We start from the raw sequence: 57,671 nt of genomic DNA, 5'->3' as shown, positions 1-57,671 counted from the left end.
ACGGCGGCGGAAGACGTCAGAGCGGCGGGAACTCCAGGTGGCGGGAGACGTCAGGCAGGGGATCCGGCTGCCGGCCGGCCGAGCTGGGCGGCCAGGAGTCGGGGCGCCTCGGCGAGTGAGGGGCCGTACCAGGTCAGATGTCGTCCGGAGACCAGGGCGCAGCGGATGCCGGGGAACGCCTCGGGGCCGTCGGCGGCGGAGAACGGGTACGGCTCGTCGGGCAGCACGACGAGGTCTGGTGCCGCGGCACGCAGGTCGTCGAGGGTCGGCCGGGGGTACCGGTCGGTGGCTTCGGTGTAGAGGTTGCGCAGGCCGAGCCGGCGGAGCACGTCGGAGGTGAAGGTGTCGCCGCCGGCCACGATCCATGGGCGCCGCCAGACCGGGACGACGACGCCGCGTGGCGGTGTGCCGGGGGTGACGGCGGCCCAGGCGGTGCGGGCCCGGGCCAGCCAGGCGGGCTCCCGGCTGCTGCCGAGGTCGCGTAGCAGGTCGGCGAGCTCGTCGAGGGCCTGGTCGACGGTGCGGGGATAGGTGAGCCGGACGCGTACTCCGGCCGCCTCGATCGCTTCGGCGTCGGAGCGCCGGTTCTCCTCGACGTTCAGAAGTACGACGTCGGGACGCAGGCCGAGTATCCGGTCGAGGTCGGGGTACTTGCTGCCGCCGACGCGCGGCACGTCCAGCCCGACGGGGTGCGTGCAGTAGTCGGTGGCACCGACGAGGAGTCCGGGCAGGGTGGCCGCGACGGCTTCGGTGAGCGACGGGACCAACGACACCACCCGCATCGCCGTTCCCTCCTTCCGCGCTGGTCAGCCGCCCTGGTCGCCGAGGCTCACCTTGAGGATCCTCTCGTTGCTGTTGTTCGGGATGCTGTCCTTGTCCCCGCCGGTGCTCGTGGTCAACCACAGGTTCCCGTCGAGACTCGGTTCGACCGTGCGCAGCCGGAGGTACGTGCCGACGAAGTACTGCTGGACGTCGGTGAGGGTGTCGCCGCTGATCACCGCCCGGTACATCCGGTTGCCACGCAGGCAGGCGGTGTACAGCACGTCCCGCACGATGGCGATGCCGCTGCACGACGCGTCGGCGACCGGGTACGTGTGGATCGGGGCCACGAAGTTCGGGTTCGCGCAGTCGCCCACCGTGCCCTCGCAGGCGGGCCAGCCGTAGTTGCCGCCCCGGACGATGATGTTCGTCTCGTCCAGGACGTTGTTGCCGAACTCCTGCTCGAAGAGCCGGCCGCGGGAGTCGAACGCCAGCCCCTGCGGGTTGCGGTGGCCGTAGCTCCACACGTGGTTGCCGAAGGGGTTGTCCGACGGCACGGTGCCGTCCGGACCGAGCCGCAACACCTTGCCGGCCAGGTCGTCGACGTCCTGCGCCCGGTCCGGGGTCTGGCCGTCTCCGGTGGCGGCGTAGAGCATGCCGTCGGGGCCGAAGCGCAGCCGGCCGCCGTTGTGGTATTTGTTGCGCGGGATGCCGCTGACGAGCACCTGCACGCTGTCGGTGCGCAGTGTGGTGTCGTAGCGGATCCGGACGATCCGGTTGTCGGTGCTGGTGGTGTGGTAGACGTAGAGCCACCGGTCGCTGGCGAAGTCGGCTGACACGGCCAGCCCGAGCACGCCACCCTCGCCGTTGGTGCCCGCGGTGCCCGGCACCGTGCCGATGCTGCGCTTGTCGGTGCCGTCCGGGTTCATGGCGACGATGTCGAACAGGTCACGCCGGCCGTAGAGCACGCTGCCGTCGGGCAGTTGCACCAGCCCCCAGGGCAGGTCCTCCTCGGTGGTGATCACGGCGGTGCCGCAGACGGCGCTCGTGCAGGCGGGCCCGGTGTGCGCGGTGACCGCGGTGCTCGCCGCCGAGCTGTTGCCCTGGGCGTCGCGGGCGACGACGGTGTACCGGAAGTCCGTGTCGACGGCCAGCCCGGTGTCGGTGAACGAGGTGCCTGGTGGTCTGGCGGCCGTGCCCGCGATGGAACCGACCGCCGCGCCGTCGCGCAGGATGGTGTAGCCGGTGACGGCGACGTTGTCGCTCGATGCCGACCAGGTGAGGGTCACGTCCGTGCCGTTGACGCTGGCGGCGAGGTCGGTCGGCGCACTGGGCCGTTCCCGGTCACGCTCGCAGAACGGTGGCGTGATGGTGAGGGTGGCGCTGGCCTGCGACACGTTGCCGGCGGCGTCGCGGGCGTTGACGTACCAACCCCAGGTGCTGCCCTGCACGGCGCTGAGAGTGGCGGTCAGGGTGCTGCCGGCGACGGCGGTGACGTGTTGACCGTCGTGGTAGATGTCGTAGAACGCGACACCGACGTCGTCCCGGGACGCGGACCAGGCCAGCGTGACGGATTGGCAGGTCGTCCGGGTGCTGCGCAGGTTGCCCGGCGGGGTCGGCGGCGTGGTGTCGGCGGCGAACCGGCCGGGCGGCCCGGCGGGCCCGCCGGTCGGGGACGCCGCCGGCCCGGCCAGCGGCGGGACGGCGGCGGCATGCACGGGTGCCCCGGCCAGGATGGTGCCGACGCAGGTCAGCAGGGCGAGCGAGGCAAGATCTCTGGGACGGCAGGGCCTGGTCCGCACGGGAGACGTCCTTTTCGCAGGGGTTATGGGTCAGTACGGGAATCCGGGGATGTCGAGCCGCACGCGGTGGCGGCGGTGCGCCGGTTCCGGTGGGGCGAACTCCCGGCGGTGCGCCGGACGGACCGGCGAGCCTGCCACGGGCCGCGCCGACGGCGACCGGGTTAGCGCTAACATTGGTGGCGGGCGCCGGGTCATCGGATACTCCAATCGGCGTCGGCGGAGGCCGGCGGTCGACCGGCGTGCGCGGTCGGGTGGAACCGGCCGGCCCGGCGCGGATGCAGGGCCGTCGATGTGGGCATGAAGCAGCATATGTGAGGAAGTGGATGCTTGCATCGGATTGACGCCGGTAATCTCGGTTGGAAACCGGCGTGGTCGACAAAGATGCTGGTCAATGCGTAGATCGACCGAAAAGCACCTGCGCGGACACGGCCGCTGCGGCGCCCGCAGTCGGGGCGCCGCAGCGGTATGCGCTACCGCTCGATCTCGAACTCGTCCGGGTTCGCGGGGTTGTCGACGACAATCGTGATCCTGGTGGTCATGGCATCCTCCTTGCAGCGACCTGCTGACCAGTTCGGCCCGGCACCGATCACGACCACGTCGAAACTCGTGTCGTCCATGTCACTCGCCCTTCGACGCGCGGCCGAGCCGGATGGCCGAGACGAGGAAGAAGATCGCACCGGGAATCGCGTAACCGACCGCGTTCGTCAGCGCCGGGTCGGCCGCCGAGGCGCCCGCGACGAACGACCCACCGGCCAGCACCGACAGGCCACCACTGAAGATCATCGGCCATTGACCACCCATTCTGCGCCGGGTGACCGCCACGATCAGCTGCACCGCTCCGGCCACCACCGCCCAGGCCCCCCAGACTCGCAGGACGGCGGGAATACCGGACGTGGCCGCCAGGGCCAGGCCGACCGCGGCCAGCGAGCTGACCGCGATGTTTAGCTGGAGCAGGCCGTGGCTGCCCGTGTGGCGCGACGCCCGGGCGTCGACGACGGCAGCCGCCACGTCGAACAGCGGATAGAGCACGAACAGGGCACCGACAAAGGGGTCGAGTTCGTCGGAGATCGCGAACGTCACGGCCGCCCAGACGATGGCGAACGCGAAGCGTACGAAGTACAGCCGCCGCAGGGCGGCCGCCGTCGTCGGGATGCCGGGGGCGGCAACGGTGGTCATGGTCATCCTTTTCGTCGGTTCCCGGAGCCCGCCGCTACTAGAAGGTGCGGCGGCCGGGATCGCCAGTAGGAAGAACGAACGTTCTGTCACATGCAACGATGACGACTCCGCCTCGCATTGTCAAGACCGAACGTTCTGTCGCTATACTGGCCCCATGGCGCGTACCGACTCCGCACCCCGGCCCTCGGAGGCCCGACGCCGGCTGCTCGGCACGGCGTCCAGGATCTTCTACGCAGAGGGTATCCACTCGGTCGGCGTCGACCGGATCATCGCCGAGGCAGAGGTCACCCGGGCCACCTTCTACCGGCACTTCCCCAGCAAGGAGGACCTGGTCCTCACCTACTTACAGGGCGTCGACGCGGCCATCCGCGCCCAGGTCGACGGGGCCGTCGCCGGCGACCTCCCGGCGGATGACACCGTCCGGGCCGTCGCGGCGTCGATCGCCGAGGGCATCCGGTCGCCCGACTTCCGCGGCTGCGCCTTCCTCAACGCCGTGGCCGAATATCCGGACCCGGAAAGCCCCGTACGCCAACTGGTCCTCTCGCACCGGCAGTGGTTCCACGACACGATGCACACCCTGCTGGCCCGCGTCCACAAGAGCGAGGCCGAGGCTGCCGCACAGCACTTCGTCATGCTGCGCGACGGGGCCATGGCAGCCGGCTGCCTGTTCGACCCGGTCCTGATCTGCGAAACCTTTCTCCGCGGTGTCGACGGGCTCGTCACGACACACGGCGCGCGCCGACCCGACTGACCGACGCCGAAGCGGACGCCGGCCACGCCATCCAGCCCGGGGCCGCCTCCGGTCCGACCGTGTCCTTGCTGCCGGGCCGGGGCGGAGCGGCCCGGGGCGCGGACGGGTCGGGGAACCAGCGCCTCGTGAACCCGACGAGCACGGGTTCCGGGCTCACCCCGGACGGGTTACGGCGTCACCCGGAACCGGGGGTGGGCAACGCAGCGGTCCCGGCCGGTGACGGGCGGATCGCGACGGCTCGGAGGGCGACGTCCACGGAGGCTTGCAGCTCCGCACGGGTCGCGCCGGCTGCGGCGTGCACGGCGTGTCCCTCGCTGAGCGCCATCACGAACCGGGCCAGTGCCCGTGGGTCGACGCCGTCCGGAAGGTCGCCCTCCCGGGCCGCCCGGGACAGTCGGTCCGCCAGCGCCGACTCGGTGGCGGCCCGTCCGGCGGCCAGGGCCTCGGCGATCCGGGTGTTCTCCGGCGAGCAGGCCAGGCCGCCCTGGATGGAGAGGCAGCCGGCGGGGTGGTCGTCGGCGGTGAGGCCGTCCGCGCTCGAGCGCAGGAATGCCTCGACGGCGGCGTACGCGGTGGGCTGGTCGAGCGCGGTCCGGGCGGTGGCCGCCTGGGTGTCGCGGTAACGGGCGAAGACGCGCTGGAACAGCTGCTCCTTGCTGCCGAACGTGGCGTACAGGCTCGGGCGGTTGATGCCCATCGCGGCGGTGAGGGTGGTCAGTGAGGCGCCCTCGTAACCGTGCCGCCAGAAGACCTCGGTGGCTCGGTCGAGGACCGTCTCCTCGTCGAAGGCGCGTGGCCGTCCGCCCGGCGTCTCAGTGCTCATGACCCGACTCTACCGCTTGGTACAAATCGTGGCCCGGGTCACTAACTGATCGGTACAAAACCTGCTACGGTACTGGCGACCGAGCGGTACAAAACTGATCCGAGGGAGCGCGAGCGCATGACCGTCACACTGATCACCGGCGCCAACAGGGGCATCGGGTTCGCCACCGCCAGGCAACTCCTCGAACTCGGTCACACCGTCTACGTTGGCGCCCGGGACGCCGAGCGGGGCGAGAAGGCCGCGGCTGACCTGGGCGCACGCTTCGTGCCGCTCGACGTCACCGACGACGCGTCGGTGGCCGGCGCGCTGGCGGCCATCGACGTCGCGGAGGGCCGGCTCGACGTTCTGGTGAACAACGCGGGCATCCTCGGCGCCGGAGCGGTCGACGGGCCGACGGCGCTGCGCGTCTTCGACACCAACGCGGTGGGGATCGTCCGGGTCACCGAGGCCGCCCTGCCGTTGTTGCGCAGGTCGGCGAATCCCACGGTGGTGAACGTCTCGAGCAGCATGGGCTCGTTCGGGGTGGTGACCGACCCCGAACGGCCGGAGTTCGCGATGCAACTGGCGCTCTACGCCTCGTCCAAGGCGGCGGCCACCATGCTCACCGTCCAGTACGCCAAGGCGCACCCGGGCATCAGGTTCAACGCGGTCGAACCCGGCACCGCCGCCACCGACATGACCGCCGCCTTCGGCATCGGGCGACCGGTGGCGGAAAGCGCCAGGACCGTGGTCCGGCTGGCCACGCTCGGCCCGGACGACGCCCGCACCGGAACCCTCACCGACGAATTCGGCGAACTGCCCTGGTAGCCCCCTCCGGTGGGCTGTCCTTCCCGACGACCGCGCCGATAATCGAATCCCCGTCCGGCCGGGCGACTTGACCCTGTTCCCGGAACACGGTTCCACTCGACGCCACGCGAACCGCGGTGCCCGGGCCCGGCCGGGAGGTCGGGTCCGGTGCCGGCAGCTCGCCGGCGGTCTGACCGCGTCGCGGTCCACCCACGGCAGGCGATGCCGGATCGGCATGAAGACAGCCACTTCGGTCTTCGACCGCATGGCGGATTCCCGCCAGAGTCGAGTCCTGCCCGACCGGCGCCGTTCGCGCCGGGTGAGCGACGACAAGGAGCGATGATGGTTCTTCCGACACACCGTCTGGTGGCCGTGGTGGCGGCGACGGCCCTGGCCGCGTGCGGCCCGGCCGACGCCGCCGAGCAGCCGACGCACGACCGCGAGGTGCCGGCCACCGCCTCCGCGTCCGCCGACCGGGACCGTGAGTTCCGACGGCTGGAGCAGAGGTACGACGCGCGGCTGGGAATCTACGCGATCGACACCGGCACCGGCCGGACCGTGGGTTACCGGGCCGACGAGCGGTTCGGCTACGCCTCGACGTACAAGGCGTTGGCCGCCGCCGAGGTTCTCGACGAGACCACGGACGCCGAGCTGGACCGAGTGGTGCGGTACTCGGCGGACGACCTGGTGACCTACTCGCCGATCACCGAGCGACACGTCGCGGAGGGCATGACGCTGCGTGCCATCGCCGACGCCGCGGTCCGGCACAGCGACAACACCGCCGGCAACCTGCTGTTGCGCCATCTCGGCGGACCGCGGCGGTTCGAGAGGGAGTTGCGCGGGATCGGCGACCGGGTCACGGACGCGGCGCGCTACGAGACCGAACTCAACGAGGCCCGGCCGGGCGACCGGCGGGACACCAGCACACCCCGGGCGCTGGCCGAGGACCTGCGCGGGTACACCGTCGGCGACGCCCTCGACCCGGCGGACCGCGACGTCCTCAACGACTGGCTGCGGGGCAACACCACCGGCACCGAGCTGATCCGCGCCGGTGTTCCCGAGGGCTGGGTCGTCGGCGACAAGACCGGGGCCGGCGGATACGGCACCCGCAACGACATCGCGGTGATCTGGCCGCCGGACCGCGCACCGGTCGTCCTCGCGGTGCTCTCCAGCCGCGACGAGCAGGACGCCAGCTACGACGACGCCCTCATCGCCCAGGCGACGGAGATCGTGATCTCCAGCTGGTGAGCGGTGACGGTGGACCGTGTCGTCGTGCCCCTGCGGGCGGGACCCCGGAGCCGGGGTGTTCAACCCCACCAGGGCAGGGTGCCCGTCCGCAGGTGGTCGTGCAGGCTCCGGGCGACCTCCGCCATCGTCGCCTCGCTGCCGGGCTGTGCGACCGCGGGCACCCGGGAGGCGGTGAGCGCGGCGACCGCGTACGACTGCCCGTCGGCATGATCCACCACTCCCACCTCGTGGCGCAGGTGCAGCAGGGTGCCGGTCTTGGCCGACCAGCGGGACGCGTCGGAGGTGAAGTCGGGGGCGAGTCGCTGCCGGTGCAGGTTGTCGGCCATCAGGGCGCGTACCCGGGCGGCGGTGGCCTCGTGGATCGTCGAGGGCCGCCAGAGGGCGTGCAGCAGGTCGACGAAGGCCCGCGCCGACCCGGCGTTGGCCCGGGTGACGTCGAGCTGGGCGACGGGATGGCCCTGCCCGGGGGTTGCCGCGCCGATGGCGAGGGAGTGCGCCAGGTGCACGTCGTCGGGGCCGAGGCGTTCCGCCGGCGTCTCGGCGAGGTCCCCGACCCGGTGCCGTACGGCGATGCCCTCGATCCGCAGTCGTCGCAGCTCGGCGGCGACGGCGGCCGGCGGGACCAGGTCGAACAGGGCGTCGGCGGCGACACCGTCGCTGACGGAGGTGCTCAGGTAGAGCAGGTCGTCCACGGAGATCCGGGCCGGATGGCGGAACCGGCTGAGCCCGGTCGGGCCGGGGGTGGTGATCCGACCGGGTGCGACGTCGACGGGCGTCGCCGGGTCGAGTTCCCCGCGCACGACCCGCTCCAGGATGGCGACCGCCAGCGGCACCTTGACCAGCGACGCCGCCGGGTACGGGATCTCGGCGTCGAAGCCGATCTCCTGGCCGCTGTCGAGGTCGCGGACGAGGAAGGCGCCGCGCAGCCCTGCCTCGTCGAGCAGGTCACGCGCGTTGCGTACGACGGCGGTGGCGCTCATTGCGGATCTCCCGTGGAGCGGTCACCGGGTGTCCCACCCCCGCCCGGCCCCGGGCGGCCGGCGTCCGCGCCCAGGCATCGTGCGACGTCCGCGTACAGGACCGTCCGGAGGTGGTCGAGGTCCTCGCGTACGCCGGTGGCGACGTCGTAACCCCGTAGCAGCCGCAGGCCGGCGAGGGGACACCAGTGCAGCGCGAAGTCCTCGGCCTGCCGGTGGGAGCAGAGCAGCAGGTCGGGGGAGCCGAGGGCCGCCGCCGCGGCGTCGACCAGAGACGGCGCGATCGACACCTGGGCCGGCGCCAGCCCGGCCGACTGGGCGGCGCGGGTCAGCGGATCACGCAGGTGCGCGACGTCGTCCTCGGGTTGGACCAGGATCCGCCGGCGTGCCCGGGTGCGGGCTCGGCCGCTGCGCAGGGTTTCCAGGAACACCGCCGACGCGGGGAAGGGGGTCCGGGCGGCCAGCCCGAGCGGTACCCGCCAGAGTGCCGTCGCTTCCGGAACCGCCACGACCCCGGCACCGACCTCGAGGGTCTGGCAGAGCCGTTCCCGCTCCTGCGGACCGGCCGGCCGTACCTCCAGGTGGATCCGCTGGCGCCGGGCCGCGACCACCAGGGCGGCGAGGCGGTGCGGCGGACAGATCTCGGGTACGGCGACCCGCAGTGGCCGCAACCGGGCCCGCTCGGCGTCGTCGGCCATGGCGTCGGCGAGGTCGACCAGGCGTCGCGCCGTCGGCAGCATGTCCTGCCCGAACGGGGTCAACCGGACCGCGCGGGACGTCCGATCGAACAGCCGCGCCCCGAAGTGCTCCTCCAGGGCGGCGATGCGGCGGCTGGCGACCGACTGGGGGATTCCCGCTGCGGCGGCGCCGGAGGTGAAGCTGCCATGGCCGCTGACGGCGACGAAGGCCCGACAGGCGGCGACCACGTCCATGCGGCCAACCTATACCCGGATCGCATGGACGAGACGGTAGGGCACCTGATCGGCATCGTTGCGTCGGCCGCCCGAGACGGGTGCGGCGCGGGTCACGCGCTGGCGAGTTCCCTACGATGCGCGCGGTTGGCGGCGATCAGTTCGTCGAGTACCGCACGGGTCTTGATCAGGTCTTCGATGTGCGCGTCGAGCCGTTCCCGCTCCTGACGCATCCGCTTCAGCGCCGCCTCGGAGGTGTCCGCACTCGGTGCGTCGACGCAGGGCAACAGGTCGACGATGGCCCGACTGCTCAGGCCGCCGGCGAACAGCCGCTGGATGAGGAGGACCCGCTCGACCTGGCCCTCGGCGTAGCGGCGGTGCCCGCTCGGGCTGCGCACACTGGTGAGCAGGCCCTGTTCCTCGTAGTAGCGCAGGGATCGCACACTGACCCCGGCGCGGGCGGCGAGTTCACCGATCCGGATGGTGGTCATTCCTGCCTTCCGTGGAACCTCACACTTGTGTGAGGTCCAGCCTACCCAGGCGTCGAAGCGCCGCCGACGACACCAGGTCACAGGGGTCCCGTGACGTGCGTTGCCCGGAGCGGAAGACGTGTGGTCGTGGCAGTAGGTGCTCAGCCGCGTGGCCGGACCAGGCCGTTGTCGTACGCGAAGATGACCGCCTGGATCCGGTCCCGCGCGCCGATCTTGGCCAGCACGCGTCCGACATGCTTCTTCACGGTGGATTCGGTCAGGGTGAAACGTTCGGCGATCTCGGTGTTGGTGGCACCCTGGCCGATCGCCTCCAGGACCTCGCGCTCCCGCTCGCTCAGGATGCCCAGGCGGGGATCCGTCGGCGCGGTCGGCGCCGGATCCTGGAGATAGGCGTCCATCAGCTTCCGGGTCAGGCTGGGAGCTACCACCGAATCGCCGCTCGCCACGGCGCGGATGCCGGCGATCAGCTCCTCGGGGCGGGCGTCCTTGAGCAGGAAGCCGCTCGCTCCGGCACGCAGTCCCGCGTAGACGTACTCGTCCAGGTCGAAGGTGGTCAGCATCAGTACCCGGGTGCGCGAGCCGGCCGCGGTGATCCGGCGGGTGGCCTCTATGCCGTCCATCCCGGGCATCCGCACGTCCATCAACACCACGTCCGGGCGGGTCTGTTCCACCATCCGCACCGCGTCGGCGCCGCCCGAGGCTTCGCCGACCACCGTCATCTCGGGGGTGCCGTCGAGCAGCATCCGGAAACCCATACGCTGCAACTGCTGGTCGTCGGCGATCAGCACAGTGGTCACGAGGGCTCCCTGAGAACCACGTCGACGAGCCAGCCCCGCTCGGCCGGACCGGTGGTCGCCACCCCGTCGTACATGGCGGCGCGTTCCTGCATGCCGAGCAGGCCATGGCTCGGGGCCGCCGGAACGCCCCGGCCGTTGTCGCGGACCTGTACCCGTACCTCTCCGTCGGCGACGGCGAGGGTGACGTCCGCGGTCGCGCCGCGTCCCGCGTGTTTGAGGGTGTTGGTGAGCGCTTCCTGGACGATGCGGTAGACCGCGAGCTGCACGCCCCTGCCGAGGGTGTGCAGCTCACCCGAGGTGGAGTAGGTGACCGGCAGCCCGGCCGCCCGGATGCTCGGCAGCAGCCGGTTGAGGTCCTCGATGCCGGGCTGCGGGCTGAGCTGCGGATCGGTGCCTCCCTCGCGCAGTACGCCCAGCACCCGGCGCAGTTCGGACAGCGCCTGCCGGCCGGTGTCACCGATCAACCGGAGCGGTTCGGCGGTCTGCTCGCCCCGCGAGGTCGCGAGCGCGGCGCCGCCGTCGGCCAGGCCCACGATCACCGAGACGTGATGGCCGACGATGTCGTGCATCTCGCGGGCCACCCGGGCCCGCTCCTCGGCGACGGCGAGGCGGGCCCGCTGATCCCGCTCGACTTCCAGCCGGGCGGCGCGGTCCTCGAGAGCGACGAGGTACGCCCGGCGGGTGCGCACCGCGACGCCGGACGCGACCGCGGCCCCCGCCGTGCCGATCACCAGGAACAGCGTGACGATGCGGTTCTCCGTCACCGGGTTGAGCAGGTAGATCTCGGTGACCAGCAGCGCGACGGTGATCGCGGAGGACCAGGCCAGCGCCCGCCACGAACCGCGGGAGGCCACCCCGAACAGCATCACGAGCAGGATCACCCCGGCGCCGACGCCGACGTCCAGCAGTCCCTCGACCAACTCGATGGTCGCGGTGACCAGGAACGCCGGGAACGGGTACCGCCGCCGCCAGTACAGCGGCGGTAGCAGGGCCAGGGTCGCGACCGTCGCCGACAGGGGATCCTCGATGATGTTGGGAATGCTGAAGAGCACGATCGGAACGGCCACCAGGGTGTCCGTGACCCACGGGCGGCGCCGGTCGAAAACCCGCAGCCGCGCCTGCCGGTCCACCAGCCATCCCTGCCCGCTCATCAGCCGATTCTCCCTTAGCCGCTCAGGCGTCGGTCGTCCTGAGCCGGTACGCCGCCGCGCCGAGCGTCACGATCACGTACCCGGCGAAGACCGCGATGCCGGCCCAGGGCGCCAGGGCGCCGTCCGCCCGGGTCAGCGCCATCACGGCGCTGCCGGCGTTGCTGGGCAGGTACGGGGTGACGGCCTCGGAGATCGAGTCCGGCAGTAGCGCGGCCAGACCTGGCACGATCAGCAGCAGACCGGCCAGGATCGCGATGGCACCGGCACTGGAGCGCACGAGCATGCCGAGCGCGACGCCGAGCACGGCGACCAGGCCGAGATAGAGGCCGGCGCCGAGCAGGGCCCGCAGCACGCCGTCCTCGCCGAGGGCTACGCCGTCGACCTTGTCGTTGAGCACGGCCGACCCCGACGCGAAGGCGGCGAAGGCCCCGGCGGTCATCGTGACGAAGGCGGCCGACCCGGCCACCAGGCTCTTCGACCACAGCACCGGCAACCGGCGTGGCACCGCGGCGAGGGTCGCCCGGATCATGCCGGTGGTGTATTCGCCGGCGCCCAGCAGCGCGCCGAGCACGCCGACGGACAGGGCCGCCAGGCTGCTGCCGGACAGGGCCAGGTCGATCGACGTCATGCCGTCGCCCGAGAAGGAAGCCGAGGCGATCATGCCGAAGGCGATCAGGAGGAAGACGGAGATGCCGGCCGTGATCCAGGTGGAGCGGAGCGAGGAGAACTTGGTCCATTCGGCGGCGACCACGCCACCAGCGGTGATCTTCATCGGGATGCCTCGTATTCGACAGCGTCGCGGGTCAGGTCCATGAATGCCTCTTCGAGCGAGGCGCTCTGCGGGGTGAGCTCGAACAGCGGGATGCCACGGGTGGCCGCGGCCAGCCCGATCTCGCGGGCGGAGGCGCCGGCGACGAGCAGTTCCTCGGCACCGGTCGAGGTGACGGTGACACCCGGGCGGGCGATCAACGTGCGCAGCGCGTCGGGGGCGGCGGTGACGACCCGGACGCCCTCGGCGGCCACGAGGTCGGCCACGGTGGTGTCGGCCAGCAGCCTGCCTCGGCCGACGATGACCAGGTGGTCCGCGATCAGCGAGACCTCGCTCATCAGGTGCGAGGAGAGCATCACGGTGCGGCCCTCGGCGGCGAGGCCGGTGAGCAGGTTGCGCACCCAGAGGACTCCCTCGGGATCGAGTCCGTTGACCGGCTCGTCGAGCATCACCACGGCCGGGTCGCCGAGCAGCGCGGCGGCGATGCCGAGCCGCTGGCCCATGCCGAGGGAGAAGGCGCCGACCCGCTTGTGGGCGACCGCCGAGAGGCCGGCCAGGTCGAGGACCTCGTCGACGCGGGAGCGCGGGATGCCGTGCGTGCGGGCCATCGCGAGAAGGTGGCTGACCGCCGTACGGCCGGGATGCACCGCCTTGGCCTCGAGCAGGACGCCGATCTCGCGCAGTGGTGCCCTGGACGAGGCGTACGGCCGGCCGTTGACCAGTACGTCGCCCGCGGTCGGCGCGTCGAGGCCGACGATCATCCGCATGGTCGTCGACTTGCCGGCGCCGTTGGGGCCCAGGAAGCCGGTGACCTGTCCGGGCTTCGCGGTGAACGAGAGGCGGTCGACGACCGTCTTCCTACCGTACCGCTTGGTGACCTCGCGTACCTGAATCATGGTCACCACGCTAGGTTCGCGCTGCGCCGGGACCCTGGTACCGCAGGCGACACTTCCCGGCCGCCAGTGGTACTCCGGTACCAATGGCGCCGCTTCGGCCCGGCAGCCCGTGCGGGCGGCCTGCGGTTGCGGACGCCGACGTCGGCCCGGGCCCGCGTCAGTCCTGCCCGGATCACGTCTGCGTCATGCTGAGCTGCTCGAGCACGGGCTGGGAACCTGCCGCGGCAGTCAGCGACCTCGGTCCCGGCGGAGGAAGCACGACAGCAGTTGCCCGAACTCGTGCGGATGCTCGATCGCCGGCACGTGCCCGCATCGGCCGAGCACGTGCAGACGGACGTCGGCCAGGTGTTCGAGCAGGGGCAGAGCCGCCGTCCCGAGCGGGGTGACCCGGTCGTCGGCGCCGTGCACGAGCAGCACGGGCGCGCGGACCGCTGCCAGCGTCTGCGCCGAGAGGGTGAGCTCGTCGACCCATCGTGCCCTCGGCGGCGGGAACAACGACGCGAAGGCGGCCGCTCCCGCTCGCATCGCAGCCGCACGGGCATCGACGGCCGAGTCGGTCACCAGCGCCTGGTCGAGGACGAGGCGACTCAGCATGTCCCGTGCCCCGAGCGGGCCGGCGGGGGCGGCCCAGATCGCGTCGAGTTCGGCGGAGAGCGGCGCCCCGGGAGCGCCCATCGTCGCGACCGCCACGACCCGGTTGACCTGCTGGGGTCGCGCGGCCGCCAACGCCAGCGCCACGGCACCGCCCATGGAGTGACCCAGCACGGCGTAGTTCTCGACACCGAGAGCATCCATCAGGCCGGCAGCCTGCCCGGTCCAGAGCCGGAGCCCACCCCCGGAGCCCGCCGGGACAGGCGTACGGCCGAAACCCGCCTGGTCAGGAGCCACCACGTGCCAGGACGTACCCAGCGCCTGTGCCGTCCTCGCCCAGGCTCCGGACCCGGTCGTGCCGGGTCCGGAGCCGTGCAGCATCAGCACCGTGGGCCCGGCGCCGCTCTCCAGGAGGTGGACGGGGGAGCCGTCGACCGTGACGGTCCGAAGTGTCGTCACCTGGGCTGGCCAGGTGTGCTCATGCCGATGCGGGGTCGACGGACTTCGAGAAGACCTCCATCATCGCCCTGCCGAACTGCGGCATGTCGGGCCACCCCCGGCAGGAGACGAGGTTGCCGTCCACGACGTCGGGAGCGTCGATGACCGTCGCGCCCGCGTTCTCCATGTCACCGGTGATGGGCGGGAAGCACGCCGTCCTTCGACCCTTCAGCAGCCCGTACACCGCTGGTACCTGCGCGCCGTGGCACACCAGCGCGATGGGGAGGTTGCGCGCGAAGAAGTGCTCGGTGATGCGCCTGACGTGGGCGTCGACCCGGATCCACTCGGGGGCACGTCCGCCGGGGATGATGAGGGCGTCGTAGCGCTCGACGTCGACCTCGGCCCAGGGCACGTCGACCGGCAGCTTCCGGCCGTTCTTCTCCACGTAGGCGTCGGAGTTGGGGTCGAACTCGTGGATGACCAGTTGCACGTCACGCATCGTCCGTGACGAGACGTCGACGTCCCAGCCGCCCTCCTGCACGCGGTAGTAGGGATACATGGTGTCGAGCTCTTCGGCGGCGTCGCCGGTCAGGAGCAGCGCTCTGGGCACCTGCTTCTCCTCGCATCTGGGGACGGGTGAGAGAGATCCAATCCGATCCGATCCGGTTGAGTTAGCATTCCTCGGGCCAGTCCGCCCGTCAAGCCTCCACCGCCACCGCGTCCGCGCCCCCGGCCTCGTCGAACAACCGTCGGAAACGCTCGCCGGACCGCAGGATGTGCCGACGCATCGCGTAGGCGGCGGCCTCGGGGTCCCGCGCGGCGATCCCGGCCACCACGTCCTCGTGCTCGGCCATCGCCAGGTGGGTGACCTGGGTGTCGTGGTGCAGCCGGAAGAGGTGCACGTGGCTGTGCAGGCGGGCGAGCGCTTCCCGGATGACCTGGTTCTCCGCGCTCAGGGCGACGAGATCGTGAAAAGCGGCGTCGCGTAGTCCGAAGGCGCCGTAGGCCATCGGCCCGTTGCCTCCCTCCAGCTCCGCCATCTCCGCCAGCATCCGGCGCAGCCCGGCCACCTGCTCCGGGGATGCGCGTTCGGCGGATCTGCGCGCCGCTGCCGGCTCGAGGAGCAGGCGGACCTCGAGCATGTCCTCGAACCGCTGACGGGTGATCTGCGGAGGAATGCGGTAGCCGGCATGGGGCACCCGGACGACCAGGCCCTCGGCCTCCATCCGGTTGAGGGCGTCCCGGATCGGCGTCTGCGAGACCCCCAGCTCTCGCGCCAGGACGTCGATCGTGACCCGGGAGCCGGGCTCGATCCGTAGCGACATCAGTTGTCCGAGCAGCGTGTCGTACACCTCGTCGGCGAGCCGGCCGCCCGATCTTCCCGGCGGCGTTCCGCCCGGCACGGCCCGGCGGCCCCGCGCGATCATCGCATCGTCGTCCATCGTGCCGTGAGGTCCTCTCTGGCGTCTTCGGGAACCTGTTGACATCAGTCACAACGCTGCGACATGCTGACGCCCCCAGCCAGATCGTATAGGAAAAGTGGCGGATGATCGCGATCTTGCATCGTCGCGGGACCGCCGTGACCACGCTCCGGCCCTGCGACGCAAGATCACCAAAACCTGCCGGACGGCCCGGCAACCCGCCTGAACAACCCAGCAACTGCTCGGCGAAGCACATAGCGAGGTTCTAGAAGTCCCCAGCCAGAAAGCAGGCGAGAAGATGCGGTATCACCAGCGAATAGGACGAATGTTCGATCCCGGGCGAAGGGTGCAACTGGCGACGGCGGTCATGCTGTTGCTGGCCGCCACGACGGTGGCGGCCTGCGGCGATGGCCAGGACGACGGTGCGAAGGCGGGCGCCCCCAAGGCGCCGGCGACCATCCCGGAGCTCAGCAAGGACCCGCTGACCCTCAGCTTCATCTGGTTCGAGTGGCCCCCCGCCCAGGCGCTGGAGGCCTTCGCGAACGCGGAGTACAAGAAGGAACGGCCGAACGCGACCATCAAGGTCAACACCGTGCCGAACGCGAACTGGCACGACGCGATGTTCACCCAGTTCGCCGCGCGCAAGACCGACTTCGACATCGCGATCCTGGACTCGCAACACATCGGCGAGGCCGTGACGAACGGCAACATCCTCGACATCACCGACTTCGTCAAGAACAACATCGACGTCACGGCCTACAACCCGTACCTGCTGGCGGCGTACGGCCAGTTCCCCCAGGCGGAGACCGGCAAGCGCGACGAGAACGCCAGCCTCTACGGACTGCCGCTGCTCGGCGACACCTGGACGATGATCTACCGCAAGGACCTGATCGGCGACAAGCCGCCGCAGACCTGGGACGAGATGATCTCAGTCGCCGAAAGGTGCCAGGCGGAGCACCCCGGTGTCAGCGGCCTGGCCTTCCACCAGGCCAACGGCTCCGACGCCGCGGCCGTAACCTACAACACGGTCAACGGCGTCTACGGCGGCAACCTCTGGGACGCCAAGACCCGCAAGATCGAGGGCGTCCTCAACGACGCCGCCGGCCAGGAGGCGATGGACGTCCTGGTCAACAAGATGAAGCCGCTGACCGCCAAGGGCTCCGGCAACTGGTTCATCGACGAGGTGAACGCGGCGGTCGCCCAGGGCAAGGCCTGCATCGCGTTCAACTGGATCGCCGCGAGCGGCGGCCTGCTCGATCCGAAGCAGTCGACGCTCGGCACCACGCGGGAGCAGATTCTCGACAAGCTGGGTTTTGCCACCCTGCCGAGCCAGAAGACGAACCTGGTCCCGCTCGGCGGGATGGGGATGCACGTGTCGGCCTACGCCTCCGAGGCGAACCAGGCGGAGGCGCTGAACTTCATGAAGTGGTTCGAGCGGGCCGACATCCAGAAGAAGTGGGCCGCGGCCGGCGGCGTGCCGTCGCGTACGGACGCCCTGGAGTCACCCGAGTTCCTCAACGCCGGGCCGTTCAACCAGGTGTACACCGACTCGGTTCCGCGGATGCGGGACATGTGGAACGTGCCCGAGTACGCGCGCCTCGTCGACATCGAGAACACGAACGTGAACGCCGCTCTCAACGGTGCGAAGAAGCCGAAGGACGCGCTCGACGACATCGCCCGGGAGCAGCAGAGCGTGCTCGACTCCAGCAACCGCAAGGGCGGCGGCGGGCTGTGAGTGACCCCGTACCCCTGACGACCGACCAACCGGTGCGGGTGGCGTCCGCGACGCCACCCGCACCGGGTCGGTCCCGCCGGCTGGGCGACCGCGGGATCGCCGTGGCCTTCATCTCTCCCGCGCTGCTGCTGTTGCTCGCGATGTCGGTGTTCCCGCTGCTGTGGGCGTTGTACCTGTCCTTCACCGACTACTCGGCCACCCGCGGTGGGCCCGCCCATTTCGTCTGGTTCGGCAACTACACCGCCATCCTGACCTCGGCGCAGGTCCACCAGAGGGCCCTGACGACGCTGGTCTACGTGGTCGGCGCGGTCACCCTGCAGACCGTGCTCGGTTTCGCCATCGCCTACCTGATCTCACGGCGCACGCACGGGCGAGGGCTGCTGACCACCCTGTTCCTGGTGCCGATGATGCTGTCGCCGGTCGTGGTCGGACTGTTCTGGCGGTTCATGCTCGACGCGCAGTTCGGCGTGGTCAACAGCATGCTCGGCTCGCTCGGCCTGGGGCAGGTGGAGTGGCTCACCCGACAGCGGACGGCACTGGTCTCCCTGATCGTGGTCGACACCTGGCAGTGGACGCCGTTCATCATGCTCATCGCACTCGCCGGCCTCACCGCGGTTCCCAGGTACCTGTACGAGGCCGCCTCGATCGACCGGGCGTCCGAGTGGTTCAAGTTCCGCACCATCACCCTTCCGCTGGTGTGGCCGCTGCTGCTCATCGCCGTGCTGTTCAGGGCCATCGAGGCGTTCCGGCTGTTCGACCTCGTCTACATCCTCACCAGCGGGGGCCCGGGCGTCTCCACCGAGACGTTGTCGTTCCACGTCTACAAGGTCGCGTTCCTGGGCTTCAACACCGGAACCGCCTCGGCGTACGGGATCCTCATGGTCCTCGTCGTCATCGTCCTCACGCAGATCTACCTGCGCTACCTGAACAGGCTCAAGGAGGGCTGATGGCCGTCTCCGTCAACGAGGCCGTGTCAACAGGTCCTGCCCGCGATCACACGCCTCCCGCGCGCCGCTTCGGCGGTCGGGGCCGCTCCGTGCTGGAGGTCGCGCTGCTGACCGTACTGGCCGTCGTGATGCTCTTTCCGGTGCTGTGGATGATCGAGACGTCCATCAAGGAGAACCGGGACGTCTACGCCATCCCGGCCGAGTTCTTCGGCTTCACGGTCACCATGGACCACTTCAGGGACGTGTTCGTCGCTCCCGGCGGCGGTCGCTCGGCCCTGTCCGTCGCGTTCCTCAACTCCGTCGTCGTCGCCGGGGTCTCCACGGTGCTGGCCACCGTGCTGGGCGTCCCGGCGGCCTGGGCCTACTCACGCTTCGCCGTGAAGGCCAAGAAGGACCAGCTGTTCTTCATCCTCTCCACCCGCTTCATGCCGCCCGTGGTGGTCGTGATCCCGATCTTCCTGATGTACCGCCAGGTCGGACTGATCGACACCAAGCTCGGTCTGATCCTCATCTACGCCGCGTTCAACCTCCCGTTCACCATCTGGATGATGAAGGGGTTCGTCGACGAGGTACCCGCGGAGTACGAGGATGCCGCCATGCTCGACGGCTACACCCGGCTGCAGGCGTTCCGGCGATTCACCCTTCCCCTGCTCGTGCCCGGCATCGCCGCGACGGCGGTCTTCGCACTCATCTTCTCGTGGAACGAGTTCGTGTTCGCCATCTTCCTCACCTCCAGCGACAGCGTGCGGACGGCCCCACCCGCCATCGCCGGCCTGATCGGTGGCACCACCGTGGACTGGGGTCTGGTAGCCGCCGCTTCCGTGGTCTTCGCCCTACCGGTGCTCGTCTTCGCCTACCTGGTGCGCAAGCACCTCGTCGCCGGTGTGACGCTCGGGGCGGTGCGACGCTGATGGCCGGCATCGAGGTGACCGGACTGCACAAGCGCTACCCGGACGGGACGGTCGCGGTCGACCATGTGGACCTGTCCATCGGCGACGGCGAGCTGTTCGTGATGCTCGGACCCTCGGGTTGCGGCAAGACGACCACGCTGCGGGCGATAGCCGGCCTGGAGAGGCAGACGACGGGCGACATCCGGATCGGCGACACGCTTGTCAACGACCTGCCGCCCGCCGACCGCGACATCGCCATGGTGTTCCAGTTCTACGCGCTCTACCCGCATCTGAGAACCCGCGACAACCTGGCGTTCCCACTGCGGGCCGAGGGCCTGCCCAAGCCGGAGGTGCGCGAGCGGGTCGACGAGGTCGCCCGGCTGATGCGGCTCGGACCGCTGCTGGACCGGCGACCGCGCCAGCTCTCCGGCGGGGAGCAACAGCGCGTCGCGCTCGCCCGGGCCCTGGTGCGCCGACCGCGCGCATTCCTCATGGACGAACCTCTCACCAACCTGGACGCGGAACTGAGGGCGGACATGCGCACGGAGATCAAGCACCTGCAGGGGGAGCTGGGAGCGACGATGGTCTACGTCACCCACGACCAGGTCGAGGCGATGTCGCTCGGTCACCGGATCGCCATCCTCAACAAGGGCCGCGTCGAGCAGATCGGCACGCCGCTGGAGGTCTACGACCGGCCGGCGAGTCTCTTCTGCGCCGCATTCATCGGCTCGCCGCCGATGAACATGATCGAGGTGGAGGTGACCGACGGGAAGCTGCGCAGTCAGGGCGGACTGGCCCTTCCGCCCCCGCCGGGCCTGCCGCGCGAGCGTCGCCTGGTCGCAGGCGTCCGGCCGGAGGCGCTGGAAGTCACAGAACCAGGGGCGGAGCGTTCGGTCCCGGCCCGGGTGGTCTCGGCGGAGTGGCTGGGCGACGAGATCATCTACGTGGTCGACCACGGCGGTCAGCCCGACGTACGGGTCCGGATGCCACCGACCGTCCGGTTCGGCGCCGACGCACCGGTCGGGCTGCGGCACACCGGCGGGACTCCGGCGGTCTACGACGTGCGCACGGAAGAGCTGGTGGCCTGATGGGAACCGTGGCAGCGCACGGGCTGTGCAAGTCCTTCGGCAAGGTCCGGGCCCTGGACGGGGTGACGCTGGACGTACCGGACGGCTCGTTCTTCGTCGTGCTCGGGCCCTCCGGGGCAGGCAAGACGACGACCCTGCGAGCGATCGCCGGCCTCGAGAAGCTCGACGCCGGGTCGGTGCACCTGGACGGGAGGGACGCGACAGCTGACACCCCGGCCGCACGCGACCTGGCCATGGTCTTCCAGAACTACGCCCTCTACCCGCGACACACGGCGTACGAGAACATCGCTTCGCCGCTGCGGGCACGCCGCTGTCCGGCGAGCGAGATCGCCGCCGCCGTCGAGCGGATGTCGAGCCTGCTGCACATCGAACGTCTGCTGCAGCGTCGTCCCGCGCAGTTGTCGGGCGGTGAGATGCAGCGTGTGGCCCTGGCCCGGGCGCTGGTCCGGCACCCGCGCGCGTTCCTCATGGACGAACCGCTGACCAACCTCGACCTCAAGCTCCGGGTCGAGATGCGCACCGAACTCACCCGCATCCACCGGAGCCTCGGCGCGACCTTCGTCTACGTGACCAACGACCAGGTCGAGGCCCTCTCCATGGCCGACCAGGTCGCGGTCCTCAAGGAGGGGAGGGTGCAACAGGTCGGAACGCCGACCGAGGTGTACGAGCGTCCGGCCAACCGGTGGGTCGCAGGGTTCGTCGGGAGCCCGCCGATCAGCCTGCTCGCCTGCCACGCCGAGGGAGATCGTCTGGTCGGTGCGGATGGTTGGACGCTGCCGCGGCCCCGCTGGACCACGGCTGAGGACGGTCGTCCGCTGCTGCTGGGCCTGCGCGCGGAGGACCTGTCCGTCGAGCGGCGTGGGGACGCGTCGTTGTCGGGGGAGATCTACGGGCTCGAGCCGCTCGGTGACCGCACGGTGGTGGACGTCCGGGTGGGTACGGAGATCCTCAAGGTCAAGGCACGACCCACCGTCACCGGTACGCCGGGCGAGCGGCTGCTTGTCACCGTCGACCTGGACCGTGCGCACCTGTTCGACGCCGGCACCGGGCTGTCGCTGTCCGGGGCTGGGCGGTAACCGCGCCGGGCGGCGACCGCGACATGCGCCCGCACGTGGCAGCCGAGCATCGGCGGACGGTCACCGGTGTGCACGGCCTGACGACCTCGGAACGGCCGTGGCCCGAGAGGACGATCGGTGGCGTGGGGCGTCGCCCCGCGGATCGGGCCAGCGCCAGGCTCGACCCGCCCGGCACCCCCGCCCCCGCCGAGGCGTGTGACCCGTCCGGCCATCCGCGGAGGGCGATCGCCGGGGCACGCCGGAGATCACCAGGAAGATCACAGGAGGCGACGCGATGAGTGACCCGACGAACGTCCTGGCCCCCGAGCACCGACGGCTCCGGATCGGCGGCGCCTGGCGTGACGCCGAGAGCGGCGCCACCTTTGCCGTCGAGGACCCGGCCACCGGCAGGACCGTCGCCGAGGTGGCGGACGCCGGCGTGGTCGACGGGCTCGCCGCCCTGGACGTGGCGAGCACGGCGATGCCGGAGTGGGCGGCGACCCCGCCGCGGAAACGGTCGGAGTTGCTGACCGCGACGTACCGGGCACTGACCGGGCGATCCGAGGAGGTCGCCCGGCTGATAACGCTCGAGATGGGCAAGCCGCTCGCCGAGGCTCGGGCAGAGGTGGCCTACGGCGCCGAGTTCTTCCGTTGGTACGCCGAGGAGGCGGTACGCGTCGAGGGGCGCTACAGCACCGCTCCCGCGGGTGGATATCGCATCCTCACCGCGCCGAAGCCGGTCGGACCGTGCGTCTTCGTGACGCCCTGGAACTTTCCGTTGGCCATGGGCGCCCGCAAGATCGCCCCTGCGCTTGCCGCGGGCTGCACGACGATCACCAAGCCGGCAGCCCAGACGCCACTCACCATGCTGCTGCTGGCCCGCATCATGGAGGAGGTCGGCGTTCCCCCTGGCATCGTCAACGTGGTGACCACGAAGCGTGCCGGCGAGGTGGTCTCCGCACTGCTCGCCGACAGTCGGACCCGCAAGCTCTCGTTCACCGGGTCGACCGAGGTCGGGCGGGTGCTGCTCCGACAGGCCGCGGACAACGTGCTGCGTACCTCCATGGAACTGGGCGGAAACGCGGCCCTGATCGTGTGTGCCGACGCTGACCTGGACGTCGCGCTCGACGGTGCCATGGTGGCCAAGATGCGCAACATCGGGGAGTCCTGCATCGCGGCCAACCGGATCTACGTCGAGGAGCCGGTGCGGGAGGAGTTCGCGGCGCGCTTCGCCGAGCGGATGGGCGCGCTCTCGGTGGGCCGTGGTCTCGACGACGGCGTGCAGGTCGGGCCGTTGATCGACCGGGCCTCGGTCGCCAGGATCGACGAGCTGGTCGCCGACGCGGTCGATCGCGGTGCCCGGATCCTGGTGGGCGGCGGGCGTCCGGACGGGCCGGGCCACTTCTATCCGCCCACCGTCCTCGTCGACGTGCCCGACGACGCGCGGATGCTGCGGGCGGAGATCTTCGGCCCGGTGGCGCCGATCATCTCGTTCACCTCCGACGACGAGGTGCTGAGGAAGGCCAACGACACCGAGCACGGCCTGGTCGGATACGTCTTCACCCGTGACCTCCGGCGGGCGCTCCGGTTCACCGAGAGGCTGGATACCGGAATGATCGGGATCAACCGTGGTCTGATATCGGACCCGTCAGCTCCGTTCGGCGGCGTGAAGCAGTCAGGGATCGGCAGGGAGGGATCGCACGAGGGCATCCTCGAGTACCTCGACCTCACCTACGCGGCGATCGACCTACCGTGACCTGCCTGCTGTTCCGGGCGCCCGCCGAGGGTCACCGCGCCCTGCGCGCACCCGACCTGACCGGCCTCCATCCGGCGGGCGGCACCCGGGCCGTGGCCGGCACGAACCCGCTGGCACCCGGGACGCCGGTGCCTCCGCCGACCTGGACGTCCGCCCAGCAAATCGCCGCCGACCTTCCGGAGAGGCACTGACATGCTTGAGACCGTCCGCGGACCACGCCAGCTGATAGTGGGCGAAGGGGTCGCGCAGAACATCCCGCGAGTGGTGGCCGAGAGCGGCTCGCGGGTCCTCATCGTGACCGACCAGGTTCTTCTGGAGCAGCCGGGCGTGGCCGAGATCGTGGCCGCCGTGCGGGAGAAGGTCGAGGCCGTCGAGGTGTTTCCCGACGCGACTCCGGACGTGCCACTCAGCGATGTCGCCCTGGCCGTCTCGGTCGCCGCCGAGGTGGACGCCGACGTGATCCTCGCCATCGGGGGTGGCACGGTGATCGACCTCGCCAAAATCGTCGGCGTGATCCGGCGCCACGGTGGTACGCCGCGCGACTTCTACGGCGAGTCGAAGGTGCCTGGGCCGACGATCCCGCTCGTCGCGGTCCCGACGACCTCGGGAACCGGCTCCGAGCTCACTCCCGTCTCGGTGTTGACCGACCCGGACCGCGAGCTGAAGGTCGGCGTTTCCAGCGTCCACATCGTGCCCGACTTCGCCATCGTCGACCCCGAACTCAGCTACACCTGCCCGGCGACCGTCACCGCCCACTCCGGCATCGACGCGTTCTGTCACGCGGTGGAGAGCTACACCGCGCGACCCCGGGCCCACGGACCGCGCGACCCGGTGGAGCAGGTGTTCCTCGGCCGCAACCCGGTCACCGACCACTACGCGCTGCTGGCCGCCGAGCGGATCGCCCGTAGCCTGCGTCGTGCGGTTGCGAACGGGGGCGACACGGACGCGCGCGCGGACATGTCCTACGGCGCCATGCTCGCCGGGCTCGCATTCTCCCACGCGGGCAACGCGGCCCCGCACGCTCTCCAGTACCCCATCGGCGCGGCCACGCACACGCCGCACGGCCTGGGCGTCGGGCTGTTGCTGCCCTACGCACTGGACGCGGCCAGGGATGCCATCACCGACCGGTTGGCCACCCTCGCCGGGGTGTGCGGACTCGACGTGACCGACGCCTCGGATGCCGAGGCCGCAGATGCGTTCCTCAGCTGGCTCGACGGGCTCCTCGCCGACATCGGCATCCCTCCCACCCTGGCGGAGATCGGCGTGGCCCGCGCCGACCTTCCGCGCTTCGCCGAGATGGCCAGCGGCGTCACCCGCCTGATCCAGAACCATCCCGGCCCGACCGACACCGCCAGCCTGACCGCGATCCTCGAAGCGGCCTGGACCGGTGACCGGGCCCGACACGTCCTGACTCCGGGCGGAGATGGTGACCGGCCCCGTACCTGACCGCGAGCTTCCTGACACGACGAAGTGCGTGGATCAGACATCCTCCAAGGAACGTTGGCGACGCAGTGCGACGCGGGGGTCGAGATTCCGACGTCGCGCGAGATCGGTGACCATCGCGTACTCCTCAGCTGTCATGATCGACAGGATGCGCCCTGGTCGGGCGGGTCGCCTGACGCCGGCTGGCCGACCCGCGCGGGCCGGAGCCGGACGCGCGGGCCGGAGCCGGAACGAGTTCCCGGGCACGGCTATCGAAACCGGGAGACGAAGCGGCGCTGCCAGGGGGTCTCGACGGCACCCGGAGCGTAGTGCTGCCGGACATAGCCGACGGCCTGGTCGTTGGGTACCCCGTCGATCACCGCGAGGCAGGCGAGGGCGGTGCCGGTACGTCCCTTCCCGCCGCCGCAGGCGATCTCGACGCGTTCGTCTTCGGCACGAGCCCACGCCTCGTGCAGCGCGTCGGCGGTTGCCGCACGGTCGGCCGGCAGCCGGAAGTCGGGCCAGCGCAGCCATCGATGCTCCCACGCCACGGGCGTCGGCCGGCGGCCCAGAAGGTAGAGCGCGAAAGTGGGCCGCAGGCCCTGCGGGAGCGGGCGTCTGAGCGCCCGGCCGCGGACGAGTCGGCCGGAGGGCAGTCGGAGCACGCCTGCCGCTGTGGGATCCCAAGTGGTCATTCGTCGTCAGGGCCACCGCGTCCTCTCGGGTGCGTGTGCCCTTCCTCCTTTCGATCTGATGTGTCCGGGTCCGACTGCCGACGTCCGCTACTGCCGAGCCCTCCTCTACGTTGCTCATGACAATCCAGATCCGTGTCGTCCGGGAAGACGGCGGCCGGTCGCGAGCGCCGCGTGTCCGGCCGCCCGTCCAGCCTGGCTACCGGTCACCGGCCAGCAGGATGACCTGCGTTTCGGCGTCGGAGTCGACCTGCGTTACTGGGTCGGGGTCGGCGTCGCTGTCGTGGCGGATGACGCCGGCCCGACGGCGGCCGGCGAGGAATCGCGGGGCCCACCAGTTCGCTTCGCCGAGCAGCCGCATGAGGGACGGCAGGACGACCGCGCGGATGACTGTGGCGTCGATCAGGATCGCGGCGGCGAGCCCCACGCCGAGTTGTTTGAACTCGACGATCGACAGGGTGGCGAAGATGCAGAAGACGGCAACCATGATGATCGCGGCGCTGCTGACCGTGGACGCCGACGAGACGATCCCCTGCTCGATCGCCTGCCGGGTCGGTACGCCCCGCTGGGCTGCCTCGCGAATGCGGCTCACGACGAACACGTGGTAGTCCATCGAGAGCCCGAAGAGGATGACGAACAGCATCAGCGGCAGCCACGACACGACCGCACCGTTGGAGGTGAACCCGAGCAGGTCCTCCGCCCAGGTGTGCTGGAACACCAGAACCAGCAGTCCGTACGAGGCGGCTACGGAGATCGTGTTGAGCAGGATCGAGGTCAACGCCACCACCACCGACCGGAACGTGACGAGCATGATCAGGAACGTCATGCCGAACACGAACGCGACAACCGGCGGGAGCGCCGCCGCCATCCGGTCGCGGAAGTCGGCGTCGCTCGCGGTACGGCCGGCCACCGCCCACTCCGTGCCCGGGACCGTGCCGACCGTCTGCGGCAGCAGTTCGGTGCGCAGCCGTCGCAGCGACTGGGTCGCCGCGCTGCTGTCGCTGGTGCCCGCCACGTGGACGGTGGCCAGCACGACGGTGCCGTCGGCGGATCTGCGCACGGTCGGGGGCCGGTCCTGTGCGAACCGGCTGTCCTCGGTGATCCGTTTGGAGAGCTCGGCTATCTCGCGCTCCACCGAGGGGCGGGCGGCGGCGTCGGTGCGGATCGCGACGACGTGGCCGGTGCCCAGGTCGTTACTCGGGAACGCCTCGGCCAGACGGTCGTAGCTGCGCAGGATCGGGATCGAGCGGGGCAGGTCGGTGACGGTCGGTCGCTTGAGGTTCATCTGCAACGCGGGGATGGCGACGACAACCAGTACTCCGGCGGAGAGCACGAACGTGACGAGCGGTGCGCGCAGTGCCGGTCGCAGGACCGCCGCCCAGAAGCGGCTGCGCTCCGCCCGCTGCACCCGCCGACCGAGGAAGGGTACTCGTGGCCGGTCCACCCAGCGTCCGAGGGTCACCAGGATCGCGGGTAGCGCGGTGAGGGATCCGATCACCGCGACCCCGACGACCAGGATCGAGCCGGTCGCCATCGAACTGAACGTGTTGTCACCGACCAGGAACAGGCTGGCCATGGCGGCCACGACGGCGACGCCGGAGACCATTACCGCGTGCCCCGAGGTGGCGGCCGCGACCTCGACGGCACTGCGATGGTCACGGCCGCGGGCTCGTTCCTCGCGCTCACGGCGCAGGTAGAACAGGGAGTAGTCGACGCCGACCGCCATGCCGATCAACAAGATGATGCTGCTGACCAGTTCCCCGGCCGGGAAGACGTGCGAGGCGAACTGGGCCAGCCCCATCGCGCCGCCGACGGCCGACAACGCCAGCATGACGGGTACTCCGGCGGCGATCAACGCGCCGAAGCTGAACAGCAGGATCACCAGTGCCACCGGCACGCTGATCAGCTCCGCCTTGACGAAATCCGCTGCCAGCGTCTCGGTCAGCGCCTTCGCCAGGGACGCCGACCCCACCTGTTCCACCCGCAGGTCGGGATACGCCTGCTGCGCCCGGGTCGTGGCCGCCAACAGCGGTCCTACCCGGGTGTCCGCGTCGTCCGCCGAACCGGTCATCTCGACCTCGACCAGCACGGCGTCCCGATCGAGGGAGGTAACCGGATCAGCCACCCTCGCCACCTCGGGCAGCTCGCGCATCCACGTCGACAGCTCGGCCGCGACAGCCCGCGTACGTTGGAGATCCAGCTTGCCGGTTCGGGCCGTGATCAGGACGCTCTCGGCTGTCGGAGCCTCGGGGAAATCACCGGCCTGCTCGATGCGGTCCGCGCGGGCCAGTTCTCCGTGCAGGCTGTCCTGCGTGGTGGCCTCGACCGTGCCGACCAGGCTGCCACCGACAATGCTGGCCAGCACGAAACACAGCCAGGCGGCGATCGCGAGCCAGGGATGGTTGGCGCTCCACCGGCCCACCCGGCTCGTCAACGACGTACGGGCGGTTCGCCCCCGGCGCTGTCCCGTCGGTGCGGGGTTCACCATCCACCGGGTCATCGGCGATGCTCCGACCGGCGTGGCGTTCCGCACCGGGCGCCGGGTACGACTGGGGTCGGGTCGTCGGCCCCGGATTCCGACGCGACCGCCAGGCCCGCCCCAGGGGCGCCGAGCCGCTCCGTCGGATCGGTCACCACCCCGACCGGACGGCCCTGCGGCGGATCGGATTCCTGTGCCGACAGGCCGGCATGCAGCGGCGCGTGCCGCGAACTGATCATGCCGAGGACGCTATGAACCCACCGGGGCCCGCACCATGAAGTCGACCACCGGCCTCAGCGGGCCGACCTCAATGGCCGGGGTGCGGAAAACCGCAGCCCACCGAACGCCCAGGGCGAGGTGCCGCCTGCCGGCGGACCGGGCGACCGCCACCGTCCACGCTCCTGTGGAGCATCCGCAGCGATACCGGTGTGCATGACGATGCTGCCGGAGGTGGCCTCCGGACGAGGCACAGCTCCTTCTCCTCGCTCGTGGCTGCGGCTGTGGTGTCGGATCGAGCCGGCACCACAGCCGCAACGGGTTCCCGGCCGAGGAAGGTCAGACGTTCAGGGCGACCTTGAGCCAGCCGGGGTCGCGGTCCTGGAACTGGCGGTAGGCGTCGAGCACGTCGGTGAGCGGCTCGTGCCGGGTGAGCAGTTGCGCGGGATCGACGGTGCCGTTGTCGACGAGCCGGAGCAGTTCCGGGATGTAGCGGCGGTGGTGGCAGTTGCCGGCCTTGACGGTCAGGTTCTTCATCATCGCCTCGCCGAACGGAAACGACGTGACGGTCTGCGGGTAGACGCCGACCACCCCGATGGTGCCGGCCTTGGCCACGGCCTGCACCGCCCAGCGAGCGGCCTGGGTGGGAGCGTCGCCGGGCGCCCAGCCGGGGTCGGAGTCCGGGGCGACCTGCCGGCGTTCCTGGTCGAACTGGTCTGCCTGCTGGTCGGCCTGCTCGGTGGCGGGCCCCTCGGCGGGGCGTTCGGCGTCGACGCCCACGGCGTCGATGACCCGGTCGACCCCCACGCCACCGGTCATCTCGATGATCGCCGCGACCGGGTCCTCGGCGTTGAAGTTGACGACCTCGGCGTGCTGGGCCTTCGCCATCGCCAGGCGGTCTTCGAGGCCGTCGACGGCGATGACCCTCGCGGCACCCTGCAGGTGGGCCGAGAGCACGGCGAACTGGCCGACCGGCCCGCAGCCGAACACCGCGACCGTGTCGCCGGGGGAGACCTCGGCGAGTCGGGCGCCGAACCAGGCGGTGGGCCAGATGTCGGACAACATGATCGCCTGCTCCTCGCTGACCTCCTGCGGGATGCCGACGAGCCCGACGTGCGCGAAGGGCACCCGGGCGTACTCCGCCTGCAGACCGTCGAAGCCGCCGGCGGCCTCCGGTCCGCCGAAGAAGGCGGTTCCGGCCCGCTTCCCGCCCGGGTTGGCGTTGTCGCACTGGGCGAAGTAGCCGGCCCGGCAGTACGAGCAGTACCCGCAGGCGATGGTGGACGGGACGATCACCCGGTCACCGGGGGTGAGGTTCCGCACTCCCGGGCCGACCTCGACCACCTCGCCGACGGCCTCGTGCCCGAGCACGATCCCGGGCCGGAGTCCGGGCATGGTGCCACGAGCGAAGTGCAGATCTGTGCCACAGATCGCGCTGGTGGTGATCCGGACGACCGCGTCGGTCGGATCCTTGATCTCCGGGTCCGCTACCTCCTCGAGCCGGATGTCTCCGACCCCGTGCCAGGTGACGGCTTTCACGACGACCTCCCATTGTCGGTTTCATCAGCGCTGGTGGTCAGGGTTGACGCCAGCCGGTGGATTCCAGATGGGCGGCGCCCTGCGGCCCCATCAGCGTCATTCCGCCGTCGACGATCCAGGAAGCACCGTTGACGTAGGCGGCGGCCGGTGAGGCGAGCAGAGCCACCACCGCCGCGATTTCCCGAGCGTCGCCGGGACGACCTACCGGAATTCCTGGTCGGTCCTCGGTGAACGGGTCGACGTCCTCCTGGTCGTTCATCGGAGTGGAAATCTCGCCAGGCGCCACGGCATTTACGGTGATGCCGTCTGCCGCCAGCTCCTGGGCCATCACCTTCGTCAACAGCCCGAGGCCGCCCTTGGCCGCGCAGTACGCCGCCGAACCCACCTTGGGTGCGTGCTCGTGCACGCTCGTGACATTGATGATCCGGCCTCCGGTACCGGCCGTCCGCATGCGGCGGGCTGCTCGCTGGGCACACAGGAACGGCCCGTCGAGATCGACGGACAGCACCTCCCGCCACTGCCGGTAACTGGTCTCCACGAATGGTGTGGACGAGCCGGTGCCGGCATTGTTGACCAGCACGCCAATCCCGTGCAACCCGTCGGCGAGCTCGTCTATCACGGACGCCGCCTCGGGCAGCAGCGTCAAATCCAGCCGGGCGACCACACACCGCCTGCCAGCCGCTCGTACCTCGGTCGCGGTCCTCTCCGCGCCGACAGAGTCCTCGTGCCAGGTGATGCCGACGTCGAAGCCGGCCTTGGCCAGGGTGATCGCGCAGGCCTTGCCGATACCCGAGTCGGCGCCGGTGACCAGGGCGATTCTCGGGTAGTTCTCGTATCGCTGCGGCATACCCGTCTCACTACCCAGGAGGTCCCCGCCGACACCACCCCATCCCACCCCGGCACCGTCCGGGGTGTTTTCATACCCAGCCGCCCGCCCCGGTCGCCGTGGGCGATGGCGGCGCCTGGCAGGGAAAGTGCCGCCATCATCCTGTCCGACGAGTACGCCGCGACCCTCGTGCGGGCGACGGCCGCAGCGAGCCGGCCGGATCACGATCCCGCCGCTCGTGAAGGCGGTGCGCCCGTGCGGCGCACCTCGGCCAGTGCGGCCGAGCTGGTGCCGAACTCCTGACTGCTGGCGAAGCGATGGTGATGGCCAACGCTGCGCACCACGGGACAGGGACCGGGAAGGGGTACGGCGCGTGGAAATATAGTCGACGTAGGTCGATCAACTGAACGGGGGATCACCGTGACGACACAGTTGTCCAAGGCCATCGCCGTACCGGGTCCGGCCGGGCATCCGCTCCTCGGCATGTTGCCGGCGCTCCGCCACGACCTGCTGGGATCGATCCTGGACGGTTTCCACACGTACGGCGACGTGGTGGCTTACCACGTCGGACTGCCCCGGGGGCCACGTGCCGTCAGCGTCGACGTGGTGAACGTGCACCACCCCGACGGCATCCATCAGGTCCTTACCACCCCCCAGGTCTTCACCCGCCGCGCCAGCGCGTACGAAATCCTTCGGGAGTTCATCGGTGTGGGCCTGCTGACCAGCGACGGAGACCGTTGGCTGCGACAGCGGCGGACGCTGCAACCGCTGTTCACGCCGCGCCGGGTGACCCGCTACACCGAGCTGATGGCCGAGGAAGCGGCCCGCGTCGTCGACGACATGGCGGTCACCACGGGATCCGTGGTGGACCTGTACCAGGTCATGCAGCGCTACACGATGCGGGTGGTCGGCCGGGCCCTGTTCGGCGACGACATCGACGAGGTCGTGCCCCGTCTGCAGGAACTCATGCCCGTTCTGGGCGACCTCGCGCTGGCGCGCGCCCTACAGGTCGTCAAGCTGCCGCTGAGCTGGCCGACTCCGCGGTCCCGCCGGATCAACCAGGTACGCGCGACCCAGTACGAGATCATCGACGGAATCATTGCCGCCCGGCAGCGATCGGGTGTCGACGAGAACGGGGATATGCTCGGCCTGTTGTCTGCGGCCGAGGATCCGGAAACCGGGCAGGCGCTGTCCATGGAGGAGATCCGGGATCAGATGCTCGTGTTCCTGCTCGCCGGGCATGAGACGACCTCGGCCGGGCTGGCCTTCACCATGCACCTGCTGGGTCGGCATCCCGAGGTGCAGGAACGGGTCGCGGCCGGGATCGGCGCGGGCGACGAGGAACTGGTGCGAGCTGCGGCCATGGAAGGCATGCGGCTGTACCCGCCCGTGTACAGCATGGAGCGGATGGCCGAGTCTGACGTCGTCGTCTCCGGTTACCGGATTCCGGCCAACACCAAGGTGGTAGTCGCTCCCTGGGTCACGCACCGGCATCCGGAATTCTGGCCCGACCCGGAGCGCTTCGAGCCCGACCGGTTCCTCGGGCGGCAGGAGCGGCCGCGCTACGCCTACTTTCCGTTCGGTGGCGGGCCGCGCAGTTGTATCGGGGAACACTTCGCGCTGCTGGAGATGACCGTACTGCTGAGCGCGTTGCTCGCTCGTTACCGTGTGGACACACCCGACGAGCGGCTGGAGGTGGTACCGATGGTCACTCTGCGCCCGGCCGGCGCGGTCCGGGCCACGCTGACCGTCCGGTGAACCGGTGCCCTGGCTGATCCGGACAGGATCAGCCAGGGCACCGGTGCGGCCCGGCGTCCGGCTGTCGCTACCCGACTCGCGTCCCGTCAGCCGTCGCGACGGGCAGCGGCTCAATGGGAGGCGGAGCGGTAGCCACCGCGGTGGGCTGAGGGGCGGCGGCAGGTTTCCGGGATCTGGCGAATCGGCGCATCATCGGCCGTTCCACGCCGATGTGAAGCAACGACGCAAGGCCGAGCGTCGCCAGGTAGGCGCCGACCATCACGGCCAGCGCGGCGGCGACACCGAAGCCGCTCGGAGACATGTTCCCGGCGCCGTACAACACCAGGATGTGAATGAGGTAGAAGGCGAAGGACGTGTCGCCCAGCCAGCCGGCGACCCGCCCGCGCAGCGGTGAGCGGTGCCCCTCGACGTCCGCCCGCGCCGCGGCAGCCACCAGCAACGCGAGCGGGATGACCATCGCCGCGACCACCGAGTAGAGCAGCGGCACGACCTCGGAAACGCCGTAGAAGGCCAGCGTGACAAGTCCGGCGGCGGGCAGGCTCAGTCTGATCCACGCCCCCCGCATGACGAGCTGGGCGATGACGATCCCGAGGACGAAGTCCAGCATCCGGATCAACGGGAACTGTTGCACGAACCAGAACTGCGGAAATGCCGCGTCCGCGTAGGTGTACGTCGGCTCGTCCGGAAGGAACGCCGTGGAGACGACGGGTGCGACAAGCATCGCGGCGACAATGCCACCCGCGATCGACCAGAGCCCGGCAGCGGAGAGCCTTCGGATGCCGGCGAGCAGCCACGGGAACGATGCGTAGAAGAAGATCTCACAGCTCAGCGACCAGCTCGGCGGATTGATCCCGTTGAAGATGAACTCATCCGGAATCCAGCTCTGCACCAGCGTGACGTTCGCCAGCGTCGGCCACAGCGGCGCGCCCCCTCGTACCAGGATCAGAAGGACGATGAACACGGCACAGACGACCAGGTGGTTCGGCAGGATCCGGGCTGCCCGGCGGCGCCAGAACCGGCGATTCGGCTCGTGGTCGGGAGCCGACCAGGTCAGGACGAAACCGCTGAGGATGAAGAAGAAGCCGAGCGCGGCAGATCCGGTACGGCTGAGAACGGTGTACCACCAGTCGTCGACCCGCTCGTCGGCGAAGAAGCCGAACAACGTCGTGTGGGAGAAGAAAACCGTTACCGCGGCGATCCCCCGTAAACCGTTGAGCGTCGGCAGCTGCCGGGCCATACGTCCCGCCTGCTGTGTCATCGGCGGCCACCCTCCGTTGTTTCGGGAATGAGGTACGGGTAGTTCGGAATCGGCCAGCACATATCCGCCGTGCGGAGGGGTGGGCGGTCGTCTCTTCCAACCCGCTGGTGTCGCCAGCTCGCAGGCTGAGCCGGCACAGGACGCCGCGGCTCGACTCGGTGAACCGCAGCGCGAGGGCGTTCCCCGTCCCCGGCAGAGTGGTGGCGGCCTGGTCGCAGAGGACGGCCGGAGGTGCTGTTGATGCTCCGGAGCTGAGAAGGCAGGACCGGGCCACCGCGGCCAGAAGGTCGGTCCAAGGCTGACGCAAAACAGCCGACATCAGGCCAATAGGCTCGTGAAGATCGACGCTAGTCTTGCCGGCTTGTTCTGTGGCGCTCCCCGGAAACCAGGGCAAGGACCCAGGGCTGCGGCGCTATGGCAGCGCAGGAAAAGTGGTGTGGCGGTGGCAGCGCACAGATCATTGATCCCCCCGATCCGCTGTCTACATCCACCAGCGGCGATCACTTGACGATCTCTCTGGTGCAGGATGCTACGCCGGATCCGCAGTGCGAGTCCAGTCCACTTCGGTTACCGGATCCTCCCGGCCACTGCGCCCGTGTTGCCTTCCAGGTAGCTTGCGCCAGGTGGCGGGCGAGAGGGTGAGATGAAGCGCATCCCAGTCCGTTGGACACGATCAACGAATAGTCGTCACTGAAAGCGGTCGCGCACCGGGGGGCGCCGCCCCCCCGGTGCGACAGTGCCGCCGCAGATCGGCTGTACCTACGGGTGGTCACCGGTGGCAGCCGGTTGCCGGGCTCGCCGGATCCTGCCCCCGCCGGTCACGGAGGAGCGGGCGCGACCGCCCATTCACCCGATCCGGTACGCCCGCAGAACGGTCACCCGGACGGTGCCGCCGCTATCGTCGACGCCACTGGCCCGCAGCGACACGAAGCCGTTACCCGACGGGTGGGTCAGCAGCGCGACTCCCTGTTGCCCGTTCCGCTCGACCGGCGCCGGGTGCCAGGTGGCGCCGTCGTCGTGGGACACCTCGACGCTCAGTGTGCGGATTGCCGCAGGTGCCGAGCCGGCCTGGTGCCGCACCTCGAACGGGACGACGAACGGCGCTCCGGCCGGGGCCTGGTTGTTGTCGTCGAGCGCGGGAAGGAACCGAACGACCCACAGTGCAAGCGGCTGCCACCGGTCGGTGTCCGTGGTGTCCGATCTGATCGTCCACTCGGCCGTGGCGCGCGTGGCGAGCTCCTTCCCTCGGCCGCGTACGAGGTCAGCCGTGAGACGGTAGTCGCCGGGGCCTGACGGCACCGCCAGATCCGTTCTGGTGCTGCGGCCGTCGAACAGCTGCTGCCCGTCGCGGACGACCGTCAGCCGTGGGGTGTCACCGACGGTGGCGAGCCCGGCCCAGCCGAGCCGGTCGTCGACCAGGGTCGGCGCGATCCGTAAGGTGTCGCCGCGGCGGCTCACCCAGCGCCCTTCGGCCAGGGGCGGGTCGGCGAACCCCGGCCCGTACACCCCGACGTTGCGCCGCTCGGCGTACTGCCGGCCGCCGACGAAAGTCCGGACCGGGCTGGTCAGCGTGTTGCCGACGGTGCCGCCGGTGCCGGTTTCCACAAGGGACATCTGCCGCTGGACACCACCGTCGGTGTTGAAGTACTCCACCCGGGCCCCGGGCAGGCGCACGGCTGCCACGTCGGCCAGCTCGACCGGGGAACCGGGCCACTGCGCCGTGTACCGCATGGTCCCGCCGTCCAGTGCGTGCCGGGCGTATGTGGCGTGCACCGTCGCGAGTTGGTTCGGCGTGACGGTACGTCGCAGTCCGGGGAACATCCGTCCCTTCTCGTGCCAGGAGAGACCGACCACGTACGGCGAGTCCGCCGGGTCGCCGCCCTGCTTGGTCTCCAGCATCGTGAAGCCGCTCTCGACAGCGGGGTTGCTGCCGTTCGGGTGGGCCGGTCCGAGTCGGAGCAGGTCGGGGGAGATCGACGTCGCGCCGATCGAATAGAGAATTCCGGCAGGCACCGCGACCTGGGTGTACACCGAGGCGGAGACCGGTGCCGCGTCCGCGATCGGCTGCCGGACCCGCACCGGTTGGCCGAGGCGGGCGTCCCGGATCAGGTGGCGGTCGCCGGTCACGGCGACGTCCGGGTCGACGAGCACGGTCGTCGTGTCGTCGACAAAGTTCGTGAACAGGCTCATGACCACGTAGTGGCCCTGCGGGACGCGCAGGTCGGCACTGTTCGTGGTCACCTCGAAAACCCTCGCGGTGGTGGTGTCGACGAGCGCCGTCGCGGTGTCGCGGGCTGCGGCGCCGTCGCGGTCGAGGCTGTCGATGTGCACCGCGTACGTCGCCTCGGTCTCGACGGCGGCCACGAAGGGTGTGGTGACCGTGGTGTCTCCCGCGGTGGCGACCAGCCAGCCGCCGCTGAACCTGGCCACCCCGGCGACTCGTGTGTCGACGGCCAGGTGGGCGTCCGCGCTGCCACCCGGCGGCACGGTGAGCGTGGGTTCGGCGACGGTGTACTCGCCGGCAGCGGCCGCGGTCCGCACGTGCAGGTTGAGCGTGACCGGTGCGGTGCCGGTGTTGTGGTACGTGACCGTGCGCACGATCGGTGCGTCCTCCAGGGGCCACTGATCCTGCACGCTGATGCTCGGCGGGTCGGCCAGGACCCGCTGGGTGATTCCCCGGGTCAGGTCGACCCGCCCGGCGCCCTGGGCGTACACCCCGATGCTCGGACTGGTCCTGGCCGAGCCCATGAGCGCGGCTTTGAGCTGGGCGGCGGTCCAGTCCGGGTGCTGACCGGCGAGGACGGCCGCAGATCCGGAGACATGCGGGGCGGCCATGGAGGTGCCGGGCCTTGTGGCGTGCAGCGGGTCGGGGCCGGGCTCATCAGGTGCGTCGGCGCTCTTGGCCGCCGTGATGGCGACACCCGGCGCGGTGATGTCCGGTTTGAGTGCACCGTCGCCGAGCCGCGGTCCACGGCTGGAGAACTCGGCCAACTCGTCGGACTTCGAGACGGCGCCCACGGTGAGCGCCGAATCGGCGGTACCGGGGACCGACAGGGAGGAGTCGCCCAGTTCACCGTCGTTGCCCGCGGCGACCACGAACAGCACGTTCTGCTCTCGCGTGATTCGCTCGACCGCATCCACGAGGGGATTCGGCTCGGGCGTGGTGACCAGGCCGCCGAGGCTCATGTTGATGATCTTCGCGCCCTGGTCGGCGGTCCACTGCATCGCCGCGAGCACTGACGAGGTCGGACATCCGCCCAGGCCGCAGGCTCGGGCGGAGACCAGCCGGGCACCCGGGGCGACCCCCCGGTAGCCTCCGGGGGCCGCGGCACCGGTTCCGGCGATCGTCGAGGCCACGTGCGTACCGTGGCCGGTGACGTCGCGCAGGTCCTCACCGTCGACGAAGTTCTGCGCGGCGACCACCTGACCGGCGAGGTCCGGGTGCTGGGCGTCTACGCCCGAGTCGACCACGCCGACCTTGATCCCGGCACCGGTGAGGCCGGCCGACCACGCGTCGGGTGCGCCGATCTGGGGCACGCTCTCCCGCAGCGCGGGAGTCAGCAGACCGTCGAGCCACACCTTCCAGTCGCTGGTACCGCGGGCGGCGCGCGGCTGCCGGCTGGACGGGTCACCGACGAGGTTGCGCCACGCGGTACCAAGGCCACGCTTGCCCGCCCGGACCGCGGCCCCACCACGCAACGGGCGGGCCGGCACGATGCTGGAGACCTCGGCGGTGCGGGTCCGCACGCCGGCGGCGTCGCCCATGACGAGGAGTGGCAGGTCGGCGCGGCGGTCGTCGTACCCGAAGCGGGTCAGCGCGGTGAGATCGAACAGTTGCGGGTCCAGCCGCCCGGCGCGCAGCAGGGGCTGGGCGTCCAGCGGCACGACCCGCAGCCGGCCGCCGACGGAGCTCGTGCTGAACGCCACGCTCGTGCGTCCTGGTCCGGGTTCGACGCGCACCGGGGTCAGCCGGTCGGCGCGTTCGGTCAGCAGTACCCGGTCACCGGTGATGAGCGTCACGGACCGGGTGACCGGGTCAGCCGACAGCTCGGAAACCGCGCCCGACTGGGCGGCGGCCGGTTGGGCGGCGGTGGCCGGCTGGCTCAGCATGGCGGCGGCGAGGCCTACCGGCAGCAGGGCGGCCACGAGCCGGGTAAGCCGGTTGGGTCCCGGCCGGCGTACAGGCGAAGACATGTGTCTCTCCAACTTGGAGTGTCGAGGCGGAACGGGTTCGGCTAACCGGCATCTGATCGTTGCATCGCCGACCCCGCGTCCGGTGCGGGCGCGGGGTCGGCCGTAGGCGGTCGCCGCCGAGTGGGACCCGGACGGAGTGGCAGGACGGTCAGCAGGGCACGGTGGCCAGCTGGATGACGGCCGAGGCCGCCGACAGTGAGCCAGTGCCGCCGGTCACCCGCAGGTCGGTGTTGACGTTGACGATGCCGGACGCGCTGCAGGCGGTGGCGGCCAACGGCGCCAGGTCGGCCGAGGAATCGGTGGCCGACCATGCCCCGGTCCCTGCCGCCGGGTGCTGCAGGGTGGTGAGGGTGGTCTGGCCGGCGAAGCTGTAGCTGGCGTTCGACGAGGCCACCGCACCCGACGACAGCGCCGACGTGCCGGTGTAGGTGGCGGAGGCGACGGTGAACCCGCTGCCGGCAGGCGTGCTGGCCCTGATGATGACCAGGCAGTTCCTGCGGAAGTCGGCGGGCGTGGCGCCGGACCCGCGGCGCGCGGTGTACGAACTCGGGAACGTGACCCGTACGGTGCCGTCGGACGTGGTGACGCTCGCCGACCCTCCGGGGCAGCCTGAGCCGCTGGTCGCGATGCTCTCGATGACGATGGGGCCAGCGGCCCCGCCGACCGTGGCGTGTGCCGCCGCGACGGGCGCCACGAGTAGGGACAGCGCCGCGCTTCCCGCGGCTAGGGCCTGTGTCGAAGTCGGTTACAGCCACTCGTTGATCGCGGCGATGTGCACGGTGGCTTCGTAGCGGACGGCGAGTTTGTCGAAGCGGGTGGCGACGGCCCGGTTGCCCTTGAGCCGGTTGATGCCGCACTCCACGGCATGACGCTGCTTGTACCGTTCGGGGTCGAAGGCCGGGGGTCGGCCGCCCTTGGACCCCAGCTTGCGCCGGTTGGCGTCCTGGTCGGCTTTCGAGGGGATAGTCGCGGCGATGCCGCGTCGGCGCAGGTAGCGGCGGTTGGCCTTCGACGTGTACGCCTTGTCGGCCAGGACCCGGTCCGGGCGGGTCCGGGGTCGGCCGGCGCCGAGACGGGGCACTCGGATCCCGTCGAGCACCGCGATGAACTGCGGGCTGTCACCGCGCTGCCCGGCGGTCAACACGATCGACAACGGCTTCTGCCCCTGCTCACAGGCCAAGTGCAGCTTCGTGGTCAGCCCGCCCCGCGACCGGCCGAGCGCGTGATCGGTCGGCTCGACCATGACCCCGCCCGGCGGCTCGGCCTGCAGATCCCCCTTTTACGCGCCCCGGCAGCGTGCTGATGCGCCCGGGCGACCGTCGAGTCCACCGACACGTCCCAGACCACACGTCCGGCCGAGTCAGCAAGGGACTGCAACACGGTCAAGATCTTCGCCCAGGTCCCATCACGCTGCCAACGCCGGAACAGCCCGTACGCCGCGGCCCAGGATCCGTAGCACTCCGGAACATCCCGCCACGGAGCACCGACCCGTGTCCGCCACCTGATCCCATCAATGAGCTGCCGTTTCGTCCATTTCGACGGCCGACCTGGCCTACGCCCCGCAGGCAGCAGCGGCTCCAGCGCCACCCACTCTGCGTCGGTCAGGTCGTGCCGCCTCGCCACCGCTAGGGTGTCCACGAGGTCTCCGGTCTTCGGGTTCTGCTTGGTCGCTGAACCAGATACCGGAGACCTCGCTACACCTCGAACACCAACACGCGAAGATCCTCACCCAACAGCTCAAGCCCTGGCACCGACTTCGACACAGGCCCTAGCATGGTGGACATGTCAGTCCTTTCCGGTTCAACAAGAAGTACCTGAAGAGAACCTTGACGGGCAGGTCATGAATTGACGCCGCTCGACAAGGGCGGAGGATTTCCGGGCCGGCTCAGGCCCTCACCGGTGACCATCCAAGGCTCGCCGATTCCGGCGGTCTGTTCGAGGGCCTGTACCGGAACAAGACCGGAACTTGTCGGTACCCTTTGGGCTGATGCCGGCCACGCACGGCGAGGTGACGATGGTGGATGACCATGTGCCGGGGAATCCGGCCGGTGGCGATGCCGCAGTGAGGCCGGCGACATTCGGTGAGCTGCTCCGAAACTACCGGCATCGGTCAGGGCTGTCTCAGGAGGAGCTTGCCGATCGGGCGGGAGTGACGGCCCGGGGCCTAAGGAAGATCGAGATGAACCGGGTGGACCGGCCCCGCCCGAGCACCGTGCGGCTGCTGGCCGACGCTCTCGAACTGACCGGAGATTCGCGCAACTGGTTCTGTGCGGCCGCCGGCGCGGCGCACCAGACGGCCGCCGATCCCGCCAGCCCACCGGTGGCCGGGGCACCAGCACCGCGCGGGGCTGGCGCGGCGCTTCCCCCTGCCGCGCAGCTGCCCGCGGACATCGTCGGCTTCATCGGCCGTACCGAGCAGGTACGCCGGCTCAGCAGCCTGCTCGAGGACGCGCGGCACGCGGGCCGCCCTCCGACAGCCGTGCTGATCACCGCGATCGCCGGAACCGCGGGAGTGGGCAAGACATCGCTCGCCGTGCACTGGGCGCACCAGGTGCGCCACCGGTTCCCGGACGGTCAGCTCTATGTCAACCTGCGCGGGTTCGACCCCGCCGGCCCGGCGATGCACCCGGCCGAGGCAATCCGCCGCTTCCTCGACGCGCTCGACGTGCCCGCCAGCCGACTACCCACGGACCTCGATGCCCAGGCGGCGCTGTATCGGACGCTCCTCGCCGACCTGCGGATGCTCATCCTGCTCGACAACGCCCGGGACGCGGACCAGGTCCGGCCGTTGCTGCCCGGTGCGCCCGGCTGCCTGGTCGTGGTGACCAGCCGCGATCGACTGTCCGGCCTGGTAACGACGGAGGGCGCGCTACCGTTGCCGCTGGACCTGCTCAGCGTCGTCGAGGCCCGCGAGCTGCTGACCGCGCGGCTGGGCCGGGCGCGGGTCGAGGCCGAGCCGGAGGCGGTCGACGAGATCATCTCGCGGTGTTGCCGTCTGCCGCTGGCCCTGGCCATCGCGGCGGCCAGGGCCGCAACCCATCCGACGTTCCCGCTGGGTACGCTCGCGGCCGAGCTGCGGGATGCGCATGACCGGCTCGACGCGCTCGCCGGCGACGAACCGGCCACCGACGTACGAGCGGTGTTTTCCTGGTCGTACCAGGCCGTGAGCCCGGCCGCCATCCGGCTGTTCCGGCTGCTGGGCCTGCACCCCGGGCCGGACGTGTCCGTGGCTGCGGCGGCGAGCCTCGCCGGTGCGTCGCGCTCCCAGGTGAAGCGGCTGCTGACCGAACTGGCCCGGGCGCACCTCATCGTGGAGCATGCCCCGGGCAGGTACAACTTCCATGACCTGTTGCGGGTGTACGCGACCGAACAGGCCGCGACAGCCGAGCGGGCGAGTGAACGCAGCGCGGCGGTGCACCGGGTCCTCGATCACTACGTGCACACGGCCATGGCCGCCGCGCTGCTGCTGAGCCCGAGCCGCGACCCCATCGCGGCGGCGCCGGAGCAGCCCGGCGTGACCCCCGAGCGGCTGACCGACGCCGACGAGGCCCTCACCTGGTTCGCCGTGGAGCGCCCGGTCCTGCTCGCGGCGATCGACCGCGCCGGAAGCGACCGGTCGGGCCGGTTCGACGGGCATGTCTGGCGGCTGGCCTGGGCCATGGTGCACTTCCTCGACCGGCAGGGGCACTGGCACGACTGGGCTGCCTCTCAAGACCTGGCCCTCGCGGCCGCGCAGCGGCTCGACGACCAGGCGGTCGCCGCCATGGCGTACCGCTTTCGGGCGCTCGCGGACATCGAGCTGCGGCGCTTCGAGACCGCACGCGGGCGTCTGGCCGCAGCCCTCGAAATCTACCTGCGGGCCGGTGATCCGATCGGCGAGGCGTACACCCATGTCCACCTCGGCATGGCCGAGGACCGGCAGGGGCACCACGCCCAGGCGCTCGTCCACTCCCGCCGGGCACTCGATCTGTTCCGAGCCGGCGGACACCGGTACGGGCAGTCTCTCGCACTCAACAACCTGGGCTGGCTGTACGCGCAGCTGGGCGACTATCCACAGGCCCTGACCGCCTGCGAGCAGGCCATCGTCGTCCAGCAGGAGCTGGAATCCTGGGACGCGGCGGGTTCGACCTGGGACAGCCTCGGCTACATCCACCACCAGCTGAGCGACGACGCCGCCGCGGCGAACTGTTACCAGCGGGCCATCGACCTGCAGCGCCGCATCGGCGACCGGCACGGCGAGGCGGTCACCCTGACCCATCTCGGCGATGTGCATCACGCGGGTGGCCGCTTCGCGGCAGCGCGGCATGTCTGGCGGCACGCGCTGGCGATCCTGAACGACATCGGCGGCTCCGAGGTGGAGCCGCTGCGGAACAAGCTCGCCAGCCTCACCCGCCGAACTCCGACGGAACCGGCCTCAGGGACCGGCGCCGGGACTGAGCTGACCACGTGACGCAGACCCCACGGCCGGCAGATCACGGCTACCTGCGCCTGATCTCTCCATTGTGGTCGGCGGTCGCGGCTACCGTCCGGGATCCAGCACAGTGCCAGCAGCGGGCGGCGTTGCCTGATCCGTCCGGCAGCACGTCGAGCGGTACGCCAACAATCCGATCGAGGCCGACCACAACCAGCTCAAGCACCGGTCGAGAGGCCGACGCCACGTTCCGCCGGACATGCTGAACCCCGACAACCCTGTGTACGAATCCGAATGTTCCTGAACGTGTGGGTTCGAATGCTGGTGCCCCGTTGGCGGTTCCGTTACCGATGTAACGGAGACGACATCAGTCCGATGTCCGAACCAGAGAGGTCAGATCTAGTGATGGGATATCCCACGGCATGGACCACGTCGTCTGACGGTTACGGATCACGGCCGTCGCGGCGTGCCCGGCTGATTCGCGGGCTGCTGATCGCCCTGGCGACGGCGGTGGCGGCGACGGTCAGCGTCGTCGTCACGTCGTCGCCGGCCACCGCCGCCACCAACCAGTTCCGGGGCATGAACTGGGCCGTGCTGGGTGACAACTTCAAGACCGTCCCCCTCGTCGTACAGGGCCTGAGCTCGTCCGACAGCAACGCGACGGTTCGGGCCAAGGCCAACGCCCTCTACGATGACATGGCGTCCACCATGGGGGTCAACACCGTCCGACTGCCCATCAACACCCACACGGTGGGGACGGCCTGGTGGGAGGCGTACCGAGGCGCCATCGACGCGGCCACCGCCCGCGGCTTCAAGGTCATCCTCGCCTACTGGGAGGACGGTGCCGCCTCCGGCGGCAGGATCACGAACCTGTCCGCGTGGAACACGATGTGGTCCACGGTGACCAACACCTACGGCTCGGACGCCAACGTCTACTTCGAGCCGATGAACGAGCCGCACGGCTACAGCTCGGCGGAGTGGCGCAACGTCGCGGCGAACTGGCTCAGCTACCACTACTCGGCGGTGCCCAGCCGGGTGCTGATCGGCGGCACCGGCTTCAGCCAGGACCTGCGCGACATCTGCAACGACAGCCGCTTCGACTCGACGCTGCTGTCCTTCCACTACTACGCCTTCTTCTACGGCGCGATGACCTACGACGCCTTCCGCAGCCACATCCAGGCCCGTCTCGGCAACTGCGCTTCCCGCGCGATCGCGACCGAGTTCGGAGCGCCCATGAACGACGGCCGCAACTACGCCGACGCGGGCAGCACCGACAACTTCGTGCGCTACATCCGCGCCATGGCCCAGGTCATGCGCGACAACCAGATGGGCGGCACCTACTGGCCCGCTCTCGGTGGCAAGACCGGCAGCATAGGCTACGACTGGTACTCGATGTTCGCCCTCAGCGGCAGCGGCACCAACCTCAACCTGACCATCCGCAACACCTCCGGCGCCGACCGGGTCCGGTACGCCTGGGGCGACACCATCGGCGGCCCCACGACGCCTCCGCCCGCGACCGGCACGGTCTACCGGGTCGACGTGCGGCACAGCGGCAAGGCGATGGATGTCCAGTCGCCGAACACCGACAACGGCGCGCGCGTCGGCCAGTACACGTACAGCGGCAGCGCGTGGCAGAAGTGGCGGTTCCAGGACGCCGGCGGCGGCTACTGGCGCGTCATCAGCCTGCACAGCGGAAAGTGCCTCGATGTGCTGGGCGCTTCCACCGCGGACGGTGCCGAGCTCATCCAGTACACCTGTGGCACCGGCACCAACCAGCAGTTCCAGATGGTCGCCAACGGCAGCTACTTCCAGCTCCGGGCACGACACAGCAGCAAGTGCGTGGACGTGCCGTCCGCATCGACCGCGGACGGCGTGATCCTCAAGCAGTATCCGTGCAACACCGGCACCAACCAGCAGTGGTCACGCACGGCCGTCTGACGATCGTCTCGACCTGATCACGGATCGCCGTACCGACGCGGTGCTCGCCTCCGCGGCAACAGGCAGCTCGCCTCCGCGGCAACGGGCAGCCCGGTGGTCCGGCCGCCGCTCGGCGGGTTCGGCTGGACCACGCCGCGCCGCCGGGCGAGGTGCCGCCCGGCGCCGTCCGGGTCGGGGCCGCGCCTGAGGTGCGGTCCCGGCCCGGGCCGTACCTCAGGCGCGCGGCGGGGCGGTCGATTCGCGTACCCGCAGGGACGGGCTGATGACGATCCGGTGTGCAGGGCGCTCGGGGTCGGTGAGCCGGTCGGCGACCAGGCGCACGGCGGCGCGGCCGATGGAGCGCCGGGGCGGCCGGACCGCGGTCAGCGGTGGGCTGAACAGCTCGGCGACCTCGTCGTCGTACGCCACGATGGAGAGATCGCCGGGCACCGCCAGGTGCCGTTCCTCGCAGCGCTGGACCAGCGCGATCGCCTCGGGGTCGGCGTGCACCAGCAGCGCGGTGGTGCCGGTCACCTGACACTGGTGGAGGACGGCGTCGAGCGCGGCGTCGCGCTCCGCTGCGCGGGCGTCCGGCACCGCGGCCGCGATGGTGGCGTCCGGGTCCAGGCCGCACTCCACCGTGGCGTCGAGCCAGCCGCGCCGCACATGCCGGCTGGTGGGGCTGTTGGCGGCGACCACGAGGCCGACCTTGCGGTGCCCGAGGGAGGTGAGGTGCCGCACCGCCATGGCCGCGCCGAGCGCGTGGTCGGTGACCACAGACTCCATCACGGCGTGGTGGCTGCCCACCGTGGCGGTGCGCTCCAGCAGGACGACCGGGAAGCCGAGCTGGTCGAGCCACCCGATCGTGCGCTCGGAGGTGGGCGCGTCCATCCGCGGCGCGATGATCAGTCCGTCGACGGCCATCCGTTCCACGAACCGGGCGAGCTGGGGCTTGTCGTCCTCGGTGTCGTACGAGGAGCCGCGCAGCACCACGCGCATGTCGAGCTCGCGGGCGGCCTCCTCGGCACCGCGGGCCACGTCCGGCCAGTAGTAGTCCAGCGAGGGCACCAGCATGCCGAGCGTGCGCCCGTCCAGCGGATCGAGGCCCGAGCCGGGTGCCTCGTCGACGGTCGGGGTGTCCTCCGGCGTGATCAGCGCGACCCCACCGTGGACCCGGTTGACCAAACCTTCGGCGGCGAGCTGGGCGATGTCGCGGCGGATGGTGACGGGCGCGGCGCCGAGCGCCTGGGACAGGTCGGAGACGCGCATCGCCCCGTCGCGTTGCAGCGCCTCCAGCAGTTGCTGGCGGCGGGCGACCTGCAGCGGTCCGCGGGCCTCCGCCGCGCCGGCGGCGGGACTGTCCTTGGTCATGGTGCACCTCCGAGGAACGCTTCGTGCGGCGCGAGCTCCTCCGGGGTGAGGACGAACTCGCCGGCTGGTCCGAACGCGGTGACGTCGATCGCGCGCCGGTGCAACCGCGGCGCACCCGGCCGGCGACGAGCAGGTGGACGTGGGTCGGCAGCGGCTCGGTGGCCGGATCGAGTTCCCGGGCGTCGACGACCACGAGACGCCTGCGGTGCCGTTCCAGCCGGGCGGTGCGCCACCAGTGCCGCAGGCCCGGGCTGGTACGCGGCGGCGATCTCCATGGCGGCCCCGGCCCTGGTGTCGGGGGCGGCGTGGGTGACGTCGCGGGCGGCGAAGGCCTGGCCGGTGGCGCGTACGTGCGGGACGTCGTGCCAGGTGCTCCGCATGGCCCACTTGCCGTACCGGTCCGGGCCGAACGTCGGCCCGGGCACGTGCGGTTCGGCCCAGGCGCCGCGCTGCGGCGCCGAGGGCACCGGCAGGGCCAGCTCCGGCGGCAGGAGCAGCCTTTCGAGCCAGGCGGCACCGACATCCGGCCAGGCCGAGGCGAGCGGGCCGGCGAAGCGGTCAACTGTGGCCATGACTCCTCGAAGATAGAGCAACTGTGAGCGATCGTGATCGTATCAGAGCGTTCTGCGCCGGGCCGGTGGCGCGGGCAAGATCGGAGATGGAGCGAGCGGCGCCGTATCCAGAGGACTTCCGTCGCCGCTGGTGGACACCCACGGAGAATTTCGGCGCCAGTCGGACGTGACAACCTGCGCTCTTTTGATCGGATGTGCTCGTCATGGCTCGATAAGGGCATTGACTTGTTCTGTTGCGAGCGTTTTACTTCGGAAACCTGGCCATCGCCTCCGCGTCACACCTGGGAGCGACGCGCCGCCCCGAGACATTTCATGGAGGCTGATCGATGCTACGGGACCGCGGCTGATGGTTGGCGGGACCGGCGAGCCGGCGTCCGCGCCGGGCCGGGATGCCAGCACCGCCGGGAGCTGGAACCGGGGGGACTGGTTGGCGCTGGCTGACCGGATGCTCGCGGCCGTTCGGCCGTTCGCGTCGCCCGGCCACGCACTGGTCGTCGTTCCTGGCCGGGAGGGTGGCTACGGTGGAGCCGTCGACGGCCTGGAGGGGTTCGCCCGGACGTTTCTGCTGACTGGTTTCCGGGTCGCCGGTGCGCGAGGAGCGGGCGTCGAAGAGCTTGCCGACTGGTACGCGGCGGGAATCGCCGCCGGTACCGACCCGAGGTGTGCGGACCGCTGGGTGCGGCTGGACGAGCACCCCCAGGCGAAGGTCGAGGCCGCCTCCCTCGCGCTCGTCCTCGACATGACCCGTCCGTGGATCTGGGACCGGCTCTCATCCGAGGTGCGGGAGCGGGTGGTGGACTACCTGGCCCCGGCGGTCGGCGACGCCAGCTACCCGCAGATCAACTGGGTCTGGTTCCGCCTCATCGTGCAGACGTTCCTGCGTTCGGTGGGCGGGCCGCACTCGCTGGACGAGATGGCGGAGGACCTGGCCACCCATGACGGGTTCGCCCGCGCAGACGGCTGGATGTCCGACGGGCCCGAGCGCGCCTACGACCACTACGTGGGCTGGGCGCTGCACGTCTATCCGACGTTGTGGGCGCGGATGGCCGGCGCGGAGGAACTGGCCGGGGGGCGCCGGGAGCGGGATCTGGCCGGCCTCGACCGGTACCTGCGTGACGCGGTCGCGCTCGTGGGTGCGGACGGGTCGCCGCTGCTGCAGGGGCGGAGCCTGATCTACCGATTCGCGGCCGCGGCTCCGTTCTGGGTCGGCGCGCTCGCGGGGGTGCCCTCGGTCAGCCTCGGCCAGCTGCGCCGCGCGGCCACCGGCATCGTGCGGCACTTCATCGACCACGGCGCCTTCGATGACCGGGGTCTGCTCACGATGGGCTGGCACGGGCCCTGGCCCCAACTGGCCCAGACGTACTCGGGACCCTGCTCGCCGTACTGGGCCAGCAAAGGGCTGCTCGGCATCGCCCTGCCCGAAGACCATCCGGTGTGGACGACGCCTGAGGAGCCGCTGCCGGTCGAGCGGCGCGACGCCGTCCGGGCCATCCGTGCGCCCGGCTGGCTGGTCTCGGCGACCCGCGCCGACGGCGTCGTCCGGGTAATCAACCACGGCACCGACCACGCCGTCGAGAACGCCGCCGCCGGCGACTCGCCGCTCTACGCCCGGCTCGGCTACTCCACCGCGACCAGTCCGGTGCTCGACGAGAGCGGCTGGGCCAACCCGCTCGACCAGTCCGTCACTCTCGTCGACGAGGAGGGCCGGGCCACCCATCGCACCGGGATGCGCCTGCTGACGGTGCACGTCAACGGCGACGGCGTGGGGGTGGCCGGCTCGCGCACCCTCGCCAACTGGGTGGATCCGGACCCGGGCCACCGCAACCACGGCGGTGGCCGAACGGGCACGTTCCGGCCGGCCGGGCACCTCACCGTGTACTCGCTGGTCCTCGGGCCCTGGGAGCTGCGCCTGGTCCGGGTCGACGACCTCGCCGACGGCGTCGTCGCCGCCGGGTTGCGCCTTCGGATCGGTGGTTGGGCCGTTGCCGGCGATGCGACGGCCGCCTTCGACGGCGGCGTGGTCAGCGTGACCGGCGCGGGCCTGACGAGCCGGCTGGAGGCCGTGTACGGCGGTGGTACGGCCGGCGCCACGGGCGTACCCGATGGCGGGCCGCTGGCCGGCGGGCTGGTGGTGCCATGGGTGGATCACCCCGTCCGGCCCGGTGCGTGGGTCGTCGGCCTCACCGAGCTGACCAGGAACCGCGCGGTCACGTCCCGGCAGGCGTGCCGGGTCGTGCTGGGCGAGGATTCCGACGGTCTCGACGTGGCGGTCGGCTGGCCGGGCGGGGCGAGCACGGTGACCCGCCTGGACACCGGGCGGGCCAAGACCGCGGTCCAGTGGCCTGGTGGCAATCCGGGCCCGTCCGAGGCCCCTGACCTAAGGAGTAAGGGATGAAGCGCGCAATATCGGGTGTCGTCAGTGCCGTGACGGCGCTGACCCTCGTCCTTGCCGGCTGTGGCGGCGAGGACGAGCCGGCCGACCCCAACGCCCCGGTGACGATCACCATGGCGGGTTGGAGCCTGAATTCCACGCCGGAGTTCAAGACCCTCGCCGACGGCTTCAAGGCGAGCCACCCGAACGTGACGGTGGAGCTCAAGGAGTACGCCCCAGGCAACGACTACGACACCCAGATGATCACGGACCTGGCCGCCGGCACTGCCCCGGACGTCTACGTCATGAAGAACCTCAAGAACTTCTACACGTACCAGAGCGGTGGTCAGCTGCTCGACGTCTCCGACGTCACCTCCGGTCTCGGCTCGGTTCCGGCGCTCGGGTCGTACCAGGTGGACGGCAAGGCGTACGCGGTGCCGTACCGGCAGGACTCGTGGGTGCTGTTCTACAACAAGGACCTGTTCGCGAAGGCGAAGGTGACGCCACCGGACGGCAGCTGGACCTGGGACGACTACGTCGACGCGACGAAGCGACTGCACGCCGGGCTGAGGGGGGCCGGCTCGAACGCGACAGGTGCGTACCAACACACCTTCCAGTCGACCGTGCAGGGATTCGCGCTCGCCCAGACCCCCGACGCGGACCTGCTCTCCGGGGACTTCGGCTACCTGAAGCCGTACTACGAGCGGTCACTGGACCTGCAGGCGGCCGGCGCGCAGCCGGCCTTCGGCACCGCGACGACCAACAAACTCACCTACCAGGCGCAGTTCGGCAAGCAGCAGTCGGCGATGCTGCTGATGGGCACCTGGTACGTGGCCACGCTGCTCAAGCAGCGGCAGAGCGGTGACGCCGACAAGTTCGAGTGGGGGATCGCTCCGGCGCCGCAGTTCGACAGGTCCACCACCGGCACCTCCGCCACACCGGTCACGTTCGGCGACCCGACCGGGCTCGGCATCAATCCGAAGATCAACAAGTCGAAGGTCGCCGTGGCCAAGGCTTTCGTCCGGTACGCGGCCGGCCCGGACGCCGGCAAGGCGTTGGCCGGAATCGGCATCACCCCGGCCCAGGTCACCGACGCGGTCACCGCGACGCTGTTCGGGCTGGACGGCGTACCGCAGGACGACCTGTCGAAGTTCGCGTACGCCAAGCACACCGTCAAGCCGGAGAACCCGGTGTCGAAGCACACCGCCGGCCTGCAGAACCTCCTCAACGAGACGCATTCGGCGATCCTCTCCGACAACAAGGGCGTCGACGCGGAGCTGAGCAAGGCGCAGGCCCGCGCCAAGAACGAGGTCCTCAACCAGTGAGCTGATGGCGGGCCCCGGCGTGCCGCAGCCGCACGCCGGTCCCGCCACCGTGCCGAACGCTCCCGGAGACTGCCCATGGCAACATTGCCGCGCACGAGACCCAGGAACCGGCGGCTGGTGTCGCGCAACACGGTCGCCGGCTGGTCGTTCATCCTTCCCAACTTCGTCGGCTTCGCCGTGCTCACCCTGCTGCCCGTCGTCGTGCTGTTCTACGTGGCCTTCACCGACTGGAACGTCTTCGGGGTGGCCGAGTGGACCGGCACCGCCAACTTCCGGCGGATGTGGGGCGACGCGAGCTTCTGGACCGCACTGCGCAACACCGTCTACTACACCGTCTTCCACATCCCGCTGACCCTCGCGGCGTCACTCGGGCTGGCGCTGCTGCTCAACCGCAAACTGCGCGGCGTGCGGTTCTTCCGCACCGTCGCCTTCTTTCCCTACATCACCTCGATCGTGGCGATCGCGATCGTCTGGAACCAGCTGTTCAGCCCGGAGTACGGCCCGATCAACGCTCTCCTCGGTGCCGTCGGGGTGGACAGTGCGCCGGGCTGGACCACGTCGTCGACCTGGTCGATGCCGGCGGTCATCATCGTCGGCACCTGGCGGTACATGGGCTACTACATGCTGCTGTTCCTGGCCGGGCTGCAGACCATCCCGGCCCAGCTCTACGAGGCGGCCGAGACCGACGGCGCCACACCGTGGCAGCGGTTCGTGCACGTGACCCTGCCCGGGCTGCGACATACCACCTTCTTCGTCACCGTGCTGCTGACCATCGAAAGTTTCAAGGTCTTCGACCTCATCCTCGTGATGACCGGCGGCGGACCCGGCCAGTCGACACTGGTTCTCTCGCAGTACATCTACCAGAAGGGCTTCGGGGAGAACCAGTTCGGCTACGCCTCGGCGGTCTCCGTCGTCCTGTTCGCCATCTGCTTCGGCATCACGGTCGTCCAGTTCATGGTCAACAAGCGGAGGAACAACTGATGACCGCGACTGACCTCTCCCTACCCACCCCGGCCGTCGCCGCACCCGACAACCGCGGCGGGCCCGGCCGACCGGTCCGGTCCCGGGGCGGGCGGCTCGTCGGGTACGCCGTCCTCGTGCTCGCGGCGGCCGGTCTGCTGCTGCCGTTCTACTGGATGGTGGTGGCGTCGTTGAAGACCAACAACGACGTCTTCACCATCCCGATCAGCTGGCTTCCCGATCCCGTGGTGTGGCGAAACTACCTCGACATCTGGCAGCGCTCGGACATGACGACGTGGTTGGGGAACACGCTGCTGCTGTCGGTGGTCGTCACCCTCCTACAGGTGGTGACCGGCAGCTTCGCCGCCTACGGCTTCGCCCGGGTCCGCTTTCCCGGCCGCAACGCGCTCTTCCTGGCGTACGTCGGGACCATCGCGGTGCCGTGGCAGTCGTACATGATCCCGCAGTTCATCCTCATGTCGAAGCTGCAACTGTCGAACACCCTCTGGTCGATCATCGCGATACAGGCGTTCGGCGCGTTCGGCGTGTTCCTGATGAAGCAGTTCTACGAGACGATCCCCGAGGAGCTGAGCGAGTCCGCACGGGTGGACGGGCTCACCGAGTTCGGCATCTACCGACGGATCATGCTGCCGCTGTCCCGCCCCGCCCTGGCCAGCCTGGCCCTGCTGACGTTCGTGACCACCTGGAACGACTACCTCGGCCCATTGATCTACCTGCGCAGCCCCGACATACGCACCATCCAGCTGGGACTCAACACCTTCATCTCCCAGTACAACGCCGAGTACGCGCTCATCATGACCGGCTCGGTGCTGTCCGTACTGCCGGTGGCGGTCATCTTCCTGCTCGGGCAGCGGTACTTCATCGAAGGCATCGCCACCACCGGACTGAAGGGCTGACCGATGATCCCGCGCCCGCGTCACGACACCATCGCCGCCGTCTTCGACGGCTGCTACACCGCAATGGTCGGAAACATGCTGCTGGTGCTCGGCTGCCTGCCGCTGGTGGCCCTCGCGCTCACCACCGACGGCGCCCGGGCCTGGCCGCTGTACGCGCTGGTCGCCCCGCTGTGCGCGCCGGGCCTGTGCGGCGTCTTCGCGGTCATGTCCGACTACTCGTCCGGTGGGGCACGCGGCCTGCTACGCACGTTCGGCGGCACCTGGCGGGCCACCGCCCGCCGGGGCATCCTCTGGACCGCCGCGGCAACCGCGGTCCTGGTCGTTCTCGGTGTCGACGCGTACGCGCTGTGGGGCCACCGGGTGGGCGCGCTCACGCTGCCGATCCTCGCCGTGCTTGCCGTACTCACCGCCGCCATCGCGCTGCTCGGCCTGGTGACCATCGCCGAGCGGCCCGCCGCGCGGCTGCGCGACGTGGCCCGTGTGTGCACGTACCTGGCGGTACGCCGTTGGTACCTCACCGCCGCGTCACTGCTGGTCCTGGCGCTGCTGGCACAGCTCTTCGTGGCCCGTCCCGCGATAGCGCTCGGCGTCGCGGCCGCGCCGCTGCTGTACGTCGTGTGGTCCAACAGCCGGTACAGCCTGCGGGCCGCGCTCGACCCACCGACGGCCGCGGCCCGGAGCACCTGAGCGCCTGCACCCTCCCGGCGGTCGAGCCGGGACGCCGACGGAACACCTGCCCGGCACCGGACCGGAGACACGAGGGAGAACAGTATCCATGACGGCGACCGACGTCCGTCCCAGCCCAGACGCCGAAGCGATGGCGGCCGCGGTCACCGCCGCGATACGTACCGTCGAGGCGAACATCGACAGCTTCGGCACGCGGTACCCGGCAGACACCACCGTCGCCAACCGCTATCCGCTACGGCCACCGACCGCCGGCCAGCCGGAGGGCGCCAACGTCGGCTGGACGACCAGTTTCTGGCCCGGGATGTTGTGGCTCGCCCACGACCTGACCGGCGACGAACAGCACCTGAGAGCAGCCCTGGCACATGTCGACAGCTTCGCCGACCGGGTGCACGGTGGCATCGACCTGGATACCCACGACCTCGGTTTCCTCTACACCCTCGCCTGCGTCACGCCGGCCCGGCGCACCGACGACCGGCGCGCCCGGAGGGCTGCCCTGGCCGCCGCAGACCACCTGATGACCCGCTTCCTCGAACCGGCCGGCATCATCCAGGCCTGGGGCGACCTGGCTGACCCCCGCCAACGCGGCCGCACCATCATCGACAGCCTGATGAACACTCCGCTGCTCTACTGGGCCAGCCAGACCACCGGCGACGGCCGCTACGCCACGGCAGCCCGCCGGCACACGGCACAACTGCGTGAGCACATCCTGCGTCCGGACGGCACCACCTTCCACACCTTCTACTGGGACCCGGAGACCGGCGCGCCGCTGCGCGGCGAGACCGAACAGGGCCACGGGGACCACACCTGCTGGGCCCGCGGACAGGCGTGGGGCATCTACGGCTTCACCCTGAACCACCGGTACACCGGTGACCCCGCGCTGCTTGCCGCCGCCTCGACCTGCGCGGACCACCTTCTCGCACGGCTGCCGGCCGACCACGTCGCCTACTGGGACCTGGAGTTCGGCGACGGCAGCGGCGAGGAGCGCGACAGCTCCGCCGCCGCGATCGCCGCCTGCGGCCTGGCCGAGCTCGCCGGCAACGTCGCCGACCCGGCCCGCGCGAAGGGCTACCGAGACGCGGCCCGCCGGATCCTGCGTTCCCTGGTGGACAACTACGCCAGTGACGGCCATCCGGCGTCGAACGCCCTTCTCCTGCACGGCGTCTACGACAAGCCCAAGGGTATCGGCGTCGACGAGGGCAACCTCTGGGGCGACTACTTCTACCTGGAGGCCCTCACCCGCGCCACCACCCCCGGCTGGACCAGTCCCTGGTGACCCGCACCATCCGTACGAATCCTGAAAGGCGATCATGAATTACCGGTACCACTGCGTCATCCCCGCCGCCGACGGCGACAACGCGCTGCCCTTCAATCCCTGCCGGCTACTGGACTTCACCCTGCTGAAGCTGTCGGCCGGCCAGTCCTGGACCGGTGGGTCCGGCGACCGGGAGATCCTCGCGGTCGTTCTCGGCGGCACCGCGAACGTCACCGTCGCCGACCACCACTTCCCGCAGGTCGGCCAGCGTGCCGACGTCTTCTCCGGCAAGCCGCACTCGGTGTATGTCCCGGCAGGCTCCACCATCATCGTGGAGGCGGTCACCGACGTGGAGATCGCCCTGCCCAGCGCCCCAAGCGACCTGGCCACCGATCCGTACGTCATCACACCGGAACAGGTCGCCACCGGGCGCTGGGGAGCGGCCAACTTCGGTCGGACCTACCACCAGATCCTCACCGAGATCAGCCAACCGGACCTGCCCGCCCGCCGGCTCATCGTCGGCGAGACCTACACGCCCTCCGGAAACTGGAGCACCTACCCGCCGCACCGGCACCGGATCGACGACCTGCCCGCCGAGGCGGCGCACGAGGAGATGTACTACTACCGGGTCAACCCGCCGAACGGGTTCGGCATCAGCCGGGTCTACACCGACGACGGCTACGAGGAGAACGTCACCATCCGTGAGCACGTGATGCAGATGATGCCGGAGGGCTACCACACCGTCGTCAGCGCACCCGGCTACACCACGTACTTCCTGTGGTTCCTGGCCGGCAGCCAGCGCACCCAGGGTGCCCGCGAGGACGCCGAGCTGGCCTGGGTCGGCCAGACCGTCCCGACCCTGCGCCGCCTGGGCCTGTGACGATGGTTCCGGACGTCTTCCGCGCGACCGACGACACTGCGGCCCTGCGCGCCGAGCCGATAGGAGTGTGCGCAGCGTGGAAACGGATCGGCTGTTCAGCGCCCAGCGGCAGGAGCGCCTGCTCGCCGAACTGCGCGGGCAGGGCGCGGTACGGGTGCGCGACCTCGCCCGCGAGTTCGGCGTCAGCGAGCTCACCGTCCGGCGCGACATCGCCGCACTCGCCGAACGGGGCCTGGTGTCGAAGGTCCACGGCGGCGCTACGCTGCCACCCCAGAGCAACACCCTGAGCCAGCCCCGCCAGGCTCCGCTCCGCTACACCATCGGCATGGTCGTGCCGTCGCTCGACTTCTACTGGCCACCCGTCGTAGCCGGCGCGCGCGCCGCCGCCGCCGCGCTCGGCGTCAGCATCCAGCTGCGCGGTTCGAGCTACGACCCCGACGAGGACCGCCGCCAGATGGACCGTCTCGTGGAGGCGCAACAAGTTCAGGGTCTGTTGCTGGCGCCGAGCCTGGACGGCGACGACGCCGACGAGATCCTGGAATGGATCGGACACCTGCCGGTCCCGACCATTCTCGTCGAGCGCCAGCCACGCCGGTGGACGCCGAGCACCCGGCACCTCGAGTGGGTGCGCAGCGACCACTCGGTCGGCCTCGAAATCGCCATCTACCACCTCCGGCAGCAGGGGCACCGACGAATCGGGCTCGTCGTGGCGCAGGGCAGCCCGACCTCGGTCCACCTCCGGCACGCCTGGCGGACAGCCGCCGCCGACCCGAGCACGTCCGGTGCCCTCGCCATGCAGGAAACCGTCACGACGCCCGGCCAGCGGGACGTCATTATCCGCATCCTGCGGGAATGCCGACTTTCCGGGACCACGGCGCTGATCGTGCACAGCGATCCGCACGCCATCGCGGTCGCCCAGTTCTGTGCCGAGATGGGCATCGCCATCCCCGGTGACCTGGCGATCGTCTCCTACGACGACGAGATCGCCCACCTGGCCGATCCCGCGATCACGGCCGTCCGGCCGCCGAAGAGCCACGTCGGCCGCCTTGCCGTCGAACTCATGATCTCCCGCCTCCTGAACGGTGAACGCCGGCCACCGCACCGGGTACTGCTCGCCCCCGACCTCGTCGTCCGCGGTTCCTCGCTGTCACTCACGCAGCGGCACTAGAGGGAGCGACCGCGCCAGGCACCGCACCGGCTCGTGCGGGTGGTGGCCTGCCCACGCGAGTCCGGCGCGCACCGGGCTACGCGGTCAGGCGTCGCCGATCGACGGCAGTGGGATGCCGAACACGGTGCGCTGCCTGTCGTACTCGGTGAGTGTCCACGCCCGCTTGCCCTGCGGCTGGTAGGTGAGGTCCTCGGGTCCTCCCGCCGCGACGCTGCTGTACTGCCGCGAGGTGCCCACGGTGGCGCGGTGGGGCCAGGCGGGCTTGCGGTCGAACTCGCTGCTGGTCAGCACGAACTCGTCTCCGTGTGGGATCGCGCCGTTGACGTTCGCCCGTGACGTCACGTACACCGCATCGGAGCTGACCAGACCATCGGACGCCGCGAGTCGCGGTCCTCCTGGGCGTGGTGGGCTTCGACGATCTGCCGTTGGCCACCCTTGTCGACCCTCCCGCCGACCACCGTCCACCAGCCGCTCGCCGAGATGGCCGCCACCGCCACCGAGTTGGCGCTCGCTCTGGCGCGGGGAGAGCGGACCGCACAGATCGGGCTCGAGCTGGCCACGGCTCGCACCGTCCGGGGGAGTACCGCACCACCAGCCGCCTGACCGGAAGCGACGGGCACCGCCAACCCTGGAGAGTCCCTGGCTGATGCGCTCGGTGAGGTCTGGTCGGCTGCTCCGTCTCCGAAACTTACAAGAAGGCGCTGAAACTACCGCTTGCCATGGCTGAAAGTTTTTGGAAATCTAGCTCCATCGATCAGCCTGTTAGCGCTCACATCGATCGGTGACCGTCAGCTCACCCACCGATCATCTCGTCCGCCGCTAGCAGGCGCTCCATCCATCGCAGGAGGACCAGTGATTCCCCGGACCCGTCCCGCCGGTCGTCGATTCAGAACGCTCGCCATACCCGGCGCGGCCGCGATCGTCGCGGCCCTCGTCGTGTCCCTGCTCCCCACTCTCGCCCAGGCCGCCGCAAGCACGCTCGGCGCCGCTGCCGCTCAGTCCGGCCGGTACTTCGGTACCGCCGTCGCCGTGGGCAGACTCGGCGACAGCGCTTACAGCACGATCCTGAACCGTGAGTTCAACCAGGTCACGGCCGAGAACGAGATGAAGCCCGACGCGCTTCAGCCGAACCGGGGTCAGTTCAACTACACCAACGGCGACCGGCTGGTCAGCCACGCCCAGTCGCGGGGTATGAAGGTCAAGGGGCACACCCTGGCCTGGCACGCCCAGCAGCCGGGCTGGATGCAGTCGCTGTCCGGCAGCGCCCTGCGCCAGGCGATGATCGACCACATCACCAATGTGGTGACCCACTACCGGGGCAAGCTGGACTCCTGGGACGTGGTGAACGAGGCGTACGCCGACGGCAACAGTGGCGGCCGGCGTGACTCGAACCTGCAGCGCACCGGTAACGACTGGATCGAGGTGGCGTTCCGCACCGCCGACGCGGCCGACCCGAACGTCAAGCTCTGCTACAACGACTACAACATCGACAACTGGTCGGCGGCCAAGACGCAGGGCGTCTACAACATGGTCCGCGACTTCAAGCAGCGCGGCGTGCCGATCGACTGCGTCGGTTTCCAGACGCACTTCACCGGCGGCTCCAGCTACCCGAGCAACTACCGCACCACGCTGTCCAGCTTCGCCGCCCTCGGCGTCGACGTGCAGGTCACCGAGCTGGACATCACCAACGCGGACGTGAACCAGTACCGCAACACCGTCAACGACTGCCTGGCGGTGGCCCGCTGCACCGGCATCACGGTGTGGGGTATCCGCGACTCGGACTCGTGGCGCTCCGGTGAGCGGCCGTTGCTCTTCGACGGCAGTGGCAACAAGAAGCCGGCGTACGACGCGGTGCTCGCCGCGCTGAACAGCGCGACCCCGAACCCGACCACGCCGGGGCCGAACCCCACCACGCCGGGGCCGAACCCGACCACGCCGGGACCCACCGCCCCACCCGGCTCCGCCGCCGAGATCGTCGGCGAGCAGTCGGGCCGGTGTATCGACGTGCCCAACTCGTCCACCAGCAATGGCACGCGGGTGACCTTGTACGACTGCAACCGGGGGGCGAACCAGTCCTGGACGTACACGTCGAACAAGCAGCTGCAGGTCTACGGCAACATGTGTCTGGACGCGGCGGGTTCCGGTAACGGTACCGCCGTGCAGATCTACAGCTGCCACGGTCAGACGAACCAGCAGTG

50 protein-coding genes (1 of these 50 only partly in view) are annotated in these 57,671 nt (G+C 70.4%); 24 read left to right on the top strand and 26 right to left on the bottom strand.

The annotated features are described in order from the left end of the window. Window positions 1-50: 50 nt before the first annotated feature. The 4 genes from ACN28A_RS34955 to ACN28A_RS34940 all read right to left on the bottom strand — a co-directional run bounded on the left by ACN28A_RS34955 (window position 51) and on the right by ACN28A_RS34940 (window position 3,827). Window positions 51-782 carry a helical backbone metal receptor gene (locus ACN28A_RS34955; RefSeq protein WP_421402827.1) on the bottom strand — a complete coding sequence of 244 codons (732 nt, stop codon included), beginning with the start codon at window positions 780-782 and terminating at the stop codon, window positions 51-53. A 24-nt stretch (window positions 783-806) separates the two neighbouring features. Then, window positions 807-2,561, bottom strand: a complete 1,755-nt coding sequence (locus ACN28A_RS34950) for a PQQ-dependent sugar dehydrogenase (protein ID WP_421402825.1) — start codon at window positions 2,559-2,561, stop codon at window positions 807-809. A 470-nt stretch (window positions 2,562-3,031) separates the two neighbouring features. After that, window positions 3,032-3,178, bottom strand: coding sequence for a hypothetical protein (locus ACN28A_RS34945; protein ID WP_421402824.1), 147 nt, complete (start codon window positions 3,176-3,178; stop codon window positions 3,032-3,034). Window position 3,179: 1 nt separating this feature from the next. After that, complete coding sequence (locus ACN28A_RS34940; protein WP_421402822.1) at window positions 3,180-3,827, bottom strand: hypothetical protein; 648 nt, start codon at window positions 3,825-3,827, stop codon at window positions 3,180-3,182. Between the two features lie 64 nt (window positions 3,828-3,891). Between ACN28A_RS34940 and ACN28A_RS34935 the strand changes: the two genes are divergently transcribed. Further along, complete coding sequence (locus ACN28A_RS34935; protein ID WP_421402820.1) at window positions 3,892-4,488, top strand: TetR/AcrR family transcriptional regulator; 597 nt, start codon at window positions 3,892-3,894, stop codon at window positions 4,486-4,488. A 175-nt stretch (window positions 4,489-4,663) separates the two neighbouring features. Here ACN28A_RS34935 and ACN28A_RS34930 read toward each other — a convergent pair whose 3' ends face one another. Beyond that, window positions 4,664-5,311: a TetR/AcrR family transcriptional regulator gene (locus ACN28A_RS34930; RefSeq protein ID WP_421402818.1), complete on the bottom strand. Its 648-nt coding sequence runs from the start codon at window positions 5,309-5,311 to the stop codon at window positions 4,664-4,666. Between the two features lie 117 nt (window positions 5,312-5,428). Here ACN28A_RS34930 and ACN28A_RS34925 point away from each other — a divergent pair, with 117 nt between their 5' ends. Both ACN28A_RS34925 and bla read left to right on the top strand, forming a co-directional pair. Continuing rightward, the gene (locus ACN28A_RS34925; protein WP_421402816.1) at window positions 5,429-6,118 is read left to right on the top strand and encodes an SDR family NAD(P)-dependent oxidoreductase; all 690 of its coding nucleotides are present in this window, start codon (window positions 5,429-5,431) and stop codon (window positions 6,116-6,118) included. Window positions 6,119-6,436: 318 nt separating this feature from the next. Then, window positions 6,437-7,345 carry a class A beta-lactamase gene (gene bla / locus ACN28A_RS34920; RefSeq protein ID WP_421402815.1) on the top strand — a complete coding sequence of 303 codons (909 nt, stop codon included), beginning with the start codon at window positions 6,437-6,439 and terminating at the stop codon, window positions 7,343-7,345. A gap of 59 nt (window positions 7,346-7,404) precedes the next feature. Here the strand turns inward: bla and ACN28A_RS34915 are convergent, their stop codons facing one another. The 10 genes from ACN28A_RS34915 to ACN28A_RS34870 form a co-directional block, all read right to left on the bottom strand. Then, window positions 7,405-8,325 (bottom strand): serine hydrolase, encoded by a 921-nt coding sequence (locus tag ACN28A_RS34915; RefSeq protein ID WP_421402813.1) that lies wholly within the window; start codon window positions 8,323-8,325, stop codon window positions 7,405-7,407. After that, window positions 8,322-9,254, bottom strand: coding sequence for a LysR family transcriptional regulator (locus ACN28A_RS34910; protein WP_421402811.1), 933 nt, complete (start codon window positions 9,252-9,254; stop codon window positions 8,322-8,324). The genes ACN28A_RS34915 and ACN28A_RS34910 overlap by 4 nt, the downstream gene beginning before the upstream one ends. A 92-nt stretch (window positions 9,255-9,346) precedes the next feature. Continuing rightward, window positions 9,347-9,715 carry a MerR family transcriptional regulator gene (locus ACN28A_RS34905; protein ID WP_421404818.1) on the bottom strand — a complete coding sequence of 123 codons (369 nt, stop codon included), beginning with the start codon at window positions 9,713-9,715 and terminating at the stop codon, window positions 9,347-9,349. 149 nt (window positions 9,716-9,864) lie between these two features. Beyond that, on the bottom strand, window positions 9,865-10,521 hold the full coding sequence (locus tag ACN28A_RS34900; RefSeq protein ID WP_421402809.1) for a response regulator: 657 nt from the start codon (window positions 10,519-10,521) through the stop codon (window positions 9,865-9,867). After that, complete coding sequence (locus tag ACN28A_RS34895) at window positions 10,518-11,672, bottom strand: sensor histidine kinase (protein WP_421402807.1); 1,155 nt, start codon at window positions 11,670-11,672, stop codon at window positions 10,518-10,520. The genes ACN28A_RS34900 and ACN28A_RS34895 overlap by 4 nt, the downstream gene beginning before the upstream one ends. Window positions 11,673-11,694: 22 nt before the next feature. Continuing rightward, window positions 11,695-12,444: an ABC transporter permease gene (locus ACN28A_RS34890; RefSeq protein ID WP_421402806.1), complete on the bottom strand. Its 750-nt coding sequence runs from the start codon at window positions 12,442-12,444 to the stop codon at window positions 11,695-11,697. Continuing rightward, window positions 12,441-13,337, bottom strand: coding sequence for an ABC transporter ATP-binding protein (locus ACN28A_RS34885; protein ID WP_421402805.1), 897 nt, complete (start codon window positions 13,335-13,337; stop codon window positions 12,441-12,443). Before ACN28A_RS34885 ends, ACN28A_RS34890 begins: the two co-directional genes overlap by 4 nt. Window positions 13,338-13,565: 228 nt before the next feature. Then, window positions 13,566-14,387 carry an alpha/beta fold hydrolase gene (locus ACN28A_RS34880; protein WP_421402803.1) on the bottom strand — a complete coding sequence of 274 codons (822 nt, stop codon included), beginning with the start codon at window positions 14,385-14,387 and terminating at the stop codon, window positions 13,566-13,568. Between the two features lie 19 nt (window positions 14,388-14,406). Beyond that, a complete protein-coding gene (locus tag ACN28A_RS34875; RefSeq protein ID WP_421402801.1) occupies window positions 14,407-14,976 on the bottom strand; it encodes a DJ-1/PfpI family protein in 570 nt (189 codons plus the stop codon). A gap of 88 nt (window positions 14,977-15,064) precedes the next feature. Next, window positions 15,065-15,808 (bottom strand): GntR family transcriptional regulator, encoded by a 744-nt coding sequence (locus ACN28A_RS34870; RefSeq protein ID WP_421402799.1) that lies wholly within the window; start codon window positions 15,806-15,808, stop codon window positions 15,065-15,067. A 325-nt stretch (window positions 15,809-16,133) separates the two neighbouring features. Here ACN28A_RS34870 and ACN28A_RS34865 point away from each other — a divergent pair, with 325 nt between their 5' ends. The 8 genes from ACN28A_RS34865 to ACN28A_RS34830 all read left to right on the top strand — a co-directional run bounded on the left by ACN28A_RS34865 (window position 16,134) and on the right by ACN28A_RS34830 (window position 24,704). Next, entirely contained in the window at window positions 16,134-17,522 is a 1,389-nt protein-coding gene (locus tag ACN28A_RS34865; RefSeq protein WP_421402797.1) for an extracellular solute-binding protein, read from the top strand. Beyond that, the gene (locus tag ACN28A_RS34860; protein WP_421402795.1) at window positions 17,519-18,469 is read left to right on the top strand and encodes a carbohydrate ABC transporter permease; all 951 of its coding nucleotides are present in this window, start codon (window positions 17,519-17,521) and stop codon (window positions 18,467-18,469) included. The genes ACN28A_RS34865 and ACN28A_RS34860 overlap by 4 nt, the downstream gene beginning before the upstream one ends. After that, window positions 18,469-19,380: a carbohydrate ABC transporter permease gene (locus ACN28A_RS34855; protein ID WP_421402793.1), complete on the top strand. Its 912-nt coding sequence runs from the start codon at window positions 18,469-18,471 to the stop codon at window positions 19,378-19,380. The genes ACN28A_RS34860 and ACN28A_RS34855 overlap by 1 nt, the downstream gene beginning before the upstream one ends. Next, on the top strand, window positions 19,380-20,447 hold the full coding sequence (locus tag ACN28A_RS34850; RefSeq protein ID WP_421402791.1) for an ABC transporter ATP-binding protein: 1,068 nt from the start codon (window positions 19,380-19,382) through the stop codon (window positions 20,445-20,447). The genes ACN28A_RS34855 and ACN28A_RS34850 overlap by 1 nt, the downstream gene beginning before the upstream one ends. After that, complete coding sequence (locus tag ACN28A_RS34845; protein ID WP_421402790.1) at window positions 20,447-21,523, top strand: ABC transporter ATP-binding protein; 1,077 nt, start codon at window positions 20,447-20,449, stop codon at window positions 21,521-21,523. Before ACN28A_RS34850 ends, ACN28A_RS34845 begins: the two co-directional genes overlap by 1 nt. A 274-nt stretch (window positions 21,524-21,797) precedes the next feature. Continuing rightward, window positions 21,798-23,258, top strand: a complete 1,461-nt coding sequence (locus tag ACN28A_RS34840; protein ID WP_421402788.1) for an NAD-dependent succinate-semialdehyde dehydrogenase — start codon at window positions 21,798-21,800, stop codon at window positions 23,256-23,258. After that, on the top strand, window positions 23,255-23,449 hold the full coding sequence (locus ACN28A_RS34835) for a hypothetical protein (protein ID WP_421402786.1): 195 nt from the start codon (window positions 23,255-23,257) through the stop codon (window positions 23,447-23,449). The genes ACN28A_RS34840 and ACN28A_RS34835 overlap by 4 nt, the downstream gene beginning before the upstream one ends. A gap of 1 nt (window position 23,450) precedes the next feature. Then, a complete protein-coding gene (locus ACN28A_RS34830) occupies window positions 23,451-24,704 on the top strand; it encodes an iron-containing alcohol dehydrogenase (protein WP_421402784.1) in 1,254 nt (417 codons plus the stop codon). 245 nt (window positions 24,705-24,949) lie between these two features. Here the strand turns inward: ACN28A_RS34830 and ACN28A_RS34825 are convergent, their stop codons facing one another. From ACN28A_RS34825 to ACN28A_RS34810, 4 genes are all read right to left on the bottom strand, one after another. After that, entirely contained in the window at window positions 24,950-25,231 is a 282-nt protein-coding gene (locus ACN28A_RS34825) for a protein-tyrosine phosphatase family protein (protein WP_421402782.1), read from the bottom strand. Between the two features lie 340 nt (window positions 25,232-25,571). Further along, the gene (locus ACN28A_RS34820) at window positions 25,572-27,872 is read right to left on the bottom strand and encodes an MMPL family transporter (protein WP_421402780.1); all 2,301 of its coding nucleotides are present in this window, start codon (window positions 27,870-27,872) and stop codon (window positions 25,572-25,574) included. A 534-nt stretch (window positions 27,873-28,406) separates the two neighbouring features. Continuing rightward, window positions 28,407-29,606 (bottom strand): zinc-dependent alcohol dehydrogenase, encoded by a 1,200-nt coding sequence (locus tag ACN28A_RS34815; RefSeq protein WP_421402778.1) that lies wholly within the window; start codon window positions 29,604-29,606, stop codon window positions 28,407-28,409. A gap of 37 nt (window positions 29,607-29,643) precedes the next feature. Beyond that, complete coding sequence (locus ACN28A_RS34810) at window positions 29,644-30,501, bottom strand: SDR family oxidoreductase (RefSeq protein ID WP_421402776.1); 858 nt, start codon at window positions 30,499-30,501, stop codon at window positions 29,644-29,646. 351 nt (window positions 30,502-30,852) lie between these two features. Here ACN28A_RS34810 and ACN28A_RS34805 point away from each other — a divergent pair, with 351 nt between their 5' ends. After that, window positions 30,853-32,190 (top strand): cytochrome P450, encoded by a 1,338-nt coding sequence (locus ACN28A_RS34805; RefSeq protein WP_421402774.1) that lies wholly within the window; start codon window positions 30,853-30,855, stop codon window positions 32,188-32,190. 67 nt (window positions 32,191-32,257) lie between these two features. Here the strand turns inward: ACN28A_RS34805 and ACN28A_RS34800 are convergent, their stop codons facing one another. From ACN28A_RS34800 to ACN28A_RS34785, 4 genes are all read right to left on the bottom strand, one after another. Then, the gene (locus tag ACN28A_RS34800; RefSeq protein WP_421402772.1) at window positions 32,258-33,508 is read right to left on the bottom strand and encodes an acyltransferase family protein; all 1,251 of its coding nucleotides are present in this window, start codon (window positions 33,506-33,508) and stop codon (window positions 32,258-32,260) included. 786 nt (window positions 33,509-34,294) lie between these two features. Further along, window positions 34,295-37,642, bottom strand: a complete 3,348-nt coding sequence (locus ACN28A_RS34795) for a S8 family peptidase (RefSeq protein ID WP_421402770.1) — start codon at window positions 37,640-37,642, stop codon at window positions 34,295-34,297. A gap of 148 nt (window positions 37,643-37,790) precedes the next feature. Next, the gene (locus ACN28A_RS34790; protein ID WP_421402769.1) at window positions 37,791-38,336 is read right to left on the bottom strand and encodes a DUF4360 domain-containing protein; all 546 of its coding nucleotides are present in this window, start codon (window positions 38,334-38,336) and stop codon (window positions 37,791-37,793) included. Between the two features lie 51 nt (window positions 38,337-38,387). Beyond that, window positions 38,388-39,265 (bottom strand): IS5 family transposase gene (locus ACN28A_RS34785; protein WP_421404080.1). Its coding sequence is split into 2 segments (ribosomal slippage): window positions 38,388-38,873 and window positions 38,876-39,265, totalling 876 coding nucleotides; the frame shifts between segments, so codons are not numbered across the junction. A 364-nt stretch (window positions 39,266-39,629) separates the two neighbouring features. Here ACN28A_RS34785 and ACN28A_RS34780 point away from each other — a divergent pair. Next, window positions 39,630-42,092 (top strand): ATP-binding protein, encoded by a 2,463-nt coding sequence (locus tag ACN28A_RS34780; protein WP_421402767.1) that lies wholly within the window; start codon window positions 39,630-39,632, stop codon window positions 42,090-42,092. 366 nt (window positions 42,093-42,458) lie between these two features. Further along, window positions 42,459-43,991, top strand: a complete 1,533-nt coding sequence (locus ACN28A_RS34775) for an RICIN domain-containing protein (RefSeq protein WP_421402765.1) — start codon at window positions 42,459-42,461, stop codon at window positions 43,989-43,991. Between the two features lie 213 nt (window positions 43,992-44,204). Here ACN28A_RS34775 and ACN28A_RS34770 read toward each other — a convergent pair whose 3' ends face one another. Next, on the bottom strand, window positions 44,205-45,341 hold the full coding sequence (locus tag ACN28A_RS34770; protein WP_421402763.1) for a substrate-binding domain-containing protein: 1,137 nt from the start codon (window positions 45,339-45,341) through the stop codon (window positions 44,205-44,207). Further along, window positions 45,338-45,913: a hypothetical protein gene (locus ACN28A_RS34765; RefSeq protein ID WP_421402761.1), complete on the bottom strand. Its 576-nt coding sequence runs from the start codon at window positions 45,911-45,913 to the stop codon at window positions 45,338-45,340. Before ACN28A_RS34765 ends, ACN28A_RS34770 begins: the two co-directional genes overlap by 4 nt. A 346-nt stretch (window positions 45,914-46,259) precedes the next feature. Here ACN28A_RS34765 and ACN28A_RS34760 point away from each other — a divergent pair, with 346 nt between their 5' ends. From ACN28A_RS34760 to ACN28A_RS34725, 8 genes are all read left to right on the top strand, one after another. Continuing rightward, complete coding sequence (locus ACN28A_RS34760; RefSeq protein WP_421402760.1) at window positions 46,260-48,308, top strand: DUF2264 domain-containing protein; 2,049 nt, start codon at window positions 46,260-46,262, stop codon at window positions 48,306-48,308. Then, on the top strand, window positions 48,305-49,609 hold the full coding sequence (locus ACN28A_RS34755; protein WP_421402758.1) for an ABC transporter substrate-binding protein: 1,305 nt from the start codon (window positions 48,305-48,307) through the stop codon (window positions 49,607-49,609). Before ACN28A_RS34760 ends, ACN28A_RS34755 begins: the two co-directional genes overlap by 4 nt. A 117-nt stretch (window positions 49,610-49,726) precedes the next feature. After that, window positions 49,727-50,590, top strand: a complete 864-nt coding sequence (locus tag ACN28A_RS34750) for a carbohydrate ABC transporter permease (protein WP_421402756.1) — start codon at window positions 49,727-49,729, stop codon at window positions 50,588-50,590. Further along, on the top strand, window positions 50,590-51,486 hold the full coding sequence (locus ACN28A_RS34745; protein WP_421402754.1) for a carbohydrate ABC transporter permease: 897 nt from the start codon (window positions 50,590-50,592) through the stop codon (window positions 51,484-51,486). Before ACN28A_RS34750 ends, ACN28A_RS34745 begins: the two co-directional genes overlap by 1 nt. 3 nt (window positions 51,487-51,489) lie before the next feature. Further along, on the top strand, window positions 51,490-52,173 hold the full coding sequence (locus ACN28A_RS34740; protein WP_421402752.1) for a hypothetical protein: 684 nt from the start codon (window positions 51,490-51,492) through the stop codon (window positions 52,171-52,173). Window positions 52,174-52,261: 88 nt separating this feature from the next. Then, a complete protein-coding gene (locus ACN28A_RS34735) occupies window positions 52,262-53,446 on the top strand; it encodes a glycoside hydrolase family 88 protein (RefSeq protein WP_421402750.1) in 1,185 nt (394 codons plus the stop codon). Window positions 53,447-53,480: 34 nt separating this feature from the next. Continuing rightward, the gene (gene iolB, locus ACN28A_RS34730; RefSeq protein WP_421402748.1) at window positions 53,481-54,305 is read left to right on the top strand and encodes a 5-deoxy-glucuronate isomerase; all 825 of its coding nucleotides are present in this window, start codon (window positions 53,481-53,483) and stop codon (window positions 54,303-54,305) included. A gap of 76 nt (window positions 54,306-54,381) precedes the next feature. Beyond that, window positions 54,382-55,473 carry a LacI family DNA-binding transcriptional regulator gene (locus tag ACN28A_RS34725; protein ID WP_421402746.1) on the top strand — a complete coding sequence of 364 codons (1,092 nt, stop codon included), beginning with the start codon at window positions 54,382-54,384 and terminating at the stop codon, window positions 55,471-55,473. An 84-nt stretch (window positions 55,474-55,557) separates the two neighbouring features. Here the strand turns inward: ACN28A_RS34725 and ACN28A_RS34720 are convergent, their stop codons facing one another. Continuing rightward, entirely contained in the window at window positions 55,558-55,821 is a 264-nt protein-coding gene (locus ACN28A_RS34720) for a hypothetical protein (RefSeq protein ID WP_421402744.1), read from the bottom strand. An 87-nt stretch (window positions 55,822-55,908) separates the two neighbouring features. On the opposite strand from ACN28A_RS34720, the gene ACN28A_RS34715 reads away from it, so the two are divergent. Beyond that, a complete protein-coding gene (locus tag ACN28A_RS34715; RefSeq protein ID WP_421402742.1) occupies window positions 55,909-56,076 on the top strand; it encodes a hypothetical protein in 168 nt (55 codons plus the stop codon). 249 nt (window positions 56,077-56,325) lie between these two features. Further along, window positions 56,326-57,671 carry the 5' portion of a non-reducing end alpha-L-arabinofuranosidase family hydrolase gene (locus tag ACN28A_RS34710; protein ID WP_421402740.1) on the top strand. It continues 1,117 nt past the right edge of the window, so 1,346 of the gene's 2,463 nt are visible here — the first part of the coding sequence; its start codon is at window positions 56,326-56,328; its stop codon lies off the right edge, out of view.

Source organism: Plantactinospora sp. WMMB782 (assembly GCF_049179135.1).
Lineage (GTDB): Bacteria > Actinomycetota > Actinomycetes > Mycobacteriales > Micromonosporaceae > Plantactinospora.
Note: the sequence above shows the minus strand (reverse complement) of the source record. Positions and strands in the feature narration are given on the sequence as shown.

Bases quoted from the DNA above. Each gene is read 5' to 3' on its own strand.
- ACN28A_RS34765 (WP_421402761.1), bottom strand. From the start codon at position 45,913: ATGGCCACAGTTGACCGCTTCGCCGGCCCGCTCGCCTCGGCCTGGCCG.
- ACN28A_RS34935 (WP_421402820.1), top strand. From the start codon at position 3,892: ATGGCGCGTACCGACTCCGCACCCCGGCCCTCGGAGGCCCGACGCCGG.
- ACN28A_RS34735 (WP_421402750.1), top strand. From the start codon at position 52,262: ATGACGGCGACCGACGTCCGTCCCAGCCCAGACGCCGAAGCGATGGCG.
- ACN28A_RS34780 (WP_421402767.1), top strand. From the start codon at position 39,630: ATGCCGGCCACGCACGGCGAGGTGACGATGGTGGATGACCATGTGCCG.
- ACN28A_RS34885 (WP_421402805.1), bottom strand. From the start codon at position 13,337: ATGATTCAGGTACGCGAGGTCACCAAGCGGTACGGTAGGAAGACGGTC.
- ACN28A_RS34855 (WP_421402793.1), top strand. From the start codon at position 18,469: ATGGCCGTCTCCGTCAACGAGGCCGTGTCAACAGGTCCTGCCCGCGAT.
- bla (WP_421402815.1), top strand. From the start codon at position 6,437: ATGATGGTTCTTCCGACACACCGTCTGGTGGCCGTGGTGGCGGCGACG.
- ACN28A_RS34840 (WP_421402788.1), top strand. From the start codon at position 21,798: ATGAGTGACCCGACGAACGTCCTGGCCCCCGAGCACCGACGGCTCCGG.
- ACN28A_RS34820 (WP_421402780.1), bottom strand. From the start codon at position 27,872: ATGACCCGGTGGATGGTGAACCCCGCACCGACGGGACAGCGCCGGGGG.
- ACN28A_RS34775 (WP_421402765.1), top strand. From the start codon at position 42,459: ATGGGATATCCCACGGCATGGACCACGTCGTCTGACGGTTACGGATCA.
- ACN28A_RS34925 (WP_421402816.1), top strand. From the start codon at position 5,429: ATGACCGTCACACTGATCACCGGCGCCAACAGGGGCATCGGGTTCGCC.
- ACN28A_RS34795 (WP_421402770.1), bottom strand. From the start codon at position 37,642: ATGTCTTCGCCTGTACGCCGGCCGGGACCCAACCGGCTTACCCGGCTC.
- ACN28A_RS34890 (WP_421402806.1), bottom strand. From the start codon at position 12,444: ATGAAGATCACCGCTGGTGGCGTGGTCGCCGCCGAATGGACCAAGTTC.
- ACN28A_RS34870 (WP_421402799.1), bottom strand. From the start codon at position 15,808: ATGGACGACGATGCGATGATCGCGCGGGGCCGCCGGGCCGTGCCGGGC.
- ACN28A_RS34740 (WP_421402752.1), top strand. From the start codon at position 51,490: ATGATCCCGCGCCCGCGTCACGACACCATCGCCGCCGTCTTCGACGGC.
- ACN28A_RS34760 (WP_421402760.1), top strand. From the start codon at position 46,260: ATGGTTGGCGGGACCGGCGAGCCGGCGTCCGCGCCGGGCCGGGATGCC.
- ACN28A_RS34755 (WP_421402758.1), top strand. From the start codon at position 48,305: ATGAAGCGCGCAATATCGGGTGTCGTCAGTGCCGTGACGGCGCTGACC.
- ACN28A_RS34745 (WP_421402754.1), top strand. From the start codon at position 50,590: ATGACCGCGACTGACCTCTCCCTACCCACCCCGGCCGTCGCCGCACCC.
- ACN28A_RS34955 (WP_421402827.1), bottom strand. From the start codon at position 782: ATGCGGGTGGTGTCGTTGGTCCCGTCGCTCACCGAAGCCGTCGCGGCC.
- ACN28A_RS34910 (WP_421402811.1), bottom strand. From the start codon at position 9,254: ATGGACGTGGTCGCCGCCTGTCGGGCCTTCGTCGCCGTCAGCGGCCAT.
- ACN28A_RS34895 (WP_421402807.1), bottom strand. From the start codon at position 11,672: ATGAGCGGGCAGGGATGGCTGGTGGACCGGCAGGCGCGGCTGCGGGTT.
- ACN28A_RS34930 (WP_421402818.1), bottom strand. From the start codon at position 5,311: ATGAGCACTGAGACGCCGGGCGGACGGCCACGCGCCTTCGACGAGGAG.
- iolB (WP_421402748.1), top strand. From the start codon at position 53,481: ATGAATTACCGGTACCACTGCGTCATCCCCGCCGCCGACGGCGACAAC.
- ACN28A_RS34770 (WP_421402763.1), bottom strand. From the start codon at position 45,341: ATGACCAAGGACAGTCCCGCCGCCGGCGCGGCGGAGGCCCGCGGACCG.
- ACN28A_RS34845 (WP_421402790.1), top strand. From the start codon at position 20,447: ATGGGAACCGTGGCAGCGCACGGGCTGTGCAAGTCCTTCGGCAAGGTC.
- ACN28A_RS34945 (WP_421402824.1), bottom strand. From the start codon at position 3,178: ATGGACGACACGAGTTTCGACGTGGTCGTGATCGGTGCCGGGCCGAAC.
- ACN28A_RS34850 (WP_421402791.1), top strand. From the start codon at position 19,380: ATGGCCGGCATCGAGGTGACCGGACTGCACAAGCGCTACCCGGACGGG.
- ACN28A_RS34915 (WP_421402813.1), bottom strand. From the start codon at position 8,325: ATGAGCGCCACCGCCGTCGTACGCAACGCGCGTGACCTGCTCGACGAG.
- ACN28A_RS34830 (WP_421402784.1), top strand. From the start codon at position 23,451: ATGCTTGAGACCGTCCGCGGACCACGCCAGCTGATAGTGGGCGAAGGG.